The organism is Pseudomonas sp. NMI542_15 (assembly GCF_021283425.1).
Classification (GTDB): domain Bacteria; phylum Pseudomonadota; class Gammaproteobacteria; order Pseudomonadales; family Pseudomonadaceae; genus Aquipseudomonas; species Aquipseudomonas fortuita.
This window is the reverse complement of sequence record NZ_JAJSRO010000026.1, coordinates 1-55,715: the sequence shown is the minus strand read 5'-3', so window position 1 is coordinate 55,715 and position 55,715 is coordinate 1. Positions and strand designations below refer to the sequence as shown.

Sequence of the window (55,715 nt, the reverse complement as noted above, 5' to 3'; positions counted from 1 at the left end):
TCGAAGCCCTTGCCGGTCAGCGCATAGATATTGCCGAAGGTGGTGCCGAACTCATCGTTGAAGAACGGGCCCTGGATCTCCGGTGGCAGGGTGTGGCGAATGTCCGCGACCTTCTTGCGGATCTGGTACCACAATTCAGGTATGTCCCTGGAATGCAGCGAATCGCGAGCCATGAAGGTGACCTGCGACTCACCGGGGCGAGAGAACGAGACAATCCTCTCGTACTCGCCGGTTTCCATCAGCTTCTTTTCGATACGCTCGGTGACCTGCCGCGACACTTCCTCGGCGCTGGCGCCCGGCCACAGGGTACGGATGACCATGGCTTTGAAGGTGAATGGCGGATCCTCGCTCTGGCCGAGCTTGGTGTAGGACATGGCGCCAATGGCCGCCAGCAGGATCATCAGGAACAGGACGATCTGGCGGTTGCGCAGCGCCCAGGCAGAAAGGTTGAAACCCATCGGGACTTACTCCTTGGCCGTCAGGTTCACTACACGGTTGCTGCGGTCCACAGGGCGGATTTCCTGGCCCTCACGCAGTACATGGCCACCGGCGGCGACCACCCAGTCCTCTGGGGCAAGGCCTTCGAGTACGGGCACACTGTCGCTGCCATACGCCCCCAGGCGCACCACGGCCCGCTCCAGGCGGCTGTCCTTGTTGACCCGCCACACATAGGCCTGGCCGTTTTCCGCAGTCACCGCTGACAGTGGCACCGCCAACGGGATCACGCCCTCATGCGCGATGAACACCCGGGCGCTCTGGCCCAGCTCCGCCGGCGTGGCGGCCGAGGTGAAGGCAATGCGCGCAGCGAAGGTGCGCGAGCGTGGGTCGGCGGCCGGTGACAGCTCGCGGATACGCCCCTCGAAGCGCGCTTGCGGATGTGACCACAGCTCCACACTGACCGATTGCCCCACGGCAAAGCGGGCGAACTGCTGCTCCGGCAGGCTGATGAGCACTTCTCGCTCGCCATCCGTGGCCAGGGTGAACACGGTTTGCCCGGCCGCAACCACCTGGCCTACTTCAACCTGACGCTTGGCTACCACCCCGGCCTGGGGCGCACGCAGTACGGCATAGTCGGCCTGGTTGCCCGCCACATCGAACTCGGCCTTGGCCTGCTTCAGCCGGGCAAGGCCGGCGCGGTAGAGGTTTTCAGCATTGTCGAACTGCGAGTGGCTGACCATCTGCCGCTCCAGCAGCTTCTGGTAGCGATCACGCTCGGCGCGCACCAACGCCAGGTTCGCCTCGGCACCCGCCAGCTGGGCACGGTTGGCTTCAAGCTGCAGACGCACGTCCTGCGGGTCCAGTTCGGCCAGCGGCTGGTCGGCCTTGACCCGCTGCCCCTCCTCCACCAGGCGCTTGCTGACCTTGCCGCCAATGCGGAAGGCCAGCTCCGGCTCGAAGCGCGCACGCACTTCACCAGGGTAACTGTCGGCAGCGGCTTCGGCCGGCTGCGGCTGCACCACCAGCGCCGGACGCGGCGCGGCAGGCGGGGTGGCTTCCTGTCCGCATGCCGTCAGTAACAACGCGGCAACGGCGGGCAAGGCGATGGACAAGGCATGGCGCAACATGATGAATCCTTTCGCGGAGGGCACTTCGAATATGTGTACTGACGGGTATATTAAGTCACGGAACTGCTGCCGAGAAGCCAGCATCGATAAGAAATTCACTTAAACGATGGCGACGATCACTGCTGTCTACCTCTCCAGCCGGTAAGATGGGAGCTTGATCAACCAGATGCAGACCACAATGTCCAACGACGCACCCATCGGCCCGGGCCGGCCCAAGGACCTGGCCAAGCGCGAGGCGATTCTCGAAGCGGCAAAGTCGCTGTTCCTCAGCCTTGGTTATGCCAACACCAGCATGGATGCGGTCGCTGCGGCGGCAGGTGTTTCAAAACTCACCGTGTACAGCCACTTCACCGACAAGCAGACCCTGTTCTGCTCGGCGGTCATGGCCACTTGTCAGCTACAGCTGCCCGACCTGTTGTTCGAGTACCCCGAAGGGGCGCCGGTGGAGGAGGTACTGCTGACCATTGCCCGTGGTTTCCAGGCATTGATCAGTAGCGATGAGGCGGTGAAGCTCAGCCGCCTGATCATGGCCCAAGGCAGCCTGGACCCAAGCTTTGGCGAATACTTTTACGAAGCCGGGCCCAAGCGCGTGCTGGCAGCGATGGAAGCGCTGCTGCGGGGTGCAGATGAGCGGGGGTTGTTGCGCATCGACAACCCGCTGCATGCGGCCGAGCACTTCTTTTGCCTGGTCAAGGGGGCGCCGGATTACCGCTTGCTGCTGGGGTGCGCGGCGCCGCTGGAGGGGGACGAAGCCGAGACGCATGTGCGCGAGGTGGTGGGGGTGTTTTTGCGGGCGTTCAAACCCTGAGCGCTGCCAGGCAGAGAACAGTGGTCATTGTGAGAGCGGGCTTGGCCCGTGAATGGGGCCACGCGGTGCATGGCACCGGCTTCGCCGGTGTTCGCGGGACAAGCCCGCTCCCACAGTAATCGCGCAACGTTTCAAAATTCAAGCAAGCCAGTTGCTCTCACAATGACCGCGCTAGCCGGCCAGTTGGGGGAAAATCAGGCCTTCAAGGCTTTCTTCGGGTAAATGTCATACCGGCTCGACTTGCCTTCCAGGCTATGGCTGGGCTTGGGCCCGTCGATGATCGGTGCCTTGCGCGGGCGCTTCACCACCACCCGGTGGCTGGCCAACGCCAGGGCAGCTTCGAGTAGCGCTGGGGCATCCAGGTCGTCGCCCACCAAAGGCCGGAACACGCGCATTTCCTTTTTCACCAGTGCGCTCTTGTCGCGGTGCGGGAACATCGGGTCGAGGTAAATCACCTGCGGCGCCTCGCCTTCCCAGGTGTGCATGCGCTCGATGGCATTGCCGGTCAGCAGGCGCATGCGCCCGACAATCGGGCCCACTTCGTCGTCCGAACGCGCCCGCGCCAGGCCATCTTCCAGCAGCGCAGCAATCAGCGGCTGGCGTTCGATCAGGGTCATCTGGCAGCCCAGGCTGGCCAGCACAAACGCATCTTTGCCAAGCCCTGCCGTGGCATCCAGCACTTGTGGCCGCACGCCTTGGGCAATGCCCACGGCCTTGGCGATCATCTGCCCGTTGCCACCCCCAAACTGGCGCCGGTGGGCGGCCTGGCCCTCGACAAAGTCCACCCGCACCGGCCCCGGTGCCTGCGGCCCCAGCTGCTGGATCTGCAAACCCTCGGCGCCCACCTGCACGGCGAAGCCGGCGCTCTCGTCCTGTAGCGGCAGGCTCAGGCGTTCAGCCCACACCTTGGCCTGCTCCGCATACTCAGCCGACATCGCCTCGACCCTGATACCCGTGCCTTGCTCTTCCATCGTCCACACCTAAAAAATCAAACCAAGCCTTAATGAATCAGCAGCCACGGCCGATACAGGCAATATCCCGCTATTCTGCCAGAGCACAACGCGCGCGACTGCCATGTCAGATACTCTTCCTATCGGCTTGACCTATTTGTCGCCTGTCGGCAACTACAGTCAGCACAACACCCAGGCACTCGGGGGCGTCAGCCACCTGTGGCAGGATTTCTTTGCCCGGGCCATGGCCGAGCAGCAGGAAGAGCCCGCAGACAGCGTCAGCCAATCGTTCGTGCAGTACGACCAGGACAGCGGCGAACCCATCGGCGGCGCTCGAGCACTGGCGCTGATCGACGCCCAGCGCGCCTGCCCGGTGCACGACACCGAGGTAGCACCGCCCGAGCCGCTGTTTCTGCCCAAGGCCGAGCTTGAAGCCAACCTGCTGCCGCCTGCGCCTGAGCCGTTCAGTGCCATGGAGCTGATCGAACAACAGCGCCAGCTCGACACCAGCAACAGCTGGATGCGCCCGGTGGTGATGAACCAGGGCCAACCGATTCCAGAGCCCGGCCCAGGCCCTGCCCCGCGGTCGTTGTTCCTGCCCATTGCCGAGTTCGAGACCAACCTGCTGGACCCGGCCCCGGAGCCGTTCGACGACGCCACTTTGGCCAGGCAGCAGAATGACCTGGAATTCGACATCCACTGGGCACGCCCGGTGGTGCTGAACAACGTGCGCGCGCACGCCTGAGGTTAGCGGCACACCTGCCAGCGGCCCATGTCCAGATGAAAGTGATTGTGGTGTGCTGCATTGTAGGCCGGCCCCAGTACTGTGCTGAAGCTCTCGCAAGCCGCCTGCTGCACCTGCCGTAAAAATTCGGCCTTCTGCCCACCCGCCTGCCAGTCACGCGCCAGGACGATACGCTGGCCGTCCTGCATGCGAAAACCGCTGATGTCCAGCGCATTGGCGGTCGCGTGCTGACTCAGGCGCCCCTGCTTGCGGTGATAGACATTGCGGCAGGCGAAGCTGCCCAAGTGATCGACCTGCGCAACGGCTTGGCCCAGCACCCGCTGCGCCACGGGCTGCAAACCATGGTTTTCGAACAGTGCATAGGCTACCGCCAGCGGGCAACTGGCCAGAAAACTGCTGCTTAGCCGTGCCTGGCCGCCCTCGATACGCCAAACGTTGCGCAACGGGCAGTTGGCCGAAGCCGGGCTGTCGGCTTGCGCCCGGTAGCGCAGCTGGCTGGTTTCCAGTGCCTGACGGCACAAGGCCGGGTCATCGCGCAGGCGTGAAAGCTTGTACGGCGTCAGCAGGTTGGGCGGCTGGCGGACGTCCAGCGGCGCCCAAGGGTTCCACACGGCAGGCAGGCGCCAGCCGAAGTGCCAGGCCAGACCGGCCAGCACCAATAGGCTGGCCAGCAGCGCCAGCATTGCCCGCATCAGCGGCGGAACAGGTCGTTGAGCTGGGCAAACGGCAGTGCCTGCTCACCGTAGCCGAACGTACCCTCGTTGCGAATTTCCAGCGCGGCACGGTGGAACGCCCCCAGCGCAGCACGGGCCAGCGACGAGCCGACGCTGATGCGGCGCACGCCCAAGTCCTGCAACTGGTTCACGCTCAGCGGCACCCCCGCCATGCCCATCAGCACATTCACCGGCCGCGGTGCGACCGCCTGCACCACCGCACGCACTTCCTCTACGGTGCGCAGCCCCGGCGCATACAGCACATCGGCGCCGGCCTCGGCATAGGCTTGCAGGCGCAGGATGGTGTCGTCCAGGTCCATGCGGCCGTGCAGCAGGTTTTCTGCCCGGGCGCACAAGGTGAACGGGAACGGCAGGCTACGCGCAGCCTGCACGGCGGCGCGCACGCGCTCCACGGCCAGCCCGAGGTCATAGATGGGCGCATCACTGCGGCCACTGGCATCTTCGATGGAGCCACCTACCAGGCCGATTTCGGCAGCACGCAAGATGGTCTGGGCACAATCTTCAGGCATGTCGCCGAAGCCGTTCTCAAGGTCCGCGGCCACCGGCAAGGCAGTGGCATCGACGATCTCGCCGGCATTGTCCAGGGTATCGTCCAGGCTCAAGGCGCCTTCGGCGTCTGGCCGGCCCAGGCTGAAGGCCAGGCCGGCACTGGTGGTGGCCAGCGCCTCGAAACCCAGGCTGGCAAGCAGCTTGGCGGAGCCGGCATCCCACGGGTTGGGGATGACGAACGCGCCTTCGCGCTCGTGTAAAGCCTTGAAGGCTTCGGCTCGCAGGGTTTGCACATCCATGGTTCAACCTCCGGCAGTCAGGGAAAGGTCAGAGTAAGCCCAGTTGTTCGACCTCGGGCGCGCGCGGCAATTCCGGCAAAGGTGCAAGACCTGGCAAGCGTGCCATCAGGCGTTGATGGAAATGCTGGGCCAACGCCGCAGCCAGGCGATTGTCCGAGGTGTGCAGGAAAATGTAGGGGCTGCGCCCTTCTTCGATCCAGCCGGCGACTTTCTCTACCCAGGGGCTGAGGAAGGTGTGATTGGCCTCCAGCTGCGGATGGCCGATGAAGCGAACCTGTGGGTGCTGGCTGAAGGCCGCCGGGCGCGGTGGTACCTTGGGCTTCTTGGATTGCGCGTGCAGCACGGCAGGGTCGCGCGAGGTGCAGCTGAACAACGCACGCGGGTCCAGGCAAATACGCTCCACGCCGCGTTCGTGCAGCAGGCGGTTGAGCAGGCGTTCTTCTTCACCCTTGGCGAAAAAGGCCTGGTTGCGCACCTCCACGGCCACCGGCAGCCCGATTTGGTCGAGGAAGTGGCAAAGCTCGCCCAAGCGCGCCGGGCCGAACTGGGCCGGCAATTGCAGCCAGTACGGTGATACGCGCTGGCCCAGCGGGGCCATCAGCCGCGTGAAGTCGAAGGCAGGCTCAAGCTGATCACGCAGGTCACCCTCATGGCTGATGTCACGAGGAAACTTGGCGGTGAAGCGGAAATGCTGGGGCATCACCTGCGCCCAGCGGGCAATGGTGCCGGGGGCGGGGCGTGCGTAGAACGTGGTGTTGCCCTCGACGGCATTGAACACCTGGCTGTAGAAGCCAAGCATTTCATTGCTGCTGGCGTCGGCGGGATACAGGTACTCACGCCAGGCGTTTTCGCTCCAGGACGGGCAACCGAGGAAATAAGGCAGTGGTGGTGGACTCATCCACTAAATGTACAGGTCGAGCCCCAGTACTTCCATGTCCCAGTCAGTGAAACCGGCGGTGCTCAGGTAGCTGGCCAATGCGGTGGCGGTGCGGCGGTCACGGGCGCGGGGGAAGATCATGTCTTGCTGGCGGGCTGGCAGGCCACCGCTGCGTCGGCGGGCGGTGGCTTCCACGGGCGCGGGCTGGCTGTCTTCTATCAGCTCGGCATCATCGATGGCCTCGTCACGCGCCGGTGCCTTGCGCGGGGTGCGCTTGACCGGGTAGGACTGCGATGAGAAACCGTCGATACGCATGGCATGAGCACTCAGGACCAATGATGGCAATTTAGCAGCATCAGAGATCCGTCGCTAATGCTTGAGTGATAACTGGACCACAGATCGCGCAAAAGGTTTTAGAGTGAACGGCGATAACCGACGAACAGCACTCAGTGCTTCTTGGGCGTGGCTACATTATCGCGCAGATAAACCGGTTGCGCCTGTTCGGCAGCAATTGCCTCACCTCGGGCCCAGGCGAAGGTGGCCAGGCTGAGAATGTCGAGGGCACTGGGCAAGGCGCCAGGGTTACTGGCCGCCACCTTTACCGCCAGGCGCTCGGCGTAGCCCCAGCCGGTACCGGCACCGAACCACTCGCCGTTGCTGCCGGCCGGCAGCGCTACCTGCTCGGGCGGCAACACCGCTTCGCGGCCGACCAGGCGCATTTCGCCTGCCGTGGCTTGGTAGCAGCCCCAGTACACTTCGTCCATGCGCGCATCGATGGCAGCCGCCACCTGCTGCACGCCCTGCTCGCGCAAGGCCCCCTGGGCCAGCGCGGCCAGGTTGGACACCGGCAGCACCGGGCGCTCCAGCGCGAAGGCCAGGCCCTGGACCACACCAATGGCAATGCGCACGCCAGTGAATGCACCCGGGCCTCGGCCGAAGGCGATGGCATCCAGTGCATTCAGCGCAACGCCGGATTCGGCCAGCAACTGCTTGATCATCGGCAGCAACTTCTGCGCGTGCTGACGTGGGATCACCTCGTAATGGCTGGTTACCTTGCCGTCATGCAGCAGCGCGACGGAACAGGCTTCGGTGGCGGTATCCAGGGCCAGCAGGGTGGTCATCGAACGGGTATCCAGGTGCGAATGAAAAGAGCGGCAGTATAGAGCAGCGGCGGCGTTGTGTCCCGAGGGGGGCGCTGTGCGGCCTTTGCAGGTGGCCTGTACAACATGGCCTTGACGCAATCCCTGTAGGAGCGGGCCAGGCCCCGTGGGTTGCAGCCCTGGAACGACAACGGCCCGCTAGCGGGCCGTTGTCGGGGGCGTCAGGCGCTGATCAGCTCAGGGCTGCCAGGACCTTGGCGGTGATGGCGTCGACCGAACCGACACCTTCGATGTGGCTGTACTTCGGCTTGCCGGCATTGGCGGCCGACAGCTTTTGGTAGAACTCTACCAGCGGCTTGGTCTGGGTGTGGTAGACCGACAGGCGATGACGAACGGTTTCTTCCTTGTCGTCGTCGCGCTGGATCAGGTCTTCGCCCGTCACGTCGTCCTTGCCTTCCACTTTCGGCGGATTGTACTGAATGTGGTAGGTGCGGCCCGAGGCCAGGTGCACGCGGCGGCCCGCCATGCGGCCGACGATTTCTTCGTCGTCTACGGCGATTTCGACCACGGCGTCGATGTCGACACCAGCCGCGACCATGGCTTCTGCTTGCGGGATGGTGCGTGGGAAGCCGTCGAACAGGCAGCCATTGGCGCAATCAGGCTGGGCGATGCGCTCCTTGACCAGGCTGATGATCAGCTCGTCGGAGACCAGCTGGCCGGCATCCATGACTTTTTTCAGCTCCAGGCCCAGTGGGGTACCTGCCTTGACGGCGGCACGCAGCATGTCACCGGTGGAGATTTGTGGAATACCGAACTTTTCGGTGATGAACTTTGCCTGAGTACCTTTACCGGCCCCGGGAGCTCCCAGCAGAATTACGCGCATCTCGTGCTCCTCAAATTTTTTTATGAAATTCAATGGATTCGGCAACCAGGGCCAAGTCCGGAAAATCGGGTATGACCATAAAACGGTCAGAAGGCTGCTCAAGATACACAGCGCCCGGCAGCCATACAAGCGTCCCAAAGTTGCAGGAAAGCGCCACTTGTGGCCGACCGGGCAGGTGGTTGCGCCAGGCGCAACCAGCCACGCCTCATCCGCGCATGGCCTTCATGCCATTAACCCCGACAGGCCTGGATAACCTCTTAGCCGGTATTGCGCAGCCCGGCAGCAATACCCGCTACGGTCACCAGCAAGGCCTGCTCCAACGGGCTGTCCAGAGCGGCTTCGCGGCCGCGCGAGCGGGCCAGCAACTCGGCCTGCAGGCGGTGCAGCGGGTCCAGATAGGTGTTGCGCAGGCTGATGAATTCCAGCGTCTCGGGGCTGTGCGCCAGTAGCACCTGCTGCCCGGTCAGGCCCAGCACCACCTGGCAAGACTGCGACAATAGGTCGCGCAGGTGCGCACCTAAAGGAAGCAGGTGCGGTTGCACCAGACGTTCGTCGTAGGCCTCGGCAATTTGCGCATCGGCCTTGGCCAGCACCATTTCCAGCATGTCGATGCGGGTGCGGAAGAACGGCCATTGCTCGCGCATCTGCGCCAGCAACTCACCCTGGCCACGGGCCAAGGCGTTGCTCAGCGCGGTTTCCCAGCCCAGCCAGGCCGGCAGCATCAACCGGGTCTGGGTCCAGCCAAATATCCACGGGATGGCCCGCAGGCTCTCGATCCCCCCGGCGCGGCGCTTGGCCGGGCGGCTGCCCAGCGGCAGGCGCCCCAGTTCCTGTTCTGGCGTCGACTGGCGGAAATACTCGACGAAATCGGGGTTGTCGCGCACTACGCTGCGGTAAGCCTTGACGCCATCGGCAGCCAGCTGGTCCATCACCTCGCGCCAGGCCGGCTGCGGGGGCGGTGGTGGCAACAGCGTGGCTTCGAGCACAGCGGCCAGGTACAGGTTCAGGTTTTGCTCGGCGATGCCCGGCAAACCGAACTTGAAGCGGATCATTTCGCCCTGCTCGGTGGTGCGGAACCGCCCCGCCACCGAACCCGGTGGCTGCGACAGGATCGCTGCGTGGGCCGGGCCACCGCCGCGCCCTACTGTTCCGCCCCGGCCGTGGAACAGCAGCAGTTCGACCTGGTGTTCGGCGCAGATGCGCACCAGGTTTTCCTGGGCCCGGTACTGCGCCCAGGCCGCCGCCGTGGTGCCGGCATCCTTGGCCGAGTCGGAGTAGCCGATCATCACTTCCTGCGGGCCGCGCAGCCCGGCCCGGTAACCCGGCAGGCCGAGCAGGCGCTGCATTACCGGGCCGGCATTGTCCAGGTCGGCCAAGGTTTCGAACAGCGGTACCACACGCATGGGGCGGGTCAGGCCGGCTTCCTTGAGCAGGAGCTGCACCGCCAGCACATCCGAAGCAGCACCGGCCATGGAAATGACATAGGAGCCCAGCGAGGCCGCTGGCGCGGCGGCAACTTCACGGCAGGTTGCCAGCACCTCGGCGGTATCTGCCTGTGGCTTGAAGTGCGCGGGCAACAGCGGCCGGCGGTTTTTAAGCTCGGCCTGAAGGAATTCGATGCGGCGATCTTCATCCCAGTCGGCATAGCGCCCCAGGCCCAGGTAGTCGGTGATTTCGGTCAGCGCATCACGGTGGCGGGCAGCGTCCTGGCGCACGTCCAGGCGGCCGAGGAAAAGCCCGAAGGTGACGGCGCGGCGCAGGCAGTCGAGCAACGGGCCTTCGGCGATAACGCCCATGCCACACGCGTGCAGCGACTGGTAGCAGAGTTCCAGCGGCGCAATCAGGTCGCGGTTATCCACCAGTACTTCAGCGCTGGCCGGTTGGCTGCCGGTTAACGCCGAATGTGCCCAGGCACGCGTCGCCCGCAGGCGGTCGCGCAATTGCTTGAGCACGGCGCGGTAGGGTTCGGCACTGTCCCCTACCCGTTCGCGCAAGGCGTCGCTGGCCTGCTGCATGGACAACTCGGCGGCCAGTGCATCGATGTCGCGCAGGAACAGGTCAGCAGCCATCCAGCGCGCCAGCAACAGCACTTCCCGGGTGACAGCGGCGGTCACATTGGGGTTGCCATCACGGTCACCGCCCATCCACGAGGCAAAGCGGATCGGCGCGGCTTCCAGCGGCAGGCGCAGGCCGGTGGCTTCCAGCAGGGCTTTGTCGACTTTGCGCAGGTGGCTGGGGATAGCGTGCCACAGCGAATGTTCGATTACCGCGAAGCCCCACTTGGCTTCGTCTACCGGGGTAGGCCGGGTGCGGCGGATTTCTTCGGTGTGCCAGGCCTCGGCGATCAGCCGGCGCAGGCGTTCACGTACCTGCTGGCGTTCGTCCGGGGTCAGGTCGCGGTGGTCCTGGGCAGCGAGCTGGCCGGCGATGGCGTCGTACTTCTGGATCAAGGTGCGGCGCGCCACCTCGGTGGGGTGCGCGGTGAGCACCAGTTGGATGTCGAGCTTGGCCAGTTGCCGGGCCAGGGCATCGTTGCTGTGGCCGGCCTGCTTAAGGCGCGCCAGCAGCTCGGGTAACACCCGCGCCTCGAAAGGTTCAGCTTGATCGGCGTCGCGGCGGCGGATCAACTGGTACTGTTCGGCCATATTGGCCAGGTTGAGGAACTGGTTGAAAGCCCTGGCCACCGGCAGCAGATCGTCTTCGGCCAGGTCGGCCAGGGTAGAGGTCAGTTGCTCGCCAGGGCCACGGCGGTCGGCCTTGGCGCTGTGGCGAATGTCCTCGATTTTCTGCAAGAACGCATCGCCATGCTGCTGGCGAATGGTTTCGCCGAGCAGCTCACCCAACACATGGACATCTTCACGCAAACGCACATCGATATCGGTCATTGGCCCTCTCTTTGGCGCGGCACTGGCGCACTCCTGTATACAGCTCTACCGAAGAGTGCCCCCAGCCGAGCGGCAATGGCAAGCCGAGATCAGCCAAAGCAAACTAAAGTGAAAGCACAGCACTCCCATGCAATGCAGCCTGTAAAGGCGTCAACAGAGGTCATCATGAAAATCCGTGAACTCGCCCAGCACTGGGAACAAAATGCCGCCGGTACGCTCAGCCCCACGGGCCATGTGTTGCATCTGGACCTGGAGTCCGAGGCGCGCCTGGCCGCGCTGATCGACATGTACCCCAAGCGCACCGCCGAAGAACTGCTTGGCGAACTGGTGGCGGCCGCCCTTGAAGAGCTTGAAGCAAGCTTCCCCTACGTGCAGGGTCGCCAGGTCATTGCCACCGATGAAGAAGGCGACCCGCTGTACGAAGATATCGGCTCTACGCCACGTTTTCTGTCCCTCTCGCGACAGCACCTGCATAGCCTGAGCACCCACCGCGACGACAGCGAAAAATAACCACCTGCCCCAACGTTCCGGGCCTCGCCAAGGCCCGGAATACCGCTCCAGCCCGCGAAAGTTCACACCATCCCTCACTGACCAATCAGTCAGAAATAATTCCTCGTTTAGCGCACTTTTTTCTGAACCATTCTGAAAACGTTCGAGTCGGAGCCAATAGCCATCACGCTAAAACCCTGCACACTGCCATCGTGCACCGTTCAGCTGAAGCGCACGGTTTTGTCAGGGATTGAGCGATGGACTGCTACGGACATCGTCGTTATCAGGAGTGATCCAATGGAGCTGACCACCATGAAGACCCGCACTAGCAAACTGTCATCTACTCATGTGCGCGGGTTCAAGCTGGCCGCGCTGGCCCTGGGCAGTAGCCTGGTCCTGGCCGGCTGTGCGGGCAACCCGCCCACCGAGCAGTATGCCGTTACCCAGTCCGCCGTGAACTCTGCCGTCAGCGCGGGGGGCACCGAGTTCGCCGCCGTGGAAATGAAAGCGGCCCAGGACAAGTTCAAGCAAGCCGAAATCGCCATGCACGACAAGAAGTACGACGAGGCCAAGCGCCTGGCCCAACAGGCCGAGTGGGACGCACGCCTCGCCGAACGCAAGGCCCAGGCGGCCAAGGCCCAGAAGGCCGTGCAGGATGCCCGCCAGGGCGTTCAGGACGTACGTGAGGAAGGCCTGCGCAGCGCTCAGTGAGCCCTGCCCCGCCAACCTTAGCCTTCGCACTCGATCAAAGGATGAACACTATGCGCAAACACGTCATGATTCCCGCCCTGCTGGCCCTCAGCGTCGGTCTTGCTGCCTGCTCGCACGACCCGAATGCCAATCTGGAAGCGGCCCGTACCAACTTCTCCTCGCTGCAGAGCGACCCGCAAGCAAGCAAAGTCGCCGCACTGGAGACCAAAGATGCCCAGGATTGGCTGAACAAAGCCGACAAGGCTTACATGGACCGTGAAGACGAGAAGAAGGTCGACCAACTGGCCTATCTGACCAACCAGCGTGTCGAAGTGGCCAAGCAGACCATTGCCCTGCGTACTGCCGAAGGTGAGTTGAAGAACGCCTCGGCCCAGCGCGCCCAGGCCAAGCTGGACGCCCGCGACGCACAGATCGCCAAGCTTCAGGACAGCCTGAATGCCAAGCAGACCGACCGCGGTACGCTGGTGACCTTCGGCGACGTGCTGTTCGACTTCAACAAAGCCGAACTCAAGAGCAACGCCTACCCGAACATCACCAAACTGGCCCAGTTCCTCCAGGAAAACCCGGAGCGCAAGGTGATCGTAGAGGGCTACACCGACAGCGTCGGCTCGGCCAACTACAACCAGAGCCTGTCCGAGCGCCGTGCCAACAGCGTGCGCATGGCACTGGTACGTGCAGGCGTAGACCCGGCGCGCATCGTCGCCCAGGGCTATGGCAAGGAGTACCCGGTCGCGGACAACGGCAGCAATTCGGGCCGCGCGCAAAACCGTCGGGTGGAGGTGACCATCTCCAACGACAACCAGCCAGTGGCACCGCGCTCGATGAGCCAGGTTCAGCGTTAAGGCTGGCTAGCTGAACAGAAAGCCCCGCGATCGACGCGGGGTTTTTCTTTGTCCGCCGATGGCGTTCTGGCGCCTGCGAGATCGAGCGCCGCCCGCGCGGCGCTCGATCTCGCAGGCGCCCAAAATGCTGCGCCGAACACTCACTTCACCTGCTTCGGGGTTTCCTCGCCCATGCAGCGCACCGCACGCTTGCGGTTGTCCACCAGCACCCCGGTCAGGCCTTTCTGCTCGGTGTCGAACAATACCAGCACGCCATCGACGCACTGGGCCACTTGCGGTGCCGGGTCCAGCGAAACCTTGTAGTCCTCGCCCGGAATCGTCTTGAGCATGGTGAAGTCCTGCAACAACAGGGCATCCGCCGGTTTGGCAAAATGCAGGTAACCGTAGTACCACAAGGCCCCCACCGTCACGATGATGCTGCCGACGCCGGTCAGGATCAGCGGGATGGCGTTGCGTTCTTCACTCATTGCTTGTTGTTCTCGTCAGGGTAATTGGGCACTTCGGCCAGGCGCCGCAGGCCGTTGAAATGGCTGGGGTCATCAAGAAAACGCAGCATCACCTGGCGCCACGTGGGGTCGGCGAAGGTCTGTACGTGGCCACCACGGGTCAATTGCAGCACCCGCGGCGGTGGCGCGTGCTGGTACAGGCGGATGCCGTTGTCCATCGGCACCAGGTTATCGTCAATGCTGTGGAAGAACAGCTTGGGCGGGCTGCTGAGCTGCTCGATCGAACGGATTGCGCTGTCGCCGTCCGGCACCAGCCACGACAGCGGCACCTGTAACGGCCAGGTCATCCACGAGGTGCTGAGGGCAAAACGCCCGACTGAACGGTAACTGGCTGGCACCCCATCAAACACCAGCGCACTGAACCGCTGACGCTGCTCGGGATGGGCCGCCAGGTAGTGAATGGCCATGGCCCCGCCTAGGCTTTGCCCCAGCAGCACCAGTGGCTTGCCCTTTACCTCGGGGGCCTGGTCCAGCCAGGCCATGGCAGCGGCGATATCTTCGTACACGTTTGGCAGGCTCGGCGTGCCCTGCGACAAGCCGTACCCGCGGTAATCGATCATCAGCACCTGGTAACCCTGCTCCGGCAGCCAGTAGCTGCCCCCCAGGTGCCCGGGCAGGTTGCCGCCGTTACCGTGCAAATGCAGCACCGTACCCTTGACCTCGACGCCGGCCTTGGCCGGCAACCACCAGCCGTGCAACCGCAGGCCGTCCGACGTCACAAGGGTGACATCGCGGTAGGCGAGTTTGGCGCGCTCGGGGGTGAACGCCTGACCGCGCTCGGGGTAGAACAGCAAGCTGCTGCAGCCACTCAGGCCCAACAGCAGCAAGCCAAGCGCCAGCAGGCGGCAGCGGTCAGAGAATGTTCGCGTAGTCGGCTTCAATACGGTCCAGGCTCAGGTGGTTGAGGAAGTTGGAGAAGCACATCCAGGCCGACAGCGCGTTAAGGTCGCGGAACTGCTCGGGCAGGTACTTGGGCGGCTCGACCAGGCCCTCCTCCACCAGTTGGCGCAGGGTGCGCATGTCTTCCAGGGTGGTCTTGCCACAGAACAGCAACGGGATCTGTTCGAGCTTGCCTTTTTTCACGGCCAACTGAATGTAGTTGTAAACCATGATGAAGCCCTTGAGGTAGGACAAATCCTTGGTGAATGGCAGGCCATTGGGCACCGAACCGCGGAACACCCGGCTGGCATTGCTGTAGCTCTGCGCGATCTCGAAGCCTTGCTCACGGAAGAAATCGAACACCTGGAGGAAATCGGCGCCCTCCTCGACCATGTGGATGGCGCGGGTGCGGTTGGTGAGCTTGCGCAGACGGCTAGGGTAGGAAGCAAAGGCAATCACCTCCATGAGGATGGCCAGGCCTTCCTGGGTAACCGTCGACGAGGGCGGCCCCTTGGCCAGGAAGGTGCAGATCGGCTGGTTCAGGCCATTGAGCGTGGTGCCGACATGCACCAGCCCTTCGTGTACCTCCAGGGCGCGCACGTCGCGCGCGTTGAACATGGCATCGGCGCGCACCTTGATGTAGTCGGCACCGGCCGCCGCATCGGCGACGATACCGTCGGACTCGAACACGCGGATGGTTCCCTCGGCCTCGCCGAACACCTTGTTCAGCCGGTGCTGGAGGATCTCCACGGCCTCCTTGGCGGTGAGGTTTTTCGGTTCGTCCTTCAGGTCGCCACGGCCATCGATGTTGTTCAGGTAGTCCGACAGCATCAGGCCGAGGTCGGCCAGGGTCGGGTCACCGGCATGGAAGGCATCGGAGGCAGCACCATACAGCTCCTGGGAGATAAGGCCAAAGTCCTCGGTACCGCGCGCTTCGAGCATACGCACCACCATGCGGTATTCGCGGCACATGCGCTTCATGATCTGCCCGACCGGGTTGAACTGGCCAAGCTGGCGGATGATGTCGCGCTCGATGCCCTGGAACTCGGCCTTGACCGCGCCGGAGTCGAACGACAGCGGGCGCGACTGGTAATAGGCACGGTCGACGGCCGGCGGCTCCTTGCCCTTGCCCTTGAGGAAGCCCTGACGAATGTTGTCGTCCCACTTCACCGCGTCCAGCACCCGGATCGGGGTCTGTGCCGCCACGATGCGGTCAGACAGGGCACGGATGGTTTGCTGGTATTCGTCCACTGGGGACTCCTTATTGCAACAATGAGCCAAGCCTTGTGTTGCCTGTGCCGGCCTCTTCGCGGCTAAAGCCGCTCCCACGGGGACCGCACAGGTCTCAAGCCTGATGCAGTACCTGTGGGAGCGGCTTTAGCCGCGAAGAGGCCGGCACAGGTCACTACTTGCCAGTACGCTGGAACCGCGCCACTTCGACGAACAAATCGGAGTTGGCCGGGTCGTCCAGGTAGGCCAGCACACGCGCCGACGGGCTGTCGATCAGCACGCCGTCACCGTTGTCTTCCGGCACCTCGGTACTGCGCCCGGTCAGTTCCTTTTTGTCCACCGCCTGCTGCACCTGCTCGACATCCAGGTTGTAGACCACCAGCTCCTTGCCCTCGACGATGTCGAAACCGCCGATCAGGAAGTTGCCCCCCAGGCGCTTGGGCACGCCTGCCGACAGGTACCAGCGGTTACCGTGGCGCGAAACGGTGAACACGTATTCCTCAGGCGCCTTGCCCTTGGCCGTGGCCACCGCCTTGTAGGCACCGCCGCCGCTGCGGCTGATGGTCAGCTTCAACGGCTCGCCCCAGGCGTCCTTGCTGCTCCACTTGCCGAGCAGGGCCTTGGGCGCCGCCTGGTTGCTGGGCAAAGGCTCATGGAAGGTCACCAGACAACCGCCCAGCAGCAGGAATGACAGAGTCAACAACACCACACGCCAGGCTTTCATCAGGTTCTCCTTGAAAAATCGGTCTCGGCTCAGGCCGATGCCAGCACCAGCTGCAGGTATCGGGTAAGCATAGCGAGCATCTGCCCATCGGCTTGCGCGTTCGCATCCTTGAGCAGGCCCTGATATTCCATCTGCTCGATAATCGCCGTCAACATCTGGGCGTCCTGTTCCGGTTGCCGCGATCCCACCACCTGCAACAATTGCCGGGTGCCGTGCAGCAGGATCTGCTCGTGGGCACGTACCAGCTCAGCCAGGCGTGGACACAGCAGCGCTTCCTGGCGAAAGGCCTGTTCGGCCATCAGGAAATCGCGGCGGTTCAGCAGTTGCCGCTGCACATAGTCGGCAGTCATGCGCGCCACTTCGTCAGCCAGCCGCGCCCGTGCCTGCGGGCTGCCGTCGCCCTGGGCCAGCAACTGGCGCAACACCACCTCGGTGTTGGCCCACAGTTTGGCCATGTAGGCGGCACTGCGCTCGACATATTGGGCGAAGGTGTCGGTGAGCAGGTCCTCGATGTCCTTGAAGTAGTAGGTGGTGGCCGACAGCGGCACAGCGGCCTCGGCGGCTACCGCACGGTGGCGCACACCGCGAACCCCATCGCGCACAACGATGCGCATGGCGGCGTCGAGGATCAGCTGGCGGCGCTGTTCGCTGCCTTGGCGGGCAGTCTTGCGACCTTGGTATTGCACGTTTTCGGCGACGGCGGTAGCGATGCCGGCGGCGCCTTGATCAGGCATGGCGGGTGTCACGGGGGATACCTCATGGGCAGTGTTTCATCAGTGCCGGCCTCTTCGCGGGCACGCCCGCTCCCACAGGGACCCCGCATCATTCAGGGTATTTGCAAGACCTGTAGGAGCGGGCGTGCCCGCGAAGAGACCAGTACAGCCAACATAAAGCTTCAGGCAAGAAAAAGCCGCCTCGAAAGGCGGCTTGTTCAATTCACTCAGGCCTGTGGACGCATGTGCGGGAACAGGATCACGTCGCGGATCGACGGCGAGTTGGTCAACAGCATCACCAGCCGGTCGATACCGATGCCTTCACCGGCGGTCGGCGGCATGCCGTATTCCAGCGCACGCACGAAGTCGGCATCGTAGTGCATGGCTTCGTCGTCACCGGCGTCCTTCTCGGCCACCTGGGCCAGGAAGCGCTCGGCCTGGTCCTCGGCATCGTTGAGCTCGGAGTAGGCGTTGGCGATTTCGCGGCCACCGATGAACAGCTCGAAGCGGTCGGTGACAGCCGGGTTGTCGTCGTTACGACGGGCCAGCGGCGACACTTCGAACGGGTACTCGGTGATGAAGTGCGGCTGCTCCAGCTTGTGCTCGACCAGCTCTTCGAAAATCATCACCTGCAGCTTGCCCAGGCCTTCGTGGCCCAGCACCTTGGCACCGGCCTTCTTGGCGATGTCGCGGGCGCGGTCAACGTCCTGCAGGTCGGCAGCGGTCAGTTCCGGGTTGTACTTGAGGATCGAGTCGAACACCGACAGGCGCACGAACGGCTCGCCGAAGTGGAACACCTTGTCGCCGTACGGCACGTCGGTAGAGCCCAGTACAAGCTGTGCCAGCTCGCGGAACAGTTCCTCGGTGAGGTCCATGTTGTCGCGGTAATCGGCGTAGGCCTGGTAGAACTCGAGCATGGTGAATTCAGGGTTGTGACGCGTCGAAACACCTTCGTTACGGAAGTTGCGGTTGATCTCGAACACCTTTTCAAAGCCACCGACCACCAGGCGCTTGAGGTACAGCTCCGGCGCGATACGCAGGAACATGGCCATGTCCAGGGCGTTGTGGTGGGTTTCGAACGGCTTGGCCGCCGCGCCGCCCGGGATGGTCTGCAGCATTGGCGTTTCAACTTCGAGGAAGTCACGCTCGATGAGGAACTTGCGAATGTGCGAGATCACCTGCGAACGCACACGGAACGTGTGGCGGGTTTCTTCGTTGACCATCAGGTCGACGTAACGCTGGCGGTAGCGCTGCTCGGTGTCGGTCAGGCCATGGTGCTTGTCGGGCAGCGGGCGCAGCGACTTGGTCAGCAGACGCACGTTGGTCATTTCGACGTACAGGTCGCCCTTGCCGGAACGGGCCAGTGTGCCTTCGGCGCTGATGATGTCGCCCAGGTCCCAGGTCTTGACTGCGGCCAGGGTTTCTTCTGGCAGGGTCTTGCGGTTGACGTAGACCTGGATACGACCGGTCATGTCCTGGATCACCATGAACGAGCCACGGTTGAGCATGATACGGCCGGCAACCTTGACCGGGATCGCGGCTGCTTCCAGCTCTTCCTTGGTCTTGTCCGCGTACTGTTTCTGCAGGTCGTTGCAGTAGCTGTCGCGACGGAAGTCGTTGGGGAAGGCGTTGCCTTTGGCGCGCTCGGCGGCAAGTTTTTCCTTGCGCAGGGCGATCAGGGCATTTTCTTCCTGTTGCAGGTCTTGCGATTCGGTCTTGAGGTCGCTCATGTCGTCATTCTTTCCATCAGGTATTCGTTGCCCTATTCGGGCAGGGCACGCGATACCGGCGGGTAGCCAGGTATCGCGGCAGTGGAGTGCGGCTTACAGCCCTTGCTTGAGGCTTGCTTCCAGGTACTGGTCGAGGTCACCGTCCAGCACTTTCTGGCAGTCGCTGCGCTCTACGCCTGTGCGCAGGTCTTTGATGCGCGAGTCATCCAGTACGTAGGAACGGATCTGGTGGCCCCAGCCGATGTCCGACTTGCTGTCTTCCAGCGCCTGCGAAGCAGCATTGCGCTTCTGCATTTCCAGCTCGTACAACTTGGCCCGCAGCATTTTCATGGCGGTGTCTTTGTTGGCGTGCTGGGAGCGTTCGTTCTGACAGGCCACCACGGTGTTGGTCGGCACGTGGGTAATACGTACGGCCGAGTCGGTGGTGTTAACGTGCTGACCACCGGCACCGGAGGAACGGTAGGTGTCGATGCGCAGGTCGGACGGGTTGATCTCGATCTCGACCTTGTCGTCGATTTCGGGCGACACGAATACCGCCGAGAACGAGGTGTGGCGACGGGCACCGGAGTCGAACGGGCTCTTGCGCACCAGGCGGTGCACACCGATTTCGGTACGCAGCCAGCCGAAGGCATACTCGCCCTTGATGTGCACGGTGGCGCCCTTGATGCCGGCGACTTCACCTTCGGAAAGCTCGATGATGGTGGCGTCAAAACCACGCTTGTCGGCCCAGCGCAGGTACATGCGCAGCAGGATGTTGGCCCAGTCCTGCGCCTCGGTACCGCCGGAGCCGGCCTGGATATCCAGGTAGGCGTTGTTCATGTCCATTTCGCCGCTGAACATGCGACGGAACTCAAGCTGCGCCAGGGACTCTTCCAGGCCCTGCAGCTCGGTCTCGACGTCGCTGACAGCGCTTTCGTCCTCTTCCTCGACAGCCATGTCGAGCAGGTCCTTGCAGTCGGACAGGCCATTGGACAGCTTGTCCAGGGTCTCGACGACCTGTGCCAGCATGGCACGCTCGCGGCCCAGGGCCTGGGCGTACTCGGGCTTGTTCCAGACGTTGGGGTCTTCCAGCTCGCGGTTGACTTCGATCAGGCGGTCATGCTTGTGATCGTAGTCAAAGATACCCCCGAATGGACTGGGAACGCTCGGTGAGGTCCTTGATGGTGTTCAGGATCGGTTGGATTTCCATGGGCTGGCTACTCGTGCGAATTCGGTGAAAAGCCTGCGAGTATAACCGAGTCCGCTGCACGACGGCAGACCCGCCGGGCGACCGGAGCGCCGTATTTACCCCATGGCAGCGGCGTACCTGCCGTCAGGCAATGCCAACCTGGTTACGCCCGCTGTTCTTGGCCTGGTACAAGCCTTTGTCCGCCGCCGAGATCAACAGCCGGCAGTGGCTGCCGACGGCCGGGGTCTGGGTGGCCAGGCCAATGCTCACGGTCAGGCGGGCATCGGCAGCCGGAGCGGTGTGCGGGATGCCCAGGGCCAGCACGGTCTGGCGCAGCTTCTCGGCCACCAGGCGTGCCCCGCCGGGCGACGTATTGGGCAGCACCAGCGCAAACTCCTCGCCACCATAGCGGGCCGGCAGGTCGGTCGGCCGCGAGCACGAGCCACGGATCGCCTCGGCTACCTGACGCAAAGCCTCGTCGCCGGCAAGGTGACCGAAGCTGTCGTTGTAGGCCTTGAAATAATCCACATCGATCATCAGCAACGACAGCTGCTGCTGTTCCCGCATGGCGCGGCGCCATTCCAGCTCCAGGTACTCGTCGAAGTGGCGGCGATTGGACAGCCCGGTCAGGCCATCGGAGTTCATCAGCCGCTGCAGCATCAGGTTGGAATCGAGCAGTTGCTGCTGGCTGACGCGCAAGGCGCGGTAGGCCTCGTCGCGTTGCAACAGCGTGAGGTAGGAGCGTGAGTGGTAGCGAATACGCGCGACCAGTTCGATGGTATCCGGCAGCTTGACCAGATAGTCGTTGGCCCCGGCGGCAAACGCCGCGCTCTTCACCAGCGGATCTTCCTTGGTCGACAGGACGATGATCGGGATGTCCTGAGTGGCCGGGTTGTTGCGGTATTCGCGCACCAGGGTCAGACCGTCAAGACCAGGCATGATCAGGTCCTGGAGGATTACCGTGGGCTTGATGCGCATGGCCTGTAGCACCGCCTGGTGCGGATCGGCACAGAAGTGGAAGTCGATGTTGTCTTCATTGGCCAGCCCCCGCCGCACCGCCTCGCCGATCATGGCCTGGTCGTCGACCAGCAGCACCATCGCCGAGTTCTCGTTGGTGGTGGGAAAACCCTCGATCGGTAATTCATTCATACCTGTTCACCCGATCACTGCCGGCCTGGCGGCGTGATTCATTACATTTCGTCATTTTGCGAAAAAGTCCATCAAGCGCCCGGCGATGCGTTCAAGCGGGCGAATTTCCACCGCGGCATCAATGGCCGCAGCAGCCTTGGGCATGCCGTACACTGCGCTGCTGGCCTGGTCCTGGGCAATGGTCAGAAAGCCCTGCTGACGCATCAGCTTCAGGCCCTGGGCGCCGTCGCGGCCCATACCGGTGAGCAGCACGCCGACCGCATCGCCATTCCAGTAACGTGCCACGCTTTCGAAGAACACATCGATCGATGGCCGATAGATTTCATTGACAGGCTCGGCAGTGTAGGCCAGTTGGCCATTCTGTAGCAGGCGAATGTGGTGGTTTGTGCCTGCCAGCAACACCTGGCCCGGCTGCGGCGGCTCGCCTTCGCGGGCCAGGCGCACCGGCAGGCCTGCTGCGCTGCTGAGCCATTCGGCCATCCCTGCGGCAAACACCTGGTCCACATGCTGGACCAGCACGATGGCCGCCGGAAACGCTGCCGGCAAACCCTTGAGCAGCACTTCGAGGGCCGCCGGGCCACCCGCAGACGAGCCGATCGCCACCAGCCCGCGACGCTGGGAAGCCTCGCGCACGGGCGCGGCAACCGGCTTTGCGGCAGGGCTGCGCTGCTGGCCGACCAACCAGCCGATATTGAGGATCTTGCGCAGCAGCGGTGCCGCCGCTTCGCGGGCATCGCCAGCGCCCAGCGCCGGGGTATCGACCACGTCGAGGGCACCATGTCCCATGGCCTCGAACACCCTGTGCACATTCTGTTTGCGGTCCACCGTGACGATGACGATGGCGCACGGGGTTTCGGCCATGATCCGCCGGGTGGCCTCCACGCCGTCCATTACCGGCATGATCAGGTCCATCAGGATCAGGTCCGGCAATTGCTCGGCGCAGCGCTGCACCGCCTCGGCGCCGTTGCTGGCCACCCACACCACCTGGTGAGCAGGCTCCAGGGCGACCGCCCGGCGCAGCGCCTCGACGGCCATGGGCATGTCATTGACGATGGCGATCTTCATCCCTGAGCACCTCCGATCAGCTCCACCACAGCATCCAGCAACGCATCGTCGTGGAAACTGGCCTTTGCCAAATAGTAGTCGGCGCCTGCATCCAGGCCACGCCGTCGGTCTTCCTCACGGTCTTTATAGGACACCACCATTACCGGCAGCGACTGCAGGCGCTGGTCGCGGCGAACCAGGGTGACCAGCTCGATGCCGTCCATGCGCGGCATGTCGATGTCGGTGATCAGCAGGTCGAAGTCCTCGCCGCGCAAGGCGTTCCAGCCGTCCATGCCATCTACCGCCACCGCCACATCGTAGCCGCGGTTGCCCAGCAGCTTGCGCTGCAGCTCGCGCACGGTCAGCGAGTCGTCGACCACCAGGATGCGTTTACGGACCACGCCGCGGGCACCGCTGCTGCCGCGCTCGACGCGTTCCAGGCTGCCGGTGCTGAGCAGTTTTTCCACCGAGCGCAGCAAGTCTTCGACATCGACGATCAGTACCACCGAGCCATCATCGAGCAAAGCGCCAGAGGAAATGTCCTGCACCTTGCCCAGCCGTGGGTCGAGTGGCATCACCACCAGCACCCGCTCGCCCACCAGCCGCTCCACGGCCACGCCATACAGTTGCTCGCGCTCGCGGATCACCACCACGCGCAGGCTGGCTTCGTCGCTTTGCCCGGCCGGGCGGTTGAGCAACTGGCTGGCTGCCACCAGGCCGATATGCCGGCCTTCATGCCAGAAATGCTGGCGCCCTTCGATCTGTACGATCTGCTCGGCGGTCACCTCCAGCGTGCGTTCGATATGGGCCAGCGGGAAGGCGTAGGCTTCACCGCCCACCTCGACAACCAGGCTACGTACCACCGACAAGGTCAGCGGTACCTGCAGGTGGAAGCGGCAGCCCTGCCCCGCCACCTGGGTCAGCTCTATCGAGCCGCGCAGCTCGCGGATCATGTGCTGCACCGCATCCAGCCCCACACCGCGCCCGGACACCTCGGTGACCGTGTCGCGCAGGCTGAAACCAGGCAGGAACAGGAACGTCAGCAGTTCCGCCTCGCTCATGCGCGCCACAGTGTCGGCGGGCGACAGGGCACGCTCGACGATGCTGCTGCGCAGGCGCTCCAGGTCGATACCGGCGCCATCGTCGATCAGCTCCAGGCTGAGCATGCCGGCCTGGTGCGAAGCCCGCAGGCGGATCACGCCTTCGTCGGGCTTGCCCGCCAGCAGGCGCCGCTGGGGCAATTCGATGCCGTGGTCGACGGCATTGCGCAACAGGTGCGTCAGCGGTGCTTCGAGCTTTTCCAGCACATCGCGATCGACCTGGGTTTTCTCCCCTTCCACCACCAACCGCACCGGCTTGCCCAGCGAACGGCCCAGGTCGCGGACCATGCGGCTCTGCCCGGTCAGCACGTCGGCAAACGGCCGCATGCGGCAAGCCAGGGCCGTGTCATACAGCAACTGCGCACGCTGGCTGGCCTGCCAGCCGAACTCGTCCAGGTCGGCCGCCTGCTGCTGCAGGATCTGCTGGGTTTCCGCCAGCAGACGCTGGGTTTGCGCCAGGGCTTCGAGCACCTCGCTGCTCTGGCCACTGTCCTCGAGTTGCAGGCGCAAGCCGTCGAGCGCCTGCATGCCTTGGCCGTGCATGCGTTTGAGGCGTTGCAGGGTGGCCAGGTAAGGCTTGAGCCGCTGGGTTTCCACCAGCGACTTGCTGGACAGGTCGAGCAGACTATTGAGGCGGTCGGCGGTGACACGCAGTACCCGCTCGGCACCTTCGCCTGCGCGCTTGCCAGCCTTGCGCTGCAGAATCGGCTCGGGCTCTGCCTCTGGCTCCGGCGGTTCGGCTGGCAATACCGGGGGGGCAGACGGCAAGCTTGCCAACGGCGGCTCTGGGACCACGGGTGCAGCCAGCGGCGGTGCAGGCATCGCAGCGCCCGGGTCGAGCAGGCTGGCCATCTGCGCAAGAAACACCGGCAAGGTCGCCTGCGCCGCGGCATCGCCTGGCGTGGCGATACGCATCAGCAGGTCGGTCCCCTGCAACAGTGTGTCAATGTGCTCGGCGGTCAGCCGCAGCCGACCTTCCTGCGCCGCCACCAGGCAATCTTCCATGACGTGGGCAACGCTGACACCAGCATCCACCCCGACGATGCGCGCGGCCCCCTTGAGCGAGTGAGCGGCACGCATGCACGCCTCAAGCTGGTCGGCCTGGGTGGGGTTGCGTTCCAGTGCCATCAAGCCAGCACTCAGCACCTGGGTCTGCGCCTCGGCCTCCAGGCTGAACAGTTCGAGCAACGATGCGTCGCGCATTTGCTCTGGGGTCATGACAGGCTCCGCTGCACGGCAGACAGTAGGTGTTGATCGTCCAGCACCCGCACGCTGCGGCCGCGCCACTGCAGGACAGCAGCGGTGAAGCGTGAGGCGTCCTGGCCGCTGCCCAGCAGCAATGGGTCGAGCCGGTGGATACCGTCGATTTCCTCGACGGCCATCACTACAGGCCCACCTGCGGCAGCCAGAATCAGCATGCGGGGCATGGCCCGACCGCTCCGTTGCTCGGCGGTGCCGGCCTGCACACCCAGCAAATCAGCTAGCGACAGGCATGGGACCAACGCACCGCGCACATTGGCAACCCCCCGCAGCAGCCGCGAGCGCTGGTGCGGCAGCGAATGCACAGCCTGCAGCGGGGCGATTTCGGCGAGGCTGGCAGTGGCCAGCGCCAGCCATTCTTCGCCCAGTCGAAATAGCAGCATGGAGCGGCCGGTGTTTTCTTCGACCTGTTGTACCGCTGCTGCCTGGTGATCCGGCATCAGCGCATAGCGGTCGAGCAAACGCGTAGCTGCAGCGGCATACACCTCGCAATTGCGGCAATGAACATGCCGCTCCAGCAGCGGGCACTGCTTGTCGCCGTGCACGCCAATACGGTTCCAGCAGTCGTCGATGTGCGCGTCATCCTCGGCGAGCAATTGCAACGCGGATTCAGTGTTCATCGTTCAGGCTCCCGACCAGCCCGCACTGCGCGATCCTGCAGGCGCCGGGCGCCGGCCAGATCGCCCTGGGCCGCCAGCAAGGCGGCCAGGTGCACCAGCGCTTCGGGGTGCTGTGGTTCCAGGTACAGGGCCTTGCGATAGTGGGTCAGCGCCTGCTGCGCATCGCCCTCGGTATCACTGAGCAGCCCCAGCCAGTAGTACACCTGGGCGGACGGCGGATACTGCTTCAGGTAGCGCTGGCATTCTTCACGCGCCTGTTCGCTGGCGCCGGCATTGGCCAGCCGGGCAATGCTGGCCAGCAACTCGCTGGCGGCCTCGGGCTTGTGTTCATGGGCTGGCGCAGGACGGGTCACCGCCGGCAGCACCCGCAGCGGGCGCCGCATCGGCACGCCGGGCGGCGGATAACCTGATGCGGGTAAAGTCGCCAGCGTCCGCCTCGCGGGCTGGGCGGGTGTCGCCGGCAACGGGGTGCTGTTACCTTGCTGGCGCACATAGGCAAACGACTGGGCGATCCCTAGCGGACGCATGCCCAGGCGTGCCAACAAGCTGCCTTCGGCCGGGCCGATGAACAGCACACCCTGTGGATGCAGCAGGCGCTTGAGCACTTCGAACACACGCTGTTGGGTAGGCACGTCGAAATAGATCAACAGATTGCGGCAGAACACGAAGTCATACAGCCCATCGCGGCTGGCCAACGCCGGGTCAAGCACATTGCCCACCTGCAGGCTGACCTGCTGACGTACCCGTTCATGCAGGCGGTGGCCTTCGTCCAGCGCATCGAAATAGCGTTCGCGAAAGCCCAGTTCGCTGCCACGGAAAGCATTGCGGCCATACACAGCCTGCCCGGCCTTGGCTACCGAGTTGGGGCTGATGTCCATGCCATCAATGATGAATGCCCCCGGCGCCATGCCGGCGTCGAGCAAGGCCATGGCCAGCGAATAGGGTTCCTCGCCGGTTGAGCAAGGCAGGCTGAGCAATCGCAGTGGCCGCGCGCCCGCCAGTTGGGCCTGGCGTTTGTGGGCCAGGCTGCCCAGTGCCGTGAAGGATTCGGGATATCGGAAAAACCAGGTTTCCGGGACGATCACCGCTTCGATCAGCGCTTGTTGCTCATCCGTCGACTGCTGCAGACGCAGCCAGTAATCTTCCAGGTCCGTCGCGCCCACGGCAACGCAACGCTGGCGCAGTGCGCGTTCGACCATGGGCGCGCCCACCGACTCCACGTCCAGGCCGATACGCTCACGCAGGAAGCGGAAAAAACGCTGCTCGTTCATGTAAGCATCCCTGTCGGGTCTTGCGTGTACAGCAATTGGTGCACGGCGTCGGTCAGCAGGTCATTGACTTCGATGCGCTGCAGCAGGCCCAGAGCATCCTGGCGCACCGGGCCCAGATATGGCGCTTCGCCCGTGTCCACGCCATAGGGCTGGAACTCGTCGGGTTGGCAACGCAGGGTTTCAGTGGCCTGTTCCAGGATCAGGCCAAGCTGCAGGCTGCCACGGTAGTGCACCAGCACCAGGCGCGTACTGGTGCGTTGCGCCGCAGGTTGGCCAAAACTCAGCGCGGCAAGGTCGATCACCGGGACCAGTTGGCCGCGATGGGCGAGGATGCCCGCGACCCAGGCAGGTGCCTGGGCAATCGGCTTGAGCGGCTGGCGCGGCAGCACCTCGATCACCTCGTGTACGCTCAGGGCAAAGCGCTGCTCCCTGAGGCGAAACTGCAGGTACAACTCACCCTTGACGTTGTGCACGGGTGTGGTGCGCGGTTGCAAGTCGTTCATCGCGGTCAGACTTTGAAGCGCGACACGCCGCCACGCAGGCCGGCGGCCACCTGGCTCAGTTCATCGATGGCAAAACTGGCCTGGCGCAGCGACTCGACGGTCTGGGTACTGGCATCGCTGAGCTGGGCCAGCGCCTGGTTGATCTGCTCGGCACCGGTGGCCTGGGCCTGCATGCCTTCGTTGACCATCAGCACGCGCGGCGCCAAGGCCTGTACCTGGTGAATGATCTGGCTGAGCTGCTCGCCCACCTGCTGCACTTCGAACATGCCACGGCGTACTTCTTCGGAGAACTTGTCCATGCCCATGACCCCGGCCGATACCGCCGACTGGATTTCACGCACCATCTGCTCGATGTCGTAGGTGGCCACGGCGGTCTGGTCGGCAAGGCGGCGCACTTCGGTGGCCACCACAGCAAAGCCACGGCCGTACTCGCCGGCCTTTTCCGCTTCGATGGCGGCGTTCAGCGACAGCAGGTTGGTCTGGTCGGCAACCTTGACGATGGTTACCACCATCTGAGTGATGTTGCTGGCCTTCTCGTTGAGGATACCGAGCTTGGCGTTGACCAGGTCGGCGGCGCCCATCACCTGGTGCATGGTCTCTTCCATGCGCGCCAGCCCCTGCTGGCCGGAGCCGGCCAGGCTGGAAGCCTGATCAGCGGCGGAGGTGACTTCGGTCATGGTCCGCACCAGATCACGTGAAGTGGCCGCAATTTCCCGCGAGGTGGCGCCGATTTCGGTGGTAGTAGCTGCCGTTTCGGTGGCAGTGGCCTGCTGTTGCTTGGACGTGGCGGCAATTTCGGTAACCGACGTGGTCACCTGCACCGACGAACGCTGTGCCTGTGCCACCAGGTTGGCCAGTGCCTCGGCCATTTCGTTGAACCCGCTTTCGATGGCGCCGAACTCGTCCTTGCGGTCCAGGCTCAGGCGCATGCTCAGGTCACCCGAGCGCAACCTGTCGAGCGCATGGACAATGCGCTGCATGGGAGCGGTGATGGCACGCATCAGCAACAGGCCACAAATGGCGGCCGCGACGATGGCCAGCAGCAGCGAAACCACCATGCTGCCTTTGGCCGTGCTCACGGCGCTGACAATCTCGCTGGTGGCGGAGGCGGCAGACGCCCGATTGAATTCGATCACTTCATTAAGGTGCTTGCGCCCTTCCACCCAGGCCGGCGTCAGCACCTCCATGATCAGCCGTTCAGCTTCGGCGTAGTTGTGCTGGCGATATGCATCCAGCACCTGATTGACGATCCTGAGGTAGTTCTCTTCCAGTTGCACGAAGCTCTCGAAGCGGGTCTGGTCGTCCTTGTCCTGGATGGTAGCCTGGTAGCTGGCCATGTGCTGCTTGAGCCGGTCTTCGAAGCTTTTGAACAGCTCCATGTCGGCTGAAGTGATCTCACGGTGGTTGGACAGCCCCACCAGTTGCTGGCTGGTGACGTAGCTGTCGACCCAGGCGCTGCGGATCATCGAGCTGTAATAGACCCCGGGAATGCTGTCGGTCCCCACCGCCTGTTCGGCAGTTTCGATGGCCACCAACCGCGAGTAGGCGGCCACGATCATCAGCAGCATGATGGCGATGATCACGGCGAAACTTGCCAGGATCCGTTGGCGCAAGGTCCAGTTTTTCACATTCAGCCCTCAGGAATTCACAACGAGCGGGAAAAATCGCCGAAGTATAGCCCAGAGGCCTTACAGATTTGCGGGTGAAGTGAGGGCTAAACAGGCATACCTGCTGATGGACATGTCACTGGGGCTGCTGTGCAGCCCTTCGCGGGCACGCCCGCTCCCACAGGTATCAGCGAAATGTCGAAGGTTGTGATAACCCTGTGGGAGCTGGCTTGCCGGCGATGGGCTGCAACGCAGCCCCCAGTTATTGGCCCGCAGCAAGCCGTACCTGGCTTTCCAGCTCCTGACGCAAGCCTGGGTCCAGGCGCAGTTGGCGGGCCAGTTCGTCGAGGTAGGCACGTTCCATGTAGTTTTCCTGGTCGACCATCATCACGCTGGCCAGGTACATCTCGGCGGCCATTTCCGGCGTTTGCGCGGCGCGGGCCACTTCGGCCGGGTCCAGCGGCTTGTTCAGCTCGGCGTGCAGCCAGTGCTGCAGCTCGCGGTCGCTGTCCAGGCGGGTGAACTCGCCCTCGATCAGCGCCCGTTCGCGCTCGTCGATATGGCCATCGGACTTGGCCGCCGCCACCAGCGCCCGCAGCACCGCCTGGCTGTGCTGCTCGACCTGTGCAGGCGGCAGGCGGTCGACGGTTTGCGGTTCGGCTGCGGCCCCGCGCTGATTGGCCTGCCAGTTGCCGTAGGCTTTGTAGGCGAGCACTCCCAGCGCGGCCAGGCCACCATAGGTCAGGGCTTTGCCGCCGTATTTTCGGGCTTTCTTGCTGCCCAGCAACAAGCCCAGAGCGCCGCCACCCAACAGGCCGCCACCGGCACCGGACAACAGCCCGCCAAGCCCACCGCCAGCGCTGCCGGACGTGTTGGCGCCCCCCTGTTTTTCGAGCATCTGCTGGCCGGATTTGAGGAGTTGATCAAGCAAGCCCCGAGTGTTCATTCATGTGTCTCCACGCAAGAAGATTCAACCGCCAGAGTAAGGCTTGGCAGAACGCACGCCATCGCGGATTTGCTTCCGGATGTTGCATTGGCTGGCAAAAAGCCAACTAGACTCGATATCGCCAATACCTCGCGCGATCGCACTACGCTTATAACAATTGCTTCACGGCTTGCTTGATGACTGCCCCGAACAAGATCTCCAAAAAGAGGGAACACCATGTCAGTGCACAAGACCGCATTGCTCGGCGCCATGACCGGTGCCGTGCTGGCCAGCGCCAGCCTGCAGGCTGCCGAACCGCCCAAGGCCCTGGGGCCTGGCGAGGGGCGCCTGGATATCGTCGCCTGGCCCGGCTATATCGAGCGCGGTGAAAGCGACAAGGCCTATGACTGGGTGACCGGCTTCGAGAAGGAAACCGGCTGCAAGGTCAGTGTGAAGACCGCCGCCACCTCGGACGAGATGGTCAGCCTGATGACCAAGGGCGGTTATGACCTGGTCACCGCCTCGGGCGATGCCTCGCTGCGGCTGATCGTGGGCAAGCGCGTGCAGCCGATCAACACCGCCCTGATCCCCAACTGGAAGAACATCGACCCGCGCCTGCAGAACGGTGGCTGGTACGTGGTCGACAAGCAGGTGTACGGCACCCCGTATCAGTGGGGGCCGAACGTGCTGCTTTACAACACCAATACCTTCAAGCAGGCCCCCACCAGCTGGGGTGTGGTGTTCGAGCCGCAGAACCTGCCCGACGGCAAGCCCAACAAGGGCCGCGTGCAGGCCTACGACGGGCCGATCTATATCGCCGACGCGGCGCTGTACCTGAAGTCCACCAAGCCCGAACTGGGCATCAAGGACCCCTACGAGCTGAACGAGGAGCAATACAAGGCCGTGCTGGAACTGCTGCGCCAGCAGCAACCGCTGATCCATCGTTACTGGCATGACGCCACGGTGCAGATGAGTGATGTGAAGAACGAAGGCGTTGTCGCCTCCAGCTCCTGGGGTTACATGGTCAATGGCCTGAAGGGCGAAAACCAGCCGGTGGCCTCGACCATTCCCAAGGAAGGCGCGACCGGCTGGGCCGACACCACCATGCTGCACAGCGAAGCCAAGCACCCCAACTGCGCCTACAAGTGGATGGATTGGTCATTGCAGCCGAAGGTGCAAGGTGATGTGGCGGCCTGGTTCGGCTCGTTGCCGGCGGTGCCGGCGGCATGCACCGGCAGCGAACTGTTGGGGGCCGAAGGTTGCAAGACCAACGGTTTCGACAATTTCGACAAGATTGCCTTCTGGAAGACCCCGCAGGCCCAGGGGGGCAAGTTCGTGCCGTATAGCCGCTGGACCCAGGATTACATTGCGATCATGGGTGGGCGCTGAGGTTGCCTGAATGCCTGTACTGGCCCCTTCGCGGGCAAGCCCGCTCCCACAGGCTGATCACCGCCTGTAGGAGCGGGCTTGCCCGCGAAGGGGCCGGAACAGGAGAAACATCGATGTCCGGAGCCCACGCATGCCCCTAGCCGTCCAGTTCACCCAGGTTTGCCGCACCTTCGGCGAGGTCAAGGCCGTCGACCAGGTCAGCATCGACATCATCGATGGCGAGTTCTTCTCCATGCTCGGCCCTTCAGGTTCGGGCAAGACCACCTGCCTGCGCCTGATCGCCGGCTTCGAGCAACCCACCAGCGGCTCGATCCGCATCCACGGTGTCGAGGCCGCTGGGGTGCCGCCCTACCTGCGCGACGTCAACACTGTGTTCCAGGACTACGCCCTGTTCCCGCACATGAATGTCCTGGACAACATCGCCTACGGCCTGAAGGTAAAAGGCGTGGCCAAGGCCGAACGCCACAACCGCGCCGAAGAAGCATTGGCCATGGTGGCCCTGGCCGGCTATGGCGCGCGCAAGCCAGCGCAGCTGTCTGGCGGCCAGCGCCAGCGCGTGGCCCTGGCCCGCGCCCTGGTCAACCGCCCACGGGTATTGCTGCTGGATGAGCCGCTGGGCGCACTGGACCTTAAGTTGCGCGAACAGATGCAGGGCGAGCTGAAAAAGCTGCAACGCCAGCTGGGCATCACCTTCATCTTCGTCACCCACGACCAGACCGAGGCCCTGTCGATGTCCGACCGGGTCGCGGTGTTCAACCGCGGCCGTATCGAACAGGTCGACACACCGCGCAATCTGTACATGAAGCCCGCCACCCCCTTCGTCGCAGAATTCGTCGGCACGTCCAACGTAGTGCGTGGCGAGCTGGCCATGCAGCTCAACGGCAGCCCGGCGCCCTTCTCCATCCGCCCCGAGCACATCCGCCTGGGCGACCTTGTGGTGACCAGCCACGAAGTGCAGGTAAGCGGCCTGTTGCGCGATATCCAGTACCAGGGCAGCGCCACCCGCTACGAGCTGCAACTGGACAGTGGCCAGCTGTTGGCGGTAAGCCAGGCCAACGACCGCTGGCAAGCACAAGCCCACCCCTGGCAGCCCGGGCAACGGGTGCGGGCACACTGGCCACGCGATGCCATGACAGTGCTGCAGGAAACCGAGGCCCACTGAAATGAGCACACTGCGCAGCCTGGCCAACCTGCTGTACCGGCGCCCAAACCTTTACCTGGCACTGCTGCTCATACCCCCGCTGACCTGGTTCGGCGCAATCTACCTGGGCTCGTTGCTGAACTTGCTGTGGCAAGGCTTCTATACCTTCGACGACTTCACCATGGCGGTGACCCCGGACCTGACCCTGGGCAACTTCGCCGCGCTGTTCAACCCGTCGAACTTCGACATCATTCTGCGCACCCTGGGCATGGCGGTGGCAGTGTCGCTGGCCAGCGCGGTACTGGCCTTCCCCATCGCCTATTACATGGCGCGCTATACCAGCGGCAAGACCAAGGCATTTTTCTACATCGCGGTGATGATGCCGATGTGGGCCAGCTACATCGTCAAGACCTACGCCTGGACCCTGCTGCTGGCCAAGGGCGGCGTGGCCCAGTGGTTTGTCCAGCAGTTGCACCTGGATGGCCTGCTGCAAGCGCTGCTGGCCGTGCCCGGTGTGGGCGGCAGCACGCTGTCGACCTCCCACCTGGGGCGCTTCATGGTATTCGTGTACATCTGGCTGCCGTTCATGATCCTGCCGATCCAGGCCGCGCTGGAGCGCCTGCCGCCTTCGCTGCTGCAAGCCTCGGCAGACCTTGGCGCACGGCCTGGGCAAACCTTTTTGCAAGTGATCCTGCCGCTGTCGATCCCGGGCGTCGCCGCCGGCTCGATCTTCACCTTCTCGCTAACCCTGGGTGACTTCATCGTGCCGCAGCTGGTCGGCCCGCCCGGCTACTTCATCGGCAGCATGGTCTATGCCCAGCAAGGGGCGATCGGCAACATGCCGATGGCCGCCGCGTTCACCTTGGTGCCCATCGTGCTGATTGCGGTGTACCTGTCCATCGTCAAGCGCCTGGGGGCCTTCGATGCACTCTGAAAAAGCGTCTACAGGGCTGCGCCTGGCGGCTTGGGGCGGGCTGCTGTTCCTGCATTTCCCGATCCTGATCATCTTCCTGTACGCCTTCAACACCGAAGACGCGGCATTCAGCTTCCCGCCCAAGGGCTTCACCCTGAAATGGATTGGTGTGGCCTTCGCCCGACCCGATGTGCTGGAGGCGATCAAGCTGTCGCTGCAGGTGGCCTGCCTGGCCACGCTGATTGCCCTGGTGCTCGGCACACTGGCGTCAGTCGCACTGTATCGGCGCAACTTCTTCGGCAAAGAGAGCATTTCGCTGATGCTGATCCTGCCCATTGCCTTGCCCGGCATCATCACCGGCATCGCCCTGCTCTCGGCGTTCAAGACCTTGGGGATAGAGCCCGGGGTGTTCACCATCGTGGTCGGCCACGCCACGTTCTGCGTGGTGATTGTCTACAACAACGTGATCGCCCGCCTGCGGCGCACCTCGCAAAACCTGATCGAAGCGTCGATGGACCTGGGCGCCGATGGCTGGCAGACCTTCCGCTACATCATCCTGCCCAACCTCGGCTCGGCGCTGCTGGCCGGCGGCATGCTGGCTTTTGCCCTGTCGTTCGATGAAATCATCGTCACCACCTTCACCGCCGGCCACGAACGCACCCTGCCGATCTGGCTGCTCAACCAGCTGAGCCGACCGCGCGACGTGCCGGTGACCAACGTGGTCGCCATGCTGGTGATGCTGGTGACCATGCTGCCAATCCTTGGCGCCTATTACCTGACCCGCGGCGGCGAAAGCGTCGCGGGCAGTGGCAAATGACACTGGAGGAGCCCCCGATGCAAACGCAGATGCTGATCAATGGCCAGCTGGTCGCAGGTCAAGGCCCGGCCTGGACCGTGCTCAACCCGGCGCTGGGTACGGCCCTGGCGCAAATCAACGAAGCCACCGAGGCCCAGGTGGACAGCGCCGTGCGCGCCGCCGACCAAGCCTTCGACAGCTGGTCGCAAACCAGCCCCAAGGACCGCTCGCGAACCTTGCTGGCGCTGGCGGACGCCATCGAAGCCCATGGCGATGAACTGGCCCGGCTGGAATCGCAGAACTGCGGCAAGCCCCTCAGCGCGGCGCTGAACGACGAAATCCCGGCGATTGCCGATGTGTTCCGCTACTTTGCCGGTGCGGCGCGCTGCCTGGGCGGCTCGGCGGCCGGCGAATATCTGCCGGGCCACACCTCGATGATCCGTCGCGACCCGTTGGGTGTGGTGGCCTCCATCGCACCCTGGAACTACCCGTTGATGATGCTGGCCTGGAAGATCGCGCCGGCCTTGGCAGCCGGCAACACGGTGGTGATCAAACCCTCCGAACTGACCCCGCTGACCGCCTTGCGACTGGGTGAACTGGCCCAGGACCTGCTGCCGCCGGGCGTGCTGAACATTCTCTTTGGCCGCGGCCAGACCGTCGGCAACCCGCTGGTCAGCCATCCCAAGGTGCGCATGGTGTCGCTGACAGGCTCCATCCCCACGGGCGCGCACATCATCAGCGCCACCGCCGACAGCGTGAAACGCATGCACATGGAGCTGGGTGGCAAGGCGCCTGTGCTGGTGTTTGATGATGCTGACATCGACGCCGCCATCGACGGCATCCGCACGTTCGGCTTCTACAACGCCGGCCAGGACTGCACCGCAGCCTGTCGCCTTTATGTGCAGGACGGTATCTACGACCGCTTCGTCGAGGGCCTGGGTGCAGCAGTAGCGAGCCTGAAACCTGGCCTGCAGGAGGCCGAGGACACCGAACTGGGGCCGCTGATCAGTGCCCAGCACCGCGACAAGGTCGCCGGGCTGGTGCAGCGGGCCATCGCCCAACCGCACATTCGCCTGGTGACGGGTGGCAAGGCGATTGAGGGCAATGGTTTCTACTTCGAGCCGACCGTGCTGGCCGACGCCCTGCAGGACGACGAGATCGTGCGCAACGAAGTATTCGGCCCAGTGGTCTCGGTCACGCGCTTTAAAGACGAAGCGCAGGCGCTGGAATGGGCCAACGACTCCAACTACGGCCTTGCCTCATCGGTGTGGACCCGCGACACCGGCCGCGCCCACCGCCTGGCGGCGCGCTTGCAGTACGGCTGCACCTGGGTGAATACCCACTTCATGCTGGTCAGCGAAATGCCCCATGGCGGGCAGAAGCATTCAGGGTATGGGAAGGATATGTCGATGTATGGGCTGGAGGACTACACCTGCGTGCGGCATGTGATGATCAAGCATTGAGGAAAGCGTTGGAGTCTGTCGTTAGAGTTGTGGCGCGTACGAGATCGAGCGCCGCGCGGGCGGCGCTCGATTTCTGCCCTGCACAAAATTTCGCAAATCACCCGCAGGCCGGTACGCTAGTCGCGCAAATCGGACTCGTGAATCGGGTTGGCGCGGCTGGTCGCGCGCTGGTACTGCGCAGGCCAGGTGGCCTTGTTGCCGCCCAGGTCGTCGTCGGCGTGCAGTGGCCAGTACGGGTCGCGCAGCAGTTCGCGGGCGAGGAAGATGAGGTCGGCCTGGCCAGTGCGCAGAATGTGTTCGGCCTGGGCCGGTTCGGTGATCATGCCCACGGTGCCGGTGGCAATTTCCGATTCCTTGCGCACACGTTCGGCGAAGCGGGTCTGGTAGCCGGGGCCGGTGGGGATCTCGGCGTTTACCGAGGTACCGCCAGAGGACACATCGATCAGGTCCACACCCAACCCTCGCAGGCGACGAGCCAGTTCGACGGTTTCATCCGGGTTCCAGCCATCCTCGACCCAATCGGTTGCCGAAACCCGCACCAATAGCGGCAATTCGGCAGGCCACACCGTGCGCACGGCCTCGACCACCTGCAGGGTCAGGCGGATACGGTTTTCAAAGCAACTGCCGTACTCGTCGCGGCGCTGGTTGCTCAACGGTGACAGGAACTGATGCAGCAGGTAACCATGGGCGGCGTGTATTTCGACCACCTTGAAACCGGCCTTCAAGGCGCGCTCAGTCGAGGCGACAAAGGCCGCGATTACGCCCTGGATCTCGTCCTGGGTCAGCTCGTGTGGCGCTGTGTGTTGCGGGTCGAAGGCGATCTTCGATGGGCCTACTGGCTGCCAGCCTCCCTCTTCGACTTTCACACTGCCCTGTTTGCCCAGCCATGGGCGGTAGGTACTGGCCTTGCGCCCGGCGTGCGCCAATTGTATGCCCGGCACGGCCCCCTGGGCGGTAATGAAACGGGTGATGCGTTGCAGCGGTGCAATCTGGGCATCGTCCCACAGGCCGAGGTCTTCGGCGGTGATGCGGCCATCGGCAGTAACCGCCACGGCTTCCGTGATCACCAAACCCGCGCCACCCACCGCACGGCTGCCTAAATGGACAAGGTGCCAGTCGTTGGCCAGGCCATCGATGGCGGAATACTGGCACATCGGCGATACGGCGATGCGGTTGGGCAGGGTCAGCTGACGCAGGGTGTAAGGCTCGAGCAGCAGGCTCATGAGGGCACCTCCCAAGAACTCCAATGGTGATCCGGCCCGGGCACTCAATTGCACGTCCCTGGCCCAGGTCCGGTCATAACTTCAGACTAGACCAGAATGGGTGGGGGGGAGGTTCCATGGGATTTTGGGTGGGGTGCGGGTGGGGTGCGGGTGTCAGGCTCGAAAGTGATGTCGCCGGTGAGATCGAGCGCCGCCCGCGCGGCGCATCGCGACGCAAGGCCGCTCCCACATTTGTTGCAACGTGGCCATGTCTGTGAGGCCATGGTTGTCAGCCTTGGCGCATGACGGAAGGCTGGTGGAGCGATAACAGCGTCAGCGCACAGGCATCGTCAGATCAACAAGGCGCGCAACCATGGCCTTGCAGGTTTGGCACGTTGCAACAAATGTGGGAGCGGCCTTGCGTCGCGATGCGCCGCGCGGGCGGCGCTCGATTTCCGCCACACCAAACAACTCAAGGCAAGCCCAGCGACCCCGTCAGCGCGGCTCCATGTGGGCAATCATCAACTGCACACTTTCGTTGCCACGAAACTCGTTCACATCCAGCTTGTACGCCAGTTCGACCCAGCGCACGGTCGGGTTCGGCCACACTTCGCGGTCGACGCCGAAGGCAATGCCATCCAGTCGCACCGAGCCACATTCGCTCTTGAGCACCACCTTCAGGTGCCGCTCGCCCACCACCCGCTGCTCCACCAGCTGGAACACGCCGTGGAACAGCGGCTCGGGGAAATGCTGGCCCCAAGGCCCGGCATGACGCAGGGCCTTGGCCAGGTCGAGGTGAAATTCCTCCACGGCCAGGCTGCCATCTGACAACAGCCGGCCTGTCAGGTCTTCCTCACGCAGCTGGCGACGCACTTCTTCGTCAAACGCCTCGGCAAAGGCCGGGAAATTACCCTCAGGCAACGATAAGCCCGCAGCCATGGCGTGGCCGCCGAACTTGCTGATCAGTTGTGGGTGGCGCGCCGCCACGGCATCCAGTGCATCGCGGATGTGGAAGCCTGGTACCGACCGCGCCGACCCTTTGAGCATGCCTTCACCGGCATCGGCGAAGGCGATGGTAGGCCGGTGGTAACGCTCTTTCAGCCGCGAAGCCAGAATACCGATCACGCCCTGGTGCCAGTCGGCATCGAACAGGCACAACCCATACGGCATGGACTCCACCGGCAGGTCCCTGAGCTGGGCCAGGGCCTCGCGTTGCATGCCCTGCTCGATGGACTTGCGGTCCTGGTTCAACTCGTCAAGCTGCTGGGCCATGTCCTGGGCCAGCGCCGCGTCTTCGCACAGCAGGCACTCGATGCCCAGGCTCATGTCGTCCAGGCGACCGGCGGCGTTCAGCCGCGGGCCGAGGATGAAGCCAAGGTCAGTCGAGGTGATACGCCGGTGATCGCGGCGGGCCACTTCGAGAATTGCTTTAAGCCCTGGGCGGGCGCGACCGGCGCGGATGCGCTCAAGGCCCTGATGCACCAGGATGCGGTTGTTGGCATCCAGCGGCACCACGTCGGCAACGCTGCCCAACGCGACCAGGTCGAGCAGCTCGCCGATGTTCGGCTGTGCTTGCGTCTCATAGCGCCCCAGGCTGCGCAGGCGCGCGCGCAGGGCCATCAGCACATAGAAGATCACCCCTACCCCGGCCAGCGCCTTGCTCGGGAACGTACAGCCAGGCTGGTTGGGGTTGATGATAGCGTCGGCATCGGGCAGTTGCTGGCCTGGCAGGTGGTGGTCAGTGACCAGCACCTTGAGCCCGGCGGCCTTGGCTGCCGCCACACCCTCGACGCTGGAAATACCATTGTCCACGGTGATCAGCAGTTGCGGCTGACGCTGCAGCGCCACCTCGACGATTTCCGGGGTCAGGCCATAGCCGTATTCGAAGCGGTTGGGCACCAGGTAATCGACGTGGGCCGCACCCAGCAGCCGCAGGCCCAGCACCCCGACGGTGCTGGCCGTGGCGCCATCGGCATCGAAATCGCCAACGATAAGAATGCGCTGGCGCTGGTCCAGCGCCTCGACCAGCAGGTCGACACCGGCCTCGATGCCCTTGAGTTGCTGGTACGGCAGCAGGCGCACCAGGCTTTTGTCCAGCTCGGCCTCGCACTGTACGCCGCGCGCGGCGTACAGACGGGTCAGCAAGGGTGGCAAGTTACCCAGAAATGGCAGTGTCGGCGGCAGGGGGCGAGGTTCGATACGCATAGGTCGCTTCAGCCACGCTCACCGAGCAGCCACTGCAGTTGCACCTCGTGCTGGCCACGGTCATCGGTCACGAACACCGTACCTTCACTGATCATCACGTCCCACTTGATGCTGCGCGGCATGTCGGTAGCCAGCGTCTCCAGCACCTCCTGAGGCACGGCAGCGATGTTCAGGTTTTTCAGGTTCTTCACGGCACCTACCACCTTGCCTTCCCAGACACGCAGGCTGCCATAGGCCAGCAGGCTGGTGCGTTCGGTACGGCGCGAGCACCAGGTCAGGCGGTCGGCGTCTGGCTGGCCAACTTCGATCCAGTGCAACACGCGATCATCCAGGCTCTTTTCCCACAGCGCCGGCTCATCGACATCCGAAAGACCGCGGCCAAACGACAAGTTCTCGTTGTACCAGAGCGCGTACGCCAACAGACGAACCGCCATACGCTCTTCCGTTTCCGAAGGATGGCGGGCAATGGTCTGCTTGACGCTTTCGTAGACATTGCGATCAAGGTCGGTCAGATTCAATTCGAACTTGTAGGTGGTGGACGGCTGGGCCATGGTCGACGGGCTTCGTGCAAAAGAAAAGTGGCACAGTCTAACCCATCCGCTCCCTCCATGCGCCGCAGCAGTACCCGGCGAAACCGACGTGTGATAAAACCACGGCTCTGCCCAGCTGCCACGGATACCCCATGTCGACGCCCAGCAAACCCCTCGCCGGCCTCAAAGTTGTCGAACTTGGCACCCTGATTGCCGGGCCGTTTGCCTCGCGCATCTGTGCCGAATTCGGCGCCGAGGTGATCAAGGTCGAATCCCCCGACGGCGGCGACCCGTTGCGCAAGTGGCGCAAGCTGTACGAGGGCACTTCGCTGTGGTGGTTCGTGCAGGCGCGCAACAAGCAATCGCTCACCCTCAACCTCAAGCACCCCGAGGGCCGCGAGATTCTGAAGCGCCTGCTGGCCGACGCCGACATCCTGATCGAGAACTTCCGCCCGGGCGTGCTGGAAAAGCTCGGCCTGGGCTGGGATGTGCTGCATGCGCTGAACCCGGGCCTGGTGATGGTGCGCCTTTCGGGCTTTGGCCAGACCGGGCCGATGAAAGACCAGCCGGGTTTTGGCGCCGTGGGCGAGTCGATGGGCGGTTTGCGCTACATCACCGGCTTCGACGACCGCCCGCCGGTGCGCACGGGCATTTCCATCGGTGACTCGATTGCCGCCTTGTGGGGGGTAATCGGCGCGCTGATGGCGCTGCGCCACCGTGAAGTCAATGGCGGCCAGGGCCAGGTGGTGGACGTGGCGCTGTACGAGGCGATTTTCGCCATGATGGAAAGCATGGTCCCGGAATTCGATGTGTTCGGCTTTATCCGCGAGCGCACCGGCAACATCATGCCGGGTATCACGCCCTCCTCGATCCATACCAGCGCCGACGGCAAGCACGTGCAGATCGGCGCCAACGGCGATGCAATCTTCAAGCGCTTCATGCAGGCCATCGGCCGTGCCGACCTGGCAGAAGACCCGACCTTGGCCAGCAACGATGGCCGTGACCTGCGCCGAGACGAACTGTATGGGGTGATCGACCGCTGGGCCAACAGCCTGCCCCTGGAGCAATTGATGCAGGTACTGACCACGGCCGAAGTGCCCGCCAGCCGTATCTATTCGGCCGAGGACATGTTCAAGGACCCGCAGTACCTGGCGCGGGAGATGTTCTTGCAAGCCAAGCTGCCGGACGGCAAGCCGTTCCGCATGCCGGGCATCGTGCCCAAGCTGTCGGATACGCCTGGTTCCACCGAGTGGGTCGGCCCGGCGCTGGGCGAACATACCGAAGCACTGCTTACCCGCCTGGGCTATGACGCGGCGGCCATTGCCGGCCTGCGCGAAGCCGGCGCGGTCTGACGCCTGCCGCCGCCCTCGCCCATGCGCGCTGCCCGCGGGTTACGCCACCTGATCCTGCTGTGCGGGCTACTGCCCGCATTGCTCCTGCAGCCGGTCAGTGCCAAAGAACGCATCGTCTGGCTGGTACGTGACCTGCCGCCCTTCACCATTTTTCACGGCACGGAAAAAGGCCAAGGGGTAATCGACCAGTTGTTGCCGCTGCTCATCGGGCAGATGCCTGAATACGACCACAGCATCGTACGGGTCAACCGCGCCCGCGGCATCCAGATGCTGCAAGACCGCAACAGCTTCACCTGCGACCCGACACTGCTATGGACCGCGGAACGTGCCGAATATGTGCGCTTTTCCATGCCATCGCTGGGCGTGCTCAGCGGTGGCCTGGTGCTGCGCCAGGAAAACCAGGCGCTGGTGGCACCCTACCTCGACGGGCAGCAGGTAGACCTGCATGGCCTGCTGAGCAACGACTCGCTGAAGCTCGGAATTGTTGCCGAGCGCAGCTACGGCACCCAGATTGACGCCATCCTGCGCCAGTTGCCCGACAGCGTGCTCAGCCGCCATTACGGCAATGATGCCACCGCCAACCTGCTGCAGATGCAACAGCTGGGGCGCCTGCGCATGGTGCTCGGGTACTGGCCGGAAGTGCGTTATCTGATTCAGCAGCAAGGGGGCTCACTGGCGGATTACCAGTTTCATCCTGTGCAGGGGGTGGCGCGCTACCAGTTTTTGCATGTAGGTTGCTCGGACAGCCCGCTAGGGCGCGCAGCGATCGCGCATATCGACCAGCTCTTGCCTGCACTGCGCCGGAATGTGTTGCCGCAGTGGTACGCGCGCTGGCTGGACCCGGCGCTGCATGAAGACTACCTGGAAGAAAGCAAGCACTTCTTCGAAGACCAATAGCCGGTTGATCAGCATGCCTGGGCCCTGTAAAAGCCTTACCGGAAAAAAGAAACCCCGGACGCTGGGGAAGACGCCCGGGGCCAAGCGAAAGCCATTGAGGCTTCCCGAGGCAGCCTTGCCAGCACCGGAGCAAAGCACTGGCTGGCTACCCTTACACTGTCTGATGAACTACTCAGGCAAAGGTTCCCCTCGGTTCCTGACGCTGCTGCAGCGCCGCGATCACACAGGGCTGCAAACGCCCTTCGGCGATCTGCAAGTCACGGTGCAGGCCATCTACCAGATCGATCAACAGGCGCTGCTCTTGCAACTGACGCTCGCTGACCGTGCGCCGTAGGGTAATGCCGGCGACACGGTCGTGCAGGGTCAATTGGCGATTACCGCTGGCATCAGCAACGCCGAGCTGGGCCTGGTAAGGCGTCAGGGCTTCGTTGAGCAGTTTGCAGATTCTTTCCATCCGGGTCACTCGCTGCGTGGTGGGATCTAAAGGAACTGACCAACAAGCGCAGCGCAAAGTTCGTCATGCCGCGCAGTTTCAGTGAGCATGCGTGGCAGACGTGACAGTTTGAATACGCCGCCACGGGCGGGCTTGCAGCGCTTGCAAGGCACGCTGCAGGCGTGTGGTAGAAAGCGGCCAGGGGAGTTCGGCGAGCACCCAAAGGCCCCGATTTCTTGCCGCCTGGGCAAGGTCCTGGTGTTTGGGAGTGGCTTGGCCGACGAACAACAGCGCACGTGATCGATGCTGCCGTGCGAGCAAGGCAAGGCCCGCCCGGGTTGGCATGGCATGGTCAAGAATCAGCAGATCGGGCCCACGTTCAGCGGCCAGGCAGGCGTCCAGGTCGGTTGCGTTTGCGCTGATGCGCACGTTGAACATGCCTTGGGCATTGAGGGCCTGGTGCAGGATGATCTGGTGTGATGGGCGAGCCTGGTGGATCAACACGTAGGGCTGGTGCATATGCCGCTCCTGGTGAGAGGACCGGCTAATTTAGGCTACGCGTTGAGGCGCCTGAATAGGACTATTCTGAAACGCTTGAGGGAAGATTCCGAGCTTCTGGAGCCGCGTTGCGGCCCCAGAAGACAACGCAGTTACAGCGGCTTGCCGCGGTTACCGTGCTGGCTGACAAAGCCCTGGACTGCTTTCAGGTCATTGGCCAGCACCGTGCAACGCTCTTCACGGCTGAACAGGTCGCTGAGGTGCGCCGGCAGTTCCAGCGCCCTGCCTACACCCGCCTTCTCTACCGCTTCCGGGAACTTGACCGGGTGCGCGGTACCCAGCACCACCATTGGCGTATCCAGGCTACGGCGGCACTCACGGGCAGCCTTGACCCCGATCGCGGTATGCGGGTCGAGCACTTCACCGGTGGCGGCGAAGACCTCGGCAATGGTCTCGCAAGTCTGCTCGTCACTCACGGCCAGCGAGTCGAACAGCTTGCGGGCTTCGGTCCAGCGGCCTTGCTCGACGCTGAAGCCGCCACCTTGTTTGAAGCTGTCCATCAGCTCGGCAATCGCCCCACCGTTGCGACCGTGCAGGTCGAACAGCAGGCGCTCGAAGTTGGACGAGACCATGATGTCCATCGACGGCGACAGGGTCGCGTGCAGGGTTTCCTTGACGTACTGATTGCCGCTCATGAAGCGGTGCAGGATGTCGTTGCGGTTGGTGGCGACGATCAGCTGGCTGACCGGCAGGCCCATGTTGCGCGCCAGGTAACCGGCGAAGATATCGCCGAAGTTGCCGGTTGGCACCGAGAATGCCACCGAACGCGCCGGGCCACCCAATTGCAGGGCTGCATGGAAGTAGTAGACGATCTGGGCCATGATGCGCGCCCAGTTGATCGAGTTGACTGCCACCAGGCGGGTGCCCTTGAGGAACGACTGGTCAGCGAAGCTGGCCTTGACCATTTCCTGGCAGTCATCGAAGTTGCCTTCGATGGCGATGTTGTGGATGTTGTCGCCGAAGAGGGTGGTCATCTGGCGGCGCTGCACTTCAGACACGCGCTGGTGCGGGTGCAGGATGAAGATGTCGACGTTGTCGCAACGGCGGCAGCCTTCGATGGCGGCGGAACCGGTATCACCGCTGGTGGCACCGATGATCACTACGCGCTCGTTACGCTTGGCCAACACGTGGTCAAGCAGACGGCCAAGCAGTTGCAGGGCGAAGTCCTTGAACGCCAGGGTCGGGCCGTGGAACAGCTCCAGCACCCACTCGTTGCCGTTCAGCTGACGCAGCGGGGCGACCGCAGCGTGAGCGAACTCGCCGTAGGTTTCTTCGAGGATCTTCTTGAAGTCGGCGTCGGCGATGCTGCCTTCAACAAACGGGCGCATCACACGGAAGGCCAGCTCGTGGTACGGCAGGCCAGCCCACGAGGCGATTTCTTCCTGGGTAAAGCGTGGCAGGTTCTCGGGGACGTACAGGCCGCCGTCACTGGCCAGGCCAGCCAGCAGCACGTCTTCGAAATTCAGGGCCGGTGCCTGGCCGCGGGTACTGATATAGCGCATGGGTGCAAACCTTCAATGCTGGGGCCGGGGCCGCACTGGCGGCCCGACGGCACTCGTTTGTTAGTTGAGCTGTTCGACGCGGATGCGCACGACCTTGCCGACCACGTCCTGCAGGGCTTCCAGTGCGACGATGGCGTCGTTGATGCTCTGCTCGACCACGCCGTGGGTCAGGAGGATCATTGGCACCAGGCCGTCCTGCTCCTCGGCTTCCTTCTGCATGATCGACTCGATGTTGATGCCACGCTCCGACAGGATGCTGGCCACCTGGGCCAGTACGCCTGGGTGATCCTTGGCCTGGATGCGCAGGTAGTAGGCGCTTTTGCAGGCTTCGATCGGCAGGATCGGGTGGGCCGACAGCGAGTCTGGCTGGAAGGCCAGGTGCGGTACGCGGTTTTCCGGGTCGGAGGTCATGGCGCGGACCACATCGACCAAGTCGCCGACCACCGACGAAGCGGTGGGCTCCATGCCGGCGCCAGCACCGTAATACAAGGTGGAACCGGCAGCATCACCGTTGACCATGACGGCGTTCATCACACCGTTGACGTTGGCGATCAGGCGGTCGGCCGGGATCAGCGTCGGGTGCACGCGCAGCTCGATGCCTTCGGCGGTGCGGCGCGCCACGCCCAGGTGCTTGATGCGGTAACCCAGGGCCTCGGCGTAGTTCACGTCAGCGGTGGTCAGCTGGGTGATGCCTTCGGTGTAGGCCTTGTCAAACTGCAGCGGAATGCCGAAAGCGATCGACGCCAGGATGGTCAGCTTGTGCGCGGCATCGATGCCTTCGACGTCGAAGGTCGGGTCGGCTTCGGCGTAACCCAGCGCCTGGGCTTCGGCCAGCACGTCCGGGAAGGCACGGCCCTTCTCACGCATTTCGGTGAGGATGAAGTTGCCGGTGCCGTTGATGATGCCGGCCAGCCAGTTGATACGGTTGGCCGACAGGCCTTCGCGGATGGCCTTGATCACCGGGATGCCACCCGCCACGGCCGCTTCGAAGGCGACGATCACGCCCTTTTCGCGGGCCTTGGCAAAAATTTCGTTACCATGCACGGCAATCAGCGCCTTGTTGGCGGTGACCACATGCTTGCCGTTTTCGATGGCCTTGAGCACCAGATCGCGGGCGATGGTGTAGCCACCGATCAGCTCGATGACGATATCGATCTCCGGGTTGCTCGCAACTTCGAACACGTCAGCGGTAATGGGGGTACCGGTAATCTGGCAGTTCGGGTTCTGCGAGCGCATGGCGATCTGGGCCACTTCAATACCGCGCCCGGCACGGCGGGCAATCTCCTCGGCGTTGCGCTGAAGTACATTGAAGGTTCCGCCACCGACGGTCCCCAACCCACAGATGCCTACTTTGACCGGTTTCACTGTGAACTCCCCATTGAACGGCCGACACCTTCGCCGACCGTGAAACATGCCGTCACCCCATGACGACGGCGTACTGAATTGGATTACTTGGCAAGTGCCAGCTTGGCGACCTGCGGTGCCGGCTGGTAGCCCGGAATGACCTGGCCGCTTTCGAGGACGATAGCCGGGGTGCCGTTGACGCCGATCGACTGGCCCAGCTGGAATTGCTTGCCGACCGGGTTGGCGCACTTGGCGGCCTTGATCTCTTCACCTTCGACCATCTTGTCCATCGCCCCGCGGCGGTCACTGGAGCACCACACCGCCTGCAACTGCTGGTCACCCGGCGAGCCGAGCCCTTGGCGCGGGAAGGCGACATAGCGCACTTCGATACCGCGACGGTTCAACTCGGGCACTTCGGCGTGCAATTTGTGGCAATACGGGCAGGTGGTGTCGGTGAACACGGTGATGTGCGACTTGGTCTCGCCTTTGGCAGGATAAACCACCATCTCGGCGGCTGGAATGCCGTTGATGAGTTTGGCAACCCCTTGGCGTTCGGTCTTCTCGGTGAGGTTGACCGGCTTGCCATCCTGGATCTGGAACAGGTAGCCCTGCATCACGAACTGGCCGTCGGCGCTGGCATACAACACGCGGCCGCCCTGCAGCTTGACTTCATACAGGCCGTTGAGCGGGCTGCTGGCCACGCTTTCTACTGGTACTTCCAGCTCGAGGTTCTGCAGCGATTTGCGGATGGCCTGCTCGGCCACGGCATTGCTGTCGGTTGCCGCGGCAACGGCAAAGGTACTGGCCAGCGCCAACGCGGCGGCGGCGAAAAACTGGGTCACGCGCATGGGAACTCCTGAAGGCGGACAGGGGCCGGAGGGCGCCACCTGCGGAAAATACGCGGTGGCCGTGCGGCCCTTGGTGCAAACCGCCCAAGCCTACCACATCACACCACCGGTGAAGGGGCTTGCAAGGACCAGTCGGCGGAACATGAAAAACATTCATCCACGTGGGTGGTGCTGTGCGTGCAACTGCTGCAGGCGGGCTTTGGCCACGTGGGTGTAGATCTGAGTGGTCGAGAGGTCGCTGTGGCCGAGCAGCATCTGGACCACGCGCAGGTCCGCCCCATGGTTGAGCAGGTGAGTGGCAAAGGCATGGCGCAGCGTGTGTGGCGACAGCGGTTTGTCGATACCTGCCACCCGGGCATGGTGCTTGATGCGGTGCCAGAAGGTCTGGCGGGTCATCTGTTCGCCGCGCTGGCTGGGGAACAGCACGTCGCTGGGGCGGCCATTGAGCAACTCGGCGCGGCCATCGCGCTGGTAGCGCTCCAGCCACACTACTGCCTCTTCGCCCATGGGCACCAGGCGCTCTTTGCTGCCCTTGCCCATCACCCGAAGCACACCTTGGCGCAGGTTGATCTGGTCAAGGGTCAGGCTGACCAGTTCGGTGACGCGCAGACCGCAGGCATACAGCACTTCGAGCATGGCGCGGTCACGCTGGCCGATGGCTTCACCCAGGTCCGGGGCCTGCAGCAAGGCTTCAACGTCAGCTTCGGACAACGACTTGGGCAGCGGCTTGCCCAGTTGCGGCATCTCGACCTGCAGGGTCGGGTCAATCGCCACCAGCTTCTCGCGCAGCAGGTAGCGGAAGAAACCCCGCAGGCCGGACAGAAAGCGCGCCGTGGAGCGTGGCTTATAGCCCTGATCGAGGCGCCAGGCGAGGTGGTCGAGGATCAGGTCACGGCCGGCGTCGGGCAGGGAAACCGAATGCTCCTGCAGCCAGCCATTAAACAGCGCCAGATCGCTGCGATAAGACACGCGGGTGTTGTCGGACAGGCCTTTTTCAAGCCAAAGGGCGTCGAGAAACTGGTCGATCAGGGGGTGGTCTAGGGCGGGCATTCGGGGCTGCTGGATGTTGGACGTTGGCCTAGTGTTTCACAGCAGCTGACAGGTTGTCTGTACTGGCCTCCTCGCGGCTAAAGCCGCTCCCACAGGGTTTGCCACAAGATCAGGAATTGTCTTACCCCTGTGGGAGCGGCTTCAGCCGCGAAGAGGCCGGTGCAGGAAAAGCTCAGGCCTGGGGCAAAACGGGCACAGGGCGCTTGTCCTCATCGATGGCGACGAAGCTGAAGACACCGTGAATCGCCCGCTCGCGGCCGTCCAGGTACATGTTCTCGACAAACACGTCCACCTGCACCTGCAGGCTGGTATTGCCAACCTTGACCACCGAGCCCACCAGTTCAACGATAGAGCCCGCCGGGATCGGGTGCTTGAAGTCGATGCGGTCGGTGGACACGGTCACCAGCGGCAGGCGGCAGAAACGCGTGGCGGCGATGAACGACACTTCGTCCATCCAGGCCAGGGCGGTACCGCCGAACAGTGTGTTGTGATGGTTGGTAGTGTTGGGGAACACCGCCTTGGTCACGCGGGTCACCGACAACTCGGTGCGGCGCTGGATTTCCTGGTCTCGGGTAGTGCTCATGGGTTACTCCATCATACAGCGGGCGGGCCATTGCGCGCCCTTCGCGGGTAAACCCGCTCCCACAAAAAAAGCAGCCCGAAGGCTGCTTTTTTCTCGCTAGGCGGCCTTGGCCACCGGGCAAACTGTACTCAGGACAGTTTTTCCTTGATGCGAGCGGCTTTGCCGGACAGGTCGCGCAGGTAGTACAGCTTGGCTTTACGCACGTCACCACGACGTTTCACGGCCAGGCTGTCGATTTGCGGGCTGTAGGTCTGGAAGGTACGCTCTACGCCAACGCCGCTGGAGATCTTGCGCACGGTGAAGGCGCTGTTCAGACCGCGGTTACGCTTGGCGATAACAACGCCTTCGAACGCCTGCAGACGGGAACGCTCACCTTCCTTCACTTTAACCTGGACAACAACGGTGTCGCCTGGTGCGAAGGTCGGGATTTCCTTGCTCATCTGCTCGGCTTCGAGCTGCTGGATGATCTTGTTGGTCATGCTGTGCTCCTAAGATGGATACGCGATCCACCATCGATACGTTTAACTATCGTCCCGCTCGCGGAGGTATTCCTCGAGCAGCTTCTTCTCTTCTCCAGAAAGCGAGCGACTTTCCAGAAGATCGGCGCGTCGTTCGAAGGTCCTACCAAGGGACTGCTTCATCCTCCAACGCCGGATATGTGCATGGTTGCCACTTAGCAACACGTCGGGAACACGCTGATCCGCATACACCTCAGGTCGGGTGTAGTGCGGGCAATCCAGCAGACCGTCGGTGAAGGAGTCTTCTTCCGCCGAGTCCACATGCCCTAAAGCTCCGGGCAGCAGCCGTGTAACCGCATCGATCAGTACCATGGCCGGCAGCTCGCCACCGGAAAGCACATAGTCACCAATCGACCACTCCTCATCGACATGAGCCTCGATAAAGCGCTCGTCGATGCCTTCATAACGACCGGCGATCAGGATCAACGATTCCTGTTCGGCCAGGCCTTTGACCGCCTGCTGAGTCAGCTTGCGGCCTTGTGGCGAGAGGTAGATCACCTTCGCCGCAGCTCCGGTCGCTTGCCTGGCGCTAACCAGGGCGTCTTCCAGAGGCTTGATTTTCATCACCATGCCCGGACCACCGCCAAACGGCCGATCATCTACCGTGTGGTGACGATCTGTGGTGTAGTCCCGCGGGTTCCAGCAAGTTACCTGGAGCAACCCCTGTTTCACCGCGCGGCTGGTAATGCCGTACTCCGTGATGGCCGAGAACATCTCGGGGAACAACGTGATGACGTCTACGCGAAGGTTACCCATCGTTTAGAAGTCCGCGTCCCATTCGACCCGCATCACGCCTGCTTCCAGGTCGACGTTGAGCACGCATTGCGCCGTGTAGGGCAACAGACGCTCGCGATCATCCAGGCTGCCTGCGCAGGGCTTGACCACCATTACATCGTTCGCACCGGTCTCCAACAGGTGATCGACCTTGCCGAACAGCTGTTCGTCCTGGTTGATGACCTTCAGACCTACCAACTGGTACCAGTAGTACTCGTCGGCAGCCAGGTTGGGCAAAAGGCTCCGCGCAATGCAGATTTCGTAACCGCTCAGAAGACGGGCTTCATCACGATCATCGAGGCCTTTCAACTTCACGACCAGGCCCTTTTGGGAGCCACGACCGCTGACCAGCTCGACCTGCTTTACCTTGCCTTCGTGCCGAAGCGTCCAGCCGGGATAATCCAACAGGTTTTCAATCGGATCGGTAAAGGAATACACCTTCACCTCGCCGCGAACGCCGTGAACCGAAAAAATCTTGCCAACGACGATGAGGTCGTCAGCCTTTTCTGGCGTCGCGTTCATACTGTTCAGGCAGCGGCCTTGGCAGCGTCCTTCAGCAGCTGAGCAACACGCTCAGACGGCTGTGCGCCCTGGCTCAGCCAGTAGGTGACGCGCTCTTGGTTGACCGACAGCTTGACTTCGGCGCCCGATGCGATCGGGTTGAAGAAGCCAACGCGCTCAACGAAACGGCCGTCACGGGCGTTACGCGAGTTGGTCACGGTCAGGTGGTAGAATGGGCGCTTTTTCGAGCCGCCACGGGCCAGACGAATGGTTACCATGTGAACATCGTTCCTATAGTCGGTGTTGCAGTTTGTACTGCAAATCTGAATGCCAAATAGGCACACGGGTGCCCAAAAGGCCGCATATTCTCGGGGAATACACGGACATTTGCAAATGACTTTTTCGGCAAGGCATTGCCCCACCGTCCAGATTTGCCGATTTAGCCGCTAAATCAACGGCAGTTGCCCCGCCAGGCGGGGGTTCTGGAAGCCTGCCCCGCTAAAGGCGGGCTCCCGGAATAGGGATTACAGCTTCGGCATGCCGCCGCCTGGCAGCATCCCGCCCAAGCCGCGCATCATCTTGGCCATGCCGCCTTTGGCGGAGAATTTCTTCATCATCTTCTGCATTTGCTTGTGCTGCTTGATCAGCCGGCCGATGTCCTGCACCTGCGTGCCGGAACCCAAGGCGATACGGCGCTTGCGCGAACCACTGATCAGGTCAGGGTCGCGGCGCTCGGCCGGGGTCATGGAGTTGATGATCGCTTCCATCTGCTTGAACTGTTTCTCGGCCGCGCCCTGGGCGTTGCCCATCTGCGACAGGTTGACCCCACCGATGCTCGGCAGCTTGTCCATCAGGCCGCCCAGGCCGCCCATGTTCTTCATCTGTTGCAGCTGGTCGCGGAAGTCTTCGAGGTCGAAGCCCTTGCCCTTCTTCAGCTTCTTGGCCAACTTGTCGGCCTTGGCCTTGTCGATGGTCTGCTCGGCTTGCTCGATCAGGCTGAGCACGTCACCCATGCCGAGGATGCGCGAAGCGACGCGGTCAGGGTGGAACGGCTCGAGGGCCTCGGTCTTCTCACCCATACCGATGAACTTGATCGGCTTGCCGGTAATGGCGCGCACCGACAGTGCAGCACCGCCACGGGCATCACCGTCCACCTTGGTCAGCACCACGCCGGTGAGTGGCAGGGCCTCGCCAAAGGCCTTGGCAGTGTTGGCGGCGTCCTGGCCGGTCATGGCGTCGACCACGAACAGGGTCTCGATCGGCTTGACTGCAGCGTGCAGCGCCTTGATCTCGTCCATCATGTCGGCGTCGATGTGCAGACGGCCGGCGGTGTCGACGATGACCACGTCGATGAACTTCAGCTTGGCTTCGCGGATGGCCGCTTCGGCAATGGCCACCGGCTTCTGGCTGATGTCGGACGGGAAGAAGGTGACGCCGATGTCGTTGGCCAGGGTTTCCAGCTGCTTGATCGCCGCCGGACGGTAGACGTCGGCGGACACCACCATCACGCTCTTTTTCTTGCGCTCTTTAAGGAAGCGCGCGAGCTTGCCGGCAGTGGTGGTCTTACCGGCGCCCTGCAGGCCGGCCATCAGTACAACGGCAGGCGGTGCGGCGTTCAGGGCAAGGTCTTCGTTGGCCGCGCCCATCAGGCTTTCCAGCTCGGCCTGGACGATCTTCACGAACGCCTGGCCCGGGGTCAGGCTGCGCGACACTTCGGTGCCGACCGCACGCTCCTTGACGCTATTGACGAAATCCTTGACCACCGGCAGGGCAACGTCGGCCTCAAGCAGGGCCATGCGCACTTCGCGCAGCGTGTCCTTGATGTTGTCTTCGGTCAGCTTGGCCTTGCCGGTGACATGGCGCAGCGTCTGTGACAGGCGGTCGGTCAGGTTTTCGAACATGGTGATCCTTTCAGGCCCAGTAAAAGCCGAGGTTTGTCAGGCACCCTGGGGGAAATACACACCCGCCGGGCACAGCAAGGCGGCGATTATAGCGAAGTGCAGCGGCGGCGCACACCTTGGGAGACATTCGGTGGCTGCAGTGCCCCCTTCGCGGACACGCCCGCTCCCACCGGATCCCCACCTTATTGCGACCTGCGCTGGATCTGTGGGAGCGGGCGAGCCCGCGAATGCCCTGACACAAGCCTTCAGTCTTCCTTGATCAGCGGAATCTATGCCAAACTCCGTCTCTTTAAGGCTCGCCAACCAGGACTTATGGTTTCCTCTCCCAGCCTCATCCCCAACCTGATCGCTGCCGGCCTTTATATAGCGGCGGCCATCTACCAGGGTTCGCACCTGGCCCAGGGCCGCAAGTCCGACAAGCGCCTGCTTGCCCTGCTGGGTACTTTTGCGGTGCTCGCCCAGGCCGGTGCACTGTACTTCCAGCTGATCACCCCGCTGGGCCTGAGCCTGGACTTCTTCAGCGCCGCCAGTCTGATCGCCGTGGCCGTCATCGCCCTGACCCTGGTGGCCTGCCTGCGCATACCGGTGGAAAACCTGCTGGTGCTGCTGTTCCCGCTGGGTGCGGTGACTGCACTGCTGGCGCAGTTCGCGCCACCTGGCACAGTGCCGCTGATCAACGAAGAGCCGGGCATCCTCGCGCATATCCTGCTGTCGATCCTGGCGTACGGGCTGTTTACCATCGCGGTGTTCCAGTCGCTGCTGTTGCTGCTGCAGGACCACCAGTTGAAGCACAAGCACCCGTCCGGGCTGATCCGGAATTTCCCGCCCCTGCAAACCATGGAAAGCCTGCTGTTCGGCTTCCTCTGGGCCGGCTGGTGCCTGCTGTCGCTGTCGCTGATCTCCGGGTGGCTGTTCCTCGACAACCTGTTCGCCCAGCACCTGGTACACAAGACCTTGCTGGCCTGTGTCGCCTGGGTGGTGTTCAGCGTACTGCTGTGGGGCCGCACCCGCCTGGGCTGGCGTGGCCACAAGGCCATCCGCTGGACGCTGGCCGGTTTCTGCCTGCTGATGCTGGCCTATTTCGGCAGCAAGCTGGTTCGCGAATTCATCCTGCATATCTGACGGCCGCTCATGGACACACTGCCGTACGCACCGCTATTCGGCACTTTGGCACTGGCGCTGCTGTGGTCGGCGCTGTTCACCACGGTGGAAGCCGCCCGACTGCAGCTCAATGGCACCCTGCGCGCCCACGAGGACGGCCAGCCCGTGCTCCCGGCACAGGCCCTGGTGCTGTGCGCCAGCCTGGGCAAGCTGCTGGTGTTGGGCCTGGCCTGCCTGGTGGGCCAGCGCCATAGCGGCGAGCACGGCTTCTGGCTGGCAGGGCTGGCCGCAACCCTCACCTTGCTGGTGTTTGCCGAGTACCTGCCGCGGCGCCTGGCCCGGCGCAACCCACAGGCATGTGTCAACCTCGGTACCAGCCTGCTGAAAGTGCCCCTCGCCCTGCTGCAGCCACTGGCCTGCCTGCTGGACGGTTTCGCCAAGCTGCTGCTGCGCCCGTTCCGCGTGCAACCCACGGCCGTGGCCCTGCACCCGCAGGAAGCCGACGACTTCGACGAAGACGAGGAGCACGAAACACCCCGCCATGGTCTGCTCGATGGCCTGCAGGCGCTGGACAAGATCACCGTCAACGACATTCTGGTACCGCGCAACGAAGTGGACGGCATCAACCTCGACGAGCCGATCGAGCGCATCATCGAGCAGTTGATCGTCAGCCGCCATACCCGCTTGCCGGTCTACCACAACGACATCAATCAGGTCGAAGCAATCCTCAACACCAAGCTGATCAGCCACCTGCTACCCAAGGCCGACCTGACCCTGGAGGCACTGCACGGCGCCTGCTACGAACCCTATTTCGTGCCGGAAAGCACGCCCTTGCAAATGCAGCTGCTGAACTTCCACAAGCAACAGCGCCGGTTGGGTGTGGTGGTGGACGAGTACGGCGAGGTGCAGGGCATCGTCACCCTGGAAGACATCCTCGAAGAGATCGTTGGCGAGTTCGAGGACGAACAGAGCCTGGAAAACCCCCATGTACACCCGCAAACCGATGGCACCTTCGTCATCGACGGCAACGCCTCGCTGCGCGAGATCAACCGCACCCTGGGCTGGCACCTGCCCTGCGACGGCGGGCCGAAAACCCTCAACGGGCTGGTGACCGAAGCGTTGGAAAGCATCCCGGAAACCGCCGTTTGCCTGAAGATCGGCCGCTATCGCCTGGAAATCCTCGAAACAGAGGACAATTGTGCCAGCAAGGTACTGGTGTGGACGGTGACCCGATAGCTATACTCGGGTCACGCTTACCCAGCCCCGCCGCCACGCCTGCTACCCGCACCCGGCGTTCCACGGCCAGTCCGCTCCACTGACACGCCCTGCGGTCCTGCTTCAACACCCCGAACAGTGCCCGCGCCGCCCCTACCCCCCTTGGGCTATCGTCAGTCGTGCGCACACAACAACAAAACGCTCCGGCGCCCGCGCAACCGTGCCTGCCTTTTTTCGGCACGCCGCTGCGGGCCATGCCCATGGAGCCGGACCAGACTGTCAGGGACCTATTCAATGACAAGCAGCACCTATGCCGAAGCGCCTGACGCGCCGGTCAACTCGCCCGCGCGGGTCGCCACTGCCAGCTTCATCGGCACCGCCATCGAGTTCTACGATTTCTATGTCTACGCCACCGCTGCAGCCCTGGTGATCGGCCCGGTGTTCTTCCCGTCCGGGTCGAGCACCGCGCAAATGCTGGCAGCCTTCCTCACCTTTGGCATCGCCTTTCTCGCCCGCCCGCTGGGTTCGGCGCTGTTCGGCCACTTTGGCGACCGCATCGGCCGCAAGTCGACCTTGGTTGCCTCGCTGCTGCTGATGGGCGTCTCTACCACGGCCATCGGCGTGCTGCCTGGCTATGACAGTATTGGCGTGTGGGCGCCGATCATTCTTTGCCTGCTGCGCTTTGGCCAAGGACTGGGCCTGGGCGGTGAATGGGGTGGCGCGGCGTTGCTGGCCACCGAGAACGCCCCGGAGGGCAAGCGCGCCTGGTTCGGCATGTTCCCGCAGCTGGGCCCTTCGATCGGCTTTTTGGCCGCCAACGGCCTGTTCCTGACCCTGGCCCTGACGCTCAGCGACGAGCAGTTCCGTGAATGGGGCTGGCGTATTCCGTTCTTGCTCAGTGCCGCGCTGGTACTGGTGGGCCTGTATGTGCGCCTGAAGCTTGAAGAAAGCCCGGTCTTCGCCAAGGCTGTCGCCCGCCATGAGCGGGTGAAAATGCCAGTGTTCGAGCTGTTTTCCAACTATTGGGTGCCTACCCTGCTGGGCGCTGCAGCGATGGTGGTGTGCTATGCGCTGTTCTATATCTCCACGGTGTTCTCGCTGAGCTATGGCGTGACCACGCTGGGTTACAGCCGCGAGACATTCCTTGGCCTGCTGTGCTTCGCGGTAGTGTTCATGGCCTTGGCGACGCCGCTGTCGGCCTGGCTCAGCGACCGTTACGGGCGCAAGCCGGTGCTTATCGTCGGCGGCCTGCTGGCGGTAGCCTCAGGCTTTACCATGGAGCCGCTGCTGACTTCGGGGTCGACGGCCGGTGTGGCGCTGTTCCTGGCGATCGAGCTGTTCCTGATGGGCGTGACCTTTGCGCCGATGGGGGCACTGCTGCCTGAACTGTTCCCGACCCACGTGCGTTATACCGGAGCTTCGGCGGCGTACAACCTGGGCGGCATTGTCGGCGCCTCGGCGGCACCGTTCTTTGCCCAGAAGCTGGTCAGCATGGGCGGGTTGAGCTGGGTGGGGGGATATGTATCGGTCGCGGCGGTGATCAGCTTGATTGCCGTGCTGTGCCTGAAAGAGACCCGTAATACCGCACTTTGAGTGGACCGGGGCTGCTTTGCAGCCCATTCGCGGGACAAGCCCGCTCCCACAGGATTATCACAGGCCGCTGGCATTGCGAGTGATCTGTGGGAGGCCATTC

Annotated in this window: 55 protein-coding genes (1 of these 55 running past the window's edge); 15 read left to right on the top strand and 40 right to left on the bottom strand. The window is 63.4% G+C overall.

Annotated elements, in window-relative coordinates; all coding sequences use genetic code 11:
* A protein-coding gene (locus tag LU684_RS26320) for an efflux RND transporter permease subunit (protein WP_016485189.1) crosses the window boundary here: on the bottom strand, nt 1-458 show its start. The gene continues 2,608 nt to the left of window position 1, outside the view; only the first 458 of its 3,066 coding nucleotides appear in the window; its start codon is at nt 456-458; its stop codon lies off the left edge, out of view.
* Nucleotides 459-464: 6 nt separating this feature from the next.
* On the bottom strand, nt 465-1,565 hold the full coding sequence (locus LU684_RS26315) for an efflux RND transporter periplasmic adaptor subunit (protein WP_070086572.1): 1,101 nt from the start codon (nt 1,563-1,565) through the stop codon (nt 465-467).
* 166 nt (nt 1,566-1,731) lie between these two features.
* Between LU684_RS26315 and LU684_RS26310 the strand changes: the two genes are divergently transcribed.
* Entirely contained in the window at nt 1,732-2,373 is a 642-nt protein-coding gene (locus tag LU684_RS26310) for a TetR/AcrR family transcriptional regulator (protein WP_209953335.1), read from the top strand.
* Nucleotides 2,374-2,567: 194 nt separating this feature from the next.
* Here the strand turns inward: LU684_RS26310 and LU684_RS26305 are convergent, their stop codons facing one another.
* The gene (locus LU684_RS26305) at nt 2,568-3,344 is read right to left on the bottom strand and encodes a class I SAM-dependent methyltransferase (RefSeq protein WP_016485186.1); all 777 of its coding nucleotides are present in this window, start codon (nt 3,342-3,344) and stop codon (nt 2,568-2,570) included.
* A gap of 103 nt (nt 3,345-3,447) precedes the next feature.
* On the opposite strand from LU684_RS26305, the gene LU684_RS26300 reads away from it, so the two are divergent.
* Nucleotides 3,448-4,068: a hypothetical protein gene (locus LU684_RS26300; RefSeq protein WP_016485185.1), complete on the top strand. Its 621-nt coding sequence runs from the start codon at nt 3,448-3,450 to the stop codon at nt 4,066-4,068.
* A gap of 2 nt (nt 4,069-4,070) precedes the next feature.
* Here LU684_RS26300 and LU684_RS26295 read toward each other — a convergent pair whose 3' ends face one another.
* The 7 genes from LU684_RS26295 to ppc form a co-directional block, all read right to left on the bottom strand.
* Nucleotides 4,071-4,760 (bottom strand): extensin-like domain-containing protein, encoded by a 690-nt coding sequence (locus LU684_RS26295; protein WP_060517542.1) that lies wholly within the window; start codon nt 4,758-4,760, stop codon nt 4,071-4,073.
* Nucleotides 4,760-5,590, bottom strand: coding sequence for an isocitrate lyase/PEP mutase family protein (locus LU684_RS26290; protein WP_016485183.1), 831 nt, complete (start codon nt 5,588-5,590; stop codon nt 4,760-4,762). Before LU684_RS26290 ends, LU684_RS26295 begins: the two co-directional genes overlap by 1 nt.
* 28 nt (nt 5,591-5,618) lie before the next feature.
* Complete coding sequence (locus LU684_RS26285) at nt 5,619-6,488, bottom strand: DUF72 domain-containing protein (protein ID WP_023049120.1); 870 nt, start codon at nt 6,486-6,488, stop codon at nt 5,619-5,621.
* 3 nt (nt 6,489-6,491) lie between these two features.
* Nucleotides 6,492-6,782 (bottom strand): hypothetical protein, encoded by a 291-nt coding sequence (locus tag LU684_RS26280; protein ID WP_016485181.1) that lies wholly within the window; start codon nt 6,780-6,782, stop codon nt 6,492-6,494.
* Between the two features lie 131 nt (nt 6,783-6,913).
* Nucleotides 6,914-7,588, bottom strand: a complete 675-nt coding sequence (gene tsaB / locus LU684_RS26275) for a tRNA (adenosine(37)-N6)-threonylcarbamoyltransferase complex dimerization subunit type 1 TsaB (RefSeq protein WP_060517544.1) — start codon at nt 7,586-7,588, stop codon at nt 6,914-6,916.
* Nucleotides 7,589-7,799: 211 nt separating this feature from the next.
* Nucleotides 7,800-8,450, bottom strand: a complete 651-nt coding sequence (gene adk / locus LU684_RS26270; protein WP_016485179.1) for an adenylate kinase — start codon at nt 8,448-8,450, stop codon at nt 7,800-7,802.
* A 257-nt stretch (nt 8,451-8,707) separates the two neighbouring features.
* Nucleotides 8,708-11,335, bottom strand: coding sequence for a phosphoenolpyruvate carboxylase (gene ppc / locus LU684_RS26265; RefSeq protein ID WP_096425667.1), 2,628 nt, complete (start codon nt 11,333-11,335; stop codon nt 8,708-8,710).
* Nucleotides 11,336-11,500: 165 nt separating this feature from the next.
* On the opposite strand from ppc, the gene LU684_RS26260 reads away from it, so the two are divergent.
* The 3 genes from LU684_RS26260 to LU684_RS26250 all read left to right on the top strand — a co-directional run bounded on the left by LU684_RS26260 (nt 11,501) and on the right by LU684_RS26250 (nt 13,377).
* Nucleotides 11,501-11,845, top strand: coding sequence for a pilin assembly protein (locus LU684_RS26260; RefSeq protein ID WP_232895213.1), 345 nt, complete (start codon nt 11,501-11,503; stop codon nt 11,843-11,845).
* A 276-nt stretch (nt 11,846-12,121) separates the two neighbouring features.
* Complete coding sequence (locus LU684_RS26255) at nt 12,122-12,535, top strand: DUF4398 domain-containing protein (protein ID WP_014592166.1); 414 nt, start codon at nt 12,122-12,124, stop codon at nt 12,533-12,535.
* Between the two features lie 50 nt (nt 12,536-12,585).
* Nucleotides 12,586-13,377 carry an OmpA family protein gene (locus tag LU684_RS26250; RefSeq protein ID WP_016485176.1) on the top strand — a complete coding sequence of 264 codons (792 nt, stop codon included), beginning with the start codon at nt 12,586-12,588 and terminating at the stop codon, nt 13,375-13,377.
* Nucleotides 13,378-13,517: 140 nt separating this feature from the next.
* On the opposite strand, the gene LU684_RS26245 is transcribed toward LU684_RS26250, so the two are convergent.
* The 15 genes from LU684_RS26245 to LU684_RS26175 form a co-directional block, all read right to left on the bottom strand.
* The gene (locus LU684_RS26245) at nt 13,518-13,844 is read right to left on the bottom strand and encodes a hypothetical protein (RefSeq protein WP_232895212.1); all 327 of its coding nucleotides are present in this window, start codon (nt 13,842-13,844) and stop codon (nt 13,518-13,520) included.
* Nucleotides 13,841-14,764: an alpha/beta hydrolase gene (locus LU684_RS26240; protein WP_232895211.1), complete on the bottom strand. Its 924-nt coding sequence runs from the start codon at nt 14,762-14,764 to the stop codon at nt 13,841-13,843. Before LU684_RS26240 ends, LU684_RS26245 begins: the two co-directional genes overlap by 4 nt.
* Complete coding sequence (locus LU684_RS26235; protein ID WP_016485173.1) at nt 14,736-16,013, bottom strand: flavohemoglobin expression-modulating QEGLA motif protein; 1,278 nt, start codon at nt 16,011-16,013, stop codon at nt 14,736-14,738. The genes LU684_RS26240 and LU684_RS26235 overlap by 29 nt, the downstream gene beginning before the upstream one ends.
* 154 nt (nt 16,014-16,167) lie before the next feature.
* Nucleotides 16,168-16,716, bottom strand: coding sequence for a hypothetical protein (locus tag LU684_RS26230; protein WP_016485172.1), 549 nt, complete (start codon nt 16,714-16,716; stop codon nt 16,168-16,170).
* Nucleotides 16,717-16,745: 29 nt separating this feature from the next.
* Nucleotides 16,746-17,450, bottom strand: coding sequence for a TetR/AcrR family transcriptional regulator (locus LU684_RS26225; RefSeq protein WP_016485171.1), 705 nt, complete (start codon nt 17,448-17,450; stop codon nt 16,746-16,748).
* A 206-nt stretch (nt 17,451-17,656) separates the two neighbouring features.
* The gene (gene lysS / locus LU684_RS26220; protein WP_012270790.1) at nt 17,657-19,159 is read right to left on the bottom strand and encodes a lysine--tRNA ligase; all 1,503 of its coding nucleotides are present in this window, start codon (nt 19,157-19,159) and stop codon (nt 17,657-17,659) included.
* A 93-nt stretch (nt 19,160-19,252) separates the two neighbouring features.
* Nucleotides 19,253-20,348, bottom strand: a protein-coding gene (gene prfB, locus LU684_RS26215) for a peptide chain release factor 2 (protein WP_096425666.1) whose coding sequence is annotated in 2 segments (ribosomal slippage) — nt 19,253-20,275 and nt 20,277-20,348 — 1,095 coding nt in all. Because the reading frame shifts where the segments join, the coding sequence is not laid out codon by codon here.
* A gap of 123 nt (nt 20,349-20,471) precedes the next feature.
* Nucleotides 20,472-21,476 carry a Wsp signal transduction system regulator diguanylate cyclase WspR gene (gene wspR / locus LU684_RS26210; protein ID WP_016485169.1) on the bottom strand — a complete coding sequence of 335 codons (1,005 nt, stop codon included), beginning with the start codon at nt 21,474-21,476 and terminating at the stop codon, nt 20,472-20,474.
* Nucleotides 21,477-21,527: 51 nt separating this feature from the next.
* A complete protein-coding gene (gene wspF, locus LU684_RS26205) occupies nt 21,528-22,541 on the bottom strand; it encodes a Wsp signal transduction system protein-glutamate methylesterase WspF (protein ID WP_016485168.1) in 1,014 nt (337 codons plus the stop codon).
* Nucleotides 22,538-24,838, bottom strand: a complete 2,301-nt coding sequence (locus tag LU684_RS26200; protein ID WP_070086570.1) for a hybrid sensor histidine kinase/response regulator — start codon at nt 24,836-24,838, stop codon at nt 22,538-22,540. The genes wspF and LU684_RS26200 overlap by 4 nt, the downstream gene beginning before the upstream one ends.
* Entirely contained in the window at nt 24,835-25,500 is a 666-nt protein-coding gene (locus LU684_RS26195; RefSeq protein WP_145913292.1) for a chemotaxis protein CheW, read from the bottom strand. Before LU684_RS26195 ends, LU684_RS26200 begins: the two co-directional genes overlap by 4 nt.
* Nucleotides 25,497-26,771, bottom strand: coding sequence for a CheR family methyltransferase (locus LU684_RS26190; protein WP_232895210.1), 1,275 nt, complete (start codon nt 26,769-26,771; stop codon nt 25,497-25,499). The genes LU684_RS26195 and LU684_RS26190 overlap by 4 nt, the downstream gene beginning before the upstream one ends.
* Nucleotides 26,768-27,274: a chemotaxis protein CheW gene (locus LU684_RS26185; RefSeq protein WP_232895209.1), complete on the bottom strand. Its 507-nt coding sequence runs from the start codon at nt 27,272-27,274 to the stop codon at nt 26,768-26,770. The genes LU684_RS26190 and LU684_RS26185 overlap by 4 nt, the downstream gene beginning before the upstream one ends.
* A 5-nt stretch (nt 27,275-27,279) precedes the next feature.
* Nucleotides 27,280-28,902, bottom strand: a complete 1,623-nt coding sequence (locus LU684_RS26180; protein ID WP_016485163.1) for a methyl-accepting chemotaxis protein — start codon at nt 28,900-28,902, stop codon at nt 27,280-27,282.
* A 241-nt stretch (nt 28,903-29,143) separates the two neighbouring features.
* Nucleotides 29,144-29,827: a tellurite resistance TerB family protein gene (locus tag LU684_RS26175; RefSeq protein ID WP_096425661.1), complete on the bottom strand. Its 684-nt coding sequence runs from the start codon at nt 29,825-29,827 to the stop codon at nt 29,144-29,146.
* A gap of 216 nt (nt 29,828-30,043) precedes the next feature.
* Here LU684_RS26175 and ydcS point away from each other — a divergent pair, with 216 nt between their 5' ends.
* The 5 genes from ydcS (at nt 30,044) to LU684_RS26150 (ending at nt 35,508) form a co-directional block, all read left to right on the top strand.
* Nucleotides 30,044-31,195 carry a putative ABC transporter substrate-binding protein YdcS gene (ydcS, locus tag LU684_RS26170; protein ID WP_095115737.1) on the top strand — a complete coding sequence of 384 codons (1,152 nt, stop codon included), beginning with the start codon at nt 30,044-30,046 and terminating at the stop codon, nt 31,193-31,195.
* A 130-nt stretch (nt 31,196-31,325) separates the two neighbouring features.
* Complete coding sequence (locus tag LU684_RS26165) at nt 31,326-32,357, top strand: ABC transporter ATP-binding protein (RefSeq protein ID WP_016485160.1); 1,032 nt, start codon at nt 31,326-31,328, stop codon at nt 32,355-32,357.
* Nucleotide 32,358: 1 nt separating this feature from the next.
* Entirely contained in the window at nt 32,359-33,270 is a 912-nt protein-coding gene (locus LU684_RS26160) for an ABC transporter permease (protein ID WP_232895208.1), read from the top strand.
* A complete protein-coding gene (locus LU684_RS26155; RefSeq protein WP_016485158.1) occupies nt 33,260-34,066 on the top strand; it encodes an ABC transporter permease in 807 nt (268 codons plus the stop codon). Before LU684_RS26160 ends, LU684_RS26155 begins: the two co-directional genes overlap by 11 nt.
* A gap of 17 nt (nt 34,067-34,083) precedes the next feature.
* Complete coding sequence (locus LU684_RS26150) at nt 34,084-35,508, top strand: gamma-aminobutyraldehyde dehydrogenase (RefSeq protein ID WP_232895207.1); 1,425 nt, start codon at nt 34,084-34,086, stop codon at nt 35,506-35,508.
* A gap of 116 nt (nt 35,509-35,624) precedes the next feature.
* Here the strand turns inward: LU684_RS26150 and LU684_RS26145 are convergent, their stop codons facing one another.
* From LU684_RS26145 to LU684_RS26135, 3 genes are all read right to left on the bottom strand, one after another.
* Nucleotides 35,625-36,731 carry an NADH:flavin oxidoreductase/NADH oxidase gene (locus LU684_RS26145; protein WP_016485156.1) on the bottom strand — a complete coding sequence of 369 codons (1,107 nt, stop codon included), beginning with the start codon at nt 36,729-36,731 and terminating at the stop codon, nt 35,625-35,627.
* 474 nt (nt 36,732-37,205) lie between these two features.
* On the bottom strand, nt 37,206-38,915 hold the full coding sequence (gene recJ, locus LU684_RS26140) for a single-stranded-DNA-specific exonuclease RecJ (RefSeq protein ID WP_232895206.1): 1,710 nt from the start codon (nt 38,913-38,915) through the stop codon (nt 37,206-37,208).
* A gap of 8 nt (nt 38,916-38,923) precedes the next feature.
* The gene (locus LU684_RS26135; RefSeq protein WP_016485154.1) at nt 38,924-39,466 is read right to left on the bottom strand and encodes a YaeQ family protein; all 543 of its coding nucleotides are present in this window, start codon (nt 39,464-39,466) and stop codon (nt 38,924-38,926) included.
* Nucleotides 39,467-39,597: 131 nt separating this feature from the next.
* Between LU684_RS26135 and LU684_RS26130 the strand changes: the two genes are divergently transcribed.
* Nucleotides 39,598-40,797 carry a CaiB/BaiF CoA transferase family protein gene (locus LU684_RS26130; protein WP_023047322.1) on the top strand — a complete coding sequence of 400 codons (1,200 nt, stop codon included), beginning with the start codon at nt 39,598-39,600 and terminating at the stop codon, nt 40,795-40,797.
* Nucleotides 40,798-40,818: 21 nt separating this feature from the next.
* Nucleotides 40,819-41,694, top strand: coding sequence for a TIGR02285 family protein (locus LU684_RS26125; protein ID WP_016485152.1), 876 nt, complete (start codon nt 40,819-40,821; stop codon nt 41,692-41,694).
* 172 nt (nt 41,695-41,866) lie between these two features.
* On the opposite strand, the gene LU684_RS26120 is transcribed toward LU684_RS26125, so the two are convergent.
* The 12 genes from LU684_RS26120 to ffh all read right to left on the bottom strand — a co-directional run bounded on the left by LU684_RS26120 (nt 41,867) and on the right by ffh (nt 51,706).
* Nucleotides 41,867-42,148: a DUF3509 domain-containing protein gene (locus LU684_RS26120; RefSeq protein ID WP_016485151.1), complete on the bottom strand. Its 282-nt coding sequence runs from the start codon at nt 42,146-42,148 to the stop codon at nt 41,867-41,869.
* Nucleotides 42,149-42,226: 78 nt separating this feature from the next.
* Complete coding sequence (locus LU684_RS26115) at nt 42,227-42,646, bottom strand: response regulator (protein ID WP_023047323.1); 420 nt, start codon at nt 42,644-42,646, stop codon at nt 42,227-42,229.
* A 131-nt stretch (nt 42,647-42,777) separates the two neighbouring features.
* The gene (gene thrC / locus LU684_RS26110; RefSeq protein ID WP_023047324.1) at nt 42,778-44,187 is read right to left on the bottom strand and encodes a threonine synthase; all 1,410 of its coding nucleotides are present in this window, start codon (nt 44,185-44,187) and stop codon (nt 42,778-42,780) included.
* 60 nt (nt 44,188-44,247) lie between these two features.
* The gene (locus LU684_RS26105; protein WP_016485148.1) at nt 44,248-45,552 is read right to left on the bottom strand and encodes a homoserine dehydrogenase; all 1,305 of its coding nucleotides are present in this window, start codon (nt 45,550-45,552) and stop codon (nt 44,248-44,250) included.
* Between the two features lie 83 nt (nt 45,553-45,635).
* Entirely contained in the window at nt 45,636-46,379 is a 744-nt protein-coding gene (locus tag LU684_RS26100; RefSeq protein WP_016485147.1) for a thioredoxin fold domain-containing protein, read from the bottom strand.
* A 153-nt stretch (nt 46,380-46,532) separates the two neighbouring features.
* Nucleotides 46,533-47,429, bottom strand: coding sequence for a site-specific tyrosine recombinase XerD (gene xerD / locus LU684_RS26095; protein ID WP_016485146.1), 897 nt, complete (start codon nt 47,427-47,429; stop codon nt 46,533-46,535).
* Between the two features lie 172 nt (nt 47,430-47,601).
* The gene (locus LU684_RS26090) at nt 47,602-48,012 is read right to left on the bottom strand and encodes an acyl-CoA thioesterase (RefSeq protein WP_016485145.1); all 411 of its coding nucleotides are present in this window, start codon (nt 48,010-48,012) and stop codon (nt 47,602-47,604) included.
* A 128-nt stretch (nt 48,013-48,140) separates the two neighbouring features.
* Nucleotides 48,141-48,491: a 50S ribosomal protein L19 gene (rplS, locus tag LU684_RS26085; RefSeq protein ID WP_003252148.1), complete on the bottom strand. Its 351-nt coding sequence runs from the start codon at nt 48,489-48,491 to the stop codon at nt 48,141-48,143.
* Between the two features lie 42 nt (nt 48,492-48,533).
* Nucleotides 48,534-49,286, bottom strand: a complete 753-nt coding sequence (gene trmD / locus LU684_RS26080; protein ID WP_003252146.1) for a tRNA (guanosine(37)-N1)-methyltransferase TrmD — start codon at nt 49,284-49,286, stop codon at nt 48,534-48,536.
* Between the two features lie 3 nt (nt 49,287-49,289).
* Nucleotides 49,290-49,826 carry a ribosome maturation factor RimM gene (gene rimM, locus LU684_RS26075; protein WP_023047325.1) on the bottom strand — a complete coding sequence of 179 codons (537 nt, stop codon included), beginning with the start codon at nt 49,824-49,826 and terminating at the stop codon, nt 49,290-49,292.
* Nucleotides 49,827-49,831: 5 nt separating this feature from the next.
* Nucleotides 49,832-50,083 (bottom strand): 30S ribosomal protein S16, encoded by a 252-nt coding sequence (gene rpsP, locus LU684_RS26070; protein WP_008094480.1) that lies wholly within the window; start codon nt 50,081-50,083, stop codon nt 49,832-49,834.
* A gap of 246 nt (nt 50,084-50,329) precedes the next feature.
* Nucleotides 50,330-51,706, bottom strand: coding sequence for a signal recognition particle protein (gene ffh / locus LU684_RS26065; RefSeq protein WP_012270758.1), 1,377 nt, complete (start codon nt 51,704-51,706; stop codon nt 50,330-50,332).
* A gap of 312 nt (nt 51,707-52,018) precedes the next feature.
* On the opposite strand from ffh, the gene LU684_RS26060 reads away from it, so the two are divergent.
* From LU684_RS26060 to LU684_RS26050, 3 genes are all read left to right on the top strand, one after another.
* Complete coding sequence (locus LU684_RS26060; protein WP_016485143.1) at nt 52,019-52,828, top strand: cytochrome C assembly family protein; 810 nt, start codon at nt 52,019-52,021, stop codon at nt 52,826-52,828.
* A gap of 9 nt (nt 52,829-52,837) precedes the next feature.
* Nucleotides 52,838-54,043 carry a transporter associated domain-containing protein gene (locus LU684_RS26055; RefSeq protein WP_209953348.1) on the top strand — a complete coding sequence of 402 codons (1,206 nt, stop codon included), beginning with the start codon at nt 52,838-52,840 and terminating at the stop codon, nt 54,041-54,043.
* 273 nt (nt 54,044-54,316) lie between these two features.
* Entirely contained in the window at nt 54,317-55,615 is a 1,299-nt protein-coding gene (locus LU684_RS26050; RefSeq protein ID WP_102690157.1) for an MFS transporter, read from the top strand.
* The last annotated feature ends 100 nt before the right edge of the window (nt 55,616-55,715 follow it).

Excerpts from the sequence above, each read along its gene's own strand:
- LU684_RS26315 (WP_070086572.1), bottom strand. The coding sequence starts at position 1,565 with ATGTTGCGCCATGCCTTGTCCATCGCCTTGCCCGCCGTTGCCGCGTTG.
- LU684_RS26310 (WP_209953335.1), top strand. The coding sequence starts at position 1,732 with ATGCAGACCACAATGTCCAACGACGCACCCATCGGCCCGGGCCGGCCC.
- LU684_RS26305 (WP_016485186.1), bottom strand. The coding sequence starts at position 3,344 with ATGGAAGAGCAAGGCACGGGTATCAGGGTCGAGGCGATGTCGGCTGAG.
- LU684_RS26300 (WP_016485185.1), top strand. The coding sequence starts at position 3,448 with ATGTCAGATACTCTTCCTATCGGCTTGACCTATTTGTCGCCTGTCGGC.
- LU684_RS26295 (WP_060517542.1), bottom strand. The coding sequence starts at position 4,760 with ATGCGGGCAATGCTGGCGCTGCTGGCCAGCCTATTGGTGCTGGCCGGT.
- LU684_RS26290 (WP_016485183.1), bottom strand. The coding sequence starts at position 5,590 with ATGGATGTGCAAACCCTGCGAGCCGAAGCCTTCAAGGCTTTACACGAG.
- LU684_RS26285 (WP_023049120.1), bottom strand. The coding sequence starts at position 6,488 with ATGAGTCCACCACCACTGCCTTATTTCCTCGGTTGCCCGTCCTGGAGC.
- LU684_RS26280 (WP_016485181.1), bottom strand. The coding sequence starts at position 6,782 with ATGCGTATCGACGGTTTCTCATCGCAGTCCTACCCGGTCAAGCGCACC.
- tsaB (WP_060517544.1), bottom strand. The coding sequence starts at position 7,588 with ATGACCACCCTGCTGGCCCTGGATACCGCCACCGAAGCCTGTTCCGTC.
- adk (WP_016485179.1), bottom strand. The coding sequence starts at position 8,450 with ATGCGCGTAATTCTGCTGGGAGCTCCCGGGGCCGGTAAAGGTACTCAG.
- ppc (WP_096425667.1), bottom strand. The coding sequence starts at position 11,335 with ATGACCGATATCGATGTGCGTTTGCGTGAAGATGTCCATGTGTTGGGT.
- LU684_RS26260 (WP_232895213.1), top strand. The coding sequence starts at position 11,501 with ATGAAAATCCGTGAACTCGCCCAGCACTGGGAACAAAATGCCGCCGGT.
- LU684_RS26255 (WP_014592166.1), top strand. The coding sequence starts at position 12,122 with ATGGAGCTGACCACCATGAAGACCCGCACTAGCAAACTGTCATCTACT.
- LU684_RS26250 (WP_016485176.1), top strand. The coding sequence starts at position 12,586 with ATGCGCAAACACGTCATGATTCCCGCCCTGCTGGCCCTCAGCGTCGGT.
- LU684_RS26245 (WP_232895212.1), bottom strand. The coding sequence starts at position 13,844 with ATGAGTGAAGAACGCAACGCCATCCCGCTGATCCTGACCGGCGTCGGC.
- LU684_RS26230 (WP_016485172.1), bottom strand. The coding sequence starts at position 16,716 with ATGAAAGCCTGGCGTGTGGTGTTGTTGACTCTGTCATTCCTGCTGCTG.
- LU684_RS26225 (WP_016485171.1), bottom strand. The coding sequence starts at position 17,450 with ATGCCTGATCAAGGCGCCGCCGGCATCGCTACCGCCGTCGCCGAAAAC.
- lysS (WP_012270790.1), bottom strand. The coding sequence starts at position 19,159 with ATGAGCGACCTCAAGACCGAATCGCAAGACCTGCAACAGGAAGAAAAT.
- wspR (WP_016485169.1), bottom strand. The coding sequence starts at position 21,476 with ATGAATGAATTACCGATCGAGGGTTTTCCCACCACCAACGAGAACTCG.
- wspF (WP_016485168.1), bottom strand. The coding sequence starts at position 22,541 with ATGAAGATCGCCATCGTCAATGACATGCCCATGGCCGTCGAGGCGCTG.
- LU684_RS26200 (WP_070086570.1), bottom strand. The coding sequence starts at position 24,838 with ATGACCCCAGAGCAAATGCGCGACGCATCGTTGCTCGAACTGTTCAGC.
- LU684_RS26195 (WP_145913292.1), bottom strand. The coding sequence starts at position 25,500 with ATGAACACTGAATCCGCGTTGCAATTGCTCGCCGAGGATGACGCGCAC.
- LU684_RS26190 (WP_232895210.1), bottom strand. The coding sequence starts at position 26,771 with ATGAACGAGCAGCGTTTTTTCCGCTTCCTGCGTGAGCGTATCGGCCTG.
- LU684_RS26185 (WP_232895209.1), bottom strand. The coding sequence starts at position 27,274 with ATGAACGACTTGCAACCGCGCACCACACCCGTGCACAACGTCAAGGGT.
- LU684_RS26175 (WP_096425661.1), bottom strand. The coding sequence starts at position 29,827 with ATGAACACTCGGGGCTTGCTTGATCAACTCCTCAAATCCGGCCAGCAG.
- ydcS (WP_095115737.1), top strand. The coding sequence starts at position 30,044 with ATGTCAGTGCACAAGACCGCATTGCTCGGCGCCATGACCGGTGCCGTG.
- LU684_RS26165 (WP_016485160.1), top strand. The coding sequence starts at position 31,326 with ATGCCCCTAGCCGTCCAGTTCACCCAGGTTTGCCGCACCTTCGGCGAG.
- LU684_RS26160 (WP_232895208.1), top strand. The coding sequence starts at position 32,359 with ATGAGCACACTGCGCAGCCTGGCCAACCTGCTGTACCGGCGCCCAAAC.
- LU684_RS26155 (WP_016485158.1), top strand. The coding sequence starts at position 33,260 with ATGCACTCTGAAAAAGCGTCTACAGGGCTGCGCCTGGCGGCTTGGGGC.
- LU684_RS26150 (WP_232895207.1), top strand. The coding sequence starts at position 34,084 with ATGCAAACGCAGATGCTGATCAATGGCCAGCTGGTCGCAGGTCAAGGC.
- LU684_RS26145 (WP_016485156.1), bottom strand. The coding sequence starts at position 36,731 with ATGAGCCTGCTGCTCGAGCCTTACACCCTGCGTCAGCTGACCCTGCCC.
- recJ (WP_232895206.1), bottom strand. The coding sequence starts at position 38,915 with ATGCGTATCGAACCTCGCCCCCTGCCGCCGACACTGCCATTTCTGGGT.
- LU684_RS26135 (WP_016485154.1), bottom strand. The coding sequence starts at position 39,466 with ATGGCCCAGCCGTCCACCACCTACAAGTTCGAATTGAATCTGACCGAC.
- LU684_RS26130 (WP_023047322.1), top strand. The coding sequence starts at position 39,598 with ATGTCGACGCCCAGCAAACCCCTCGCCGGCCTCAAAGTTGTCGAACTT.
- LU684_RS26125 (WP_016485152.1), top strand. The coding sequence starts at position 40,819 with ATGCGCGCTGCCCGCGGGTTACGCCACCTGATCCTGCTGTGCGGGCTA.
- LU684_RS26120 (WP_016485151.1), bottom strand. The coding sequence starts at position 42,148 with ATGGAAAGAATCTGCAAACTGCTCAACGAAGCCCTGACGCCTTACCAG.
- LU684_RS26115 (WP_023047323.1), bottom strand. The coding sequence starts at position 42,646 with ATGCACCAGCCCTACGTGTTGATCCACCAGGCTCGCCCATCACACCAG.
- thrC (WP_023047324.1), bottom strand. The coding sequence starts at position 44,187 with ATGCGCTATATCAGTACCCGCGGCCAGGCACCGGCCCTGAATTTCGAA.
- LU684_RS26100 (WP_016485147.1), bottom strand. The coding sequence starts at position 46,379 with ATGCGCGTGACCCAGTTTTTCGCCGCCGCCGCGTTGGCGCTGGCCAGT.
- xerD (WP_016485146.1), bottom strand. The coding sequence starts at position 47,429 with ATGCCCGCCCTAGACCACCCCCTGATCGACCAGTTTCTCGACGCCCTT.
- LU684_RS26090 (WP_016485145.1), bottom strand. The coding sequence starts at position 48,012 with ATGAGCACTACCCGAGACCAGGAAATCCAGCGCCGCACCGAGTTGTCG.
- rplS (WP_003252148.1), bottom strand. The coding sequence starts at position 48,491 with ATGACCAACAAGATCATCCAGCAGCTCGAAGCCGAGCAGATGAGCAAG.
- trmD (WP_003252146.1), bottom strand. The coding sequence starts at position 49,286 with ATGGGTAACCTTCGCGTAGACGTCATCACGTTGTTCCCCGAGATGTTC.
- rimM (WP_023047325.1), bottom strand. The coding sequence starts at position 49,826 with ATGAACGCGACGCCAGAAAAGGCTGACGACCTCATCGTCGTTGGCAAG.
- rpsP (WP_008094480.1), bottom strand. The coding sequence starts at position 50,083 with ATGGTAACCATTCGTCTGGCCCGTGGCGGCTCGAAAAAGCGCCCATTC.
- ffh (WP_012270758.1), bottom strand. The coding sequence starts at position 51,706 with ATGTTCGAAAACCTGACCGACCGCCTGTCACAGACGCTGCGCCATGTC.
- LU684_RS26060 (WP_016485143.1), top strand. The coding sequence starts at position 52,019 with ATGGTTTCCTCTCCCAGCCTCATCCCCAACCTGATCGCTGCCGGCCTT.
- LU684_RS26055 (WP_209953348.1), top strand. The coding sequence starts at position 52,838 with ATGGACACACTGCCGTACGCACCGCTATTCGGCACTTTGGCACTGGCG.
- LU684_RS26050 (WP_102690157.1), top strand. The coding sequence starts at position 54,317 with ATGACAAGCAGCACCTATGCCGAAGCGCCTGACGCGCCGGTCAACTCG.